The organism is Helcobacillus sp. ACRRO, from assembly GCF_022347125.1.
Taxonomy (GTDB): domain Bacteria; phylum Actinomycetota; class Actinomycetes; order Actinomycetales; family Dermabacteraceae; genus Helcobacillus; species Helcobacillus massiliensis.
The window spans coordinates 1-57,039 of sequence record NZ_JAKRNG010000010.1 but is presented as its reverse complement, the minus strand read 5'-3'; the positions used below and the strand labels follow the sequence as shown (position 1 = coordinate 57,039).

General features: G+C 69.8%; 52 protein-coding genes and 1 tRNA gene (1 of these 53 only partly in view). 41 read left to right on the top strand and 12 right to left on the bottom strand.

Annotated features, from left to right (window positions below):
• Both MHY20_RS11610 and MHY20_RS05370 read right to left on the bottom strand, forming a co-directional pair.
• Nucleotides 1-1,578, bottom strand: partial view of an ATP-binding protein gene (locus MHY20_RS11610; protein ID WP_343217732.1) — the 5' end (the start) only. Its footprint begins 1,800 nt before the window's first position; the window shows 1,578 of its 3,378 coding nt (coding positions 1-1,578); its start codon is at nt 1,576-1,578; the stop codon falls past the left edge of the window.
• Entirely contained in the window at nt 1,575-2,288 is a 714-nt protein-coding gene (locus MHY20_RS05370; protein ID WP_239375463.1) for a DUF4194 domain-containing protein, read from the bottom strand. The genes MHY20_RS11610 and MHY20_RS05370 overlap by 4 nt, the downstream gene beginning before the upstream one ends.
• A gap of 160 nt (nt 2,289-2,448) precedes the next feature.
• Here MHY20_RS05370 and MHY20_RS05365 point away from each other — a divergent pair, with 160 nt between their 5' ends.
• The 5 genes from MHY20_RS05365 to MHY20_RS05345 are packed head-to-tail and all read left to right on the top strand — an operon-like array spanning nt 2,449 to nt 5,640.
• Entirely contained in the window at nt 2,449-3,069 is a 621-nt protein-coding gene (locus tag MHY20_RS05365; protein WP_239375462.1) for a hypothetical protein, read from the top strand.
• A gap of 43 nt (nt 3,070-3,112) precedes the next feature.
• Nucleotides 3,113-3,745, top strand: a complete 633-nt coding sequence (locus tag MHY20_RS05360) for a hypothetical protein (RefSeq protein ID WP_239375461.1) — start codon at nt 3,113-3,115, stop codon at nt 3,743-3,745.
• A 46-nt stretch (nt 3,746-3,791) separates the two neighbouring features.
• Nucleotides 3,792-4,400, top strand: coding sequence for a hypothetical protein (locus MHY20_RS05355; RefSeq protein ID WP_239375460.1), 609 nt, complete (start codon nt 3,792-3,794; stop codon nt 4,398-4,400).
• 33 nt (nt 4,401-4,433) lie between these two features.
• Nucleotides 4,434-5,060: a hypothetical protein gene (locus tag MHY20_RS05350; RefSeq protein WP_239375459.1), complete on the top strand. Its 627-nt coding sequence runs from the start codon at nt 4,434-4,436 to the stop codon at nt 5,058-5,060.
• On the top strand, nt 5,053-5,640 hold the full coding sequence (locus tag MHY20_RS05345; protein ID WP_239375458.1) for a hypothetical protein: 588 nt from the start codon (nt 5,053-5,055) through the stop codon (nt 5,638-5,640). Before MHY20_RS05350 ends, MHY20_RS05345 begins: the two co-directional genes overlap by 8 nt.
• On the opposite strand, the gene MHY20_RS05340 is transcribed toward MHY20_RS05345, so the two are convergent.
• Nucleotides 5,610-7,097, bottom strand: coding sequence for a DUF3375 domain-containing protein (locus MHY20_RS05340; RefSeq protein ID WP_239375457.1), 1,488 nt, complete (start codon nt 7,095-7,097; stop codon nt 5,610-5,612). The two genes, MHY20_RS05345 and MHY20_RS05340, sit on opposite strands and share 31 nt — an antisense overlap.
• Before the next feature lie 112 nt (nt 7,098-7,209).
• On the opposite strand from MHY20_RS05340, the gene MHY20_RS05335 reads away from it, so the two are divergent.
• Nucleotides 7,210-7,740: a hypothetical protein gene (locus MHY20_RS05335; protein ID WP_239375456.1), complete on the top strand. Its 531-nt coding sequence runs from the start codon at nt 7,210-7,212 to the stop codon at nt 7,738-7,740.
• 12 nt (nt 7,741-7,752) lie between these two features.
• On the opposite strand, the gene MHY20_RS05330 is transcribed toward MHY20_RS05335, so the two are convergent.
• Entirely contained in the window at nt 7,753-10,830 is a 3,078-nt protein-coding gene (locus MHY20_RS05330) for a glycoside hydrolase family 2 TIM barrel-domain containing protein (RefSeq protein ID WP_239375455.1), read from the bottom strand.
• Between the two features lie 132 nt (nt 10,831-10,962).
• Nucleotides 10,963-12,213: a tRNA guanosine(34) transglycosylase Tgt gene (tgt, locus tag MHY20_RS05325; RefSeq protein ID WP_239375453.1), complete on the bottom strand. Its 1,251-nt coding sequence runs from the start codon at nt 12,211-12,213 to the stop codon at nt 10,963-10,965.
• Nucleotides 12,214-12,272: 59 nt separating this feature from the next.
• Between tgt and MHY20_RS05320 the strand changes: the two genes are divergently transcribed.
• Genes MHY20_RS05320 through MHY20_RS05305 form a run of 4 tightly spaced genes read left to right on the top strand, consistent with a single transcriptional unit; the run spans nt 12,273 to nt 20,276 of the window.
• On the top strand, nt 12,273-14,738 hold the full coding sequence (locus MHY20_RS05320; protein WP_239375451.1) for an acyltransferase family protein: 2,466 nt from the start codon (nt 12,273-12,275) through the stop codon (nt 14,736-14,738).
• 43 nt (nt 14,739-14,781) lie between these two features.
• Nucleotides 14,782-16,758, top strand: a complete 1,977-nt coding sequence (locus MHY20_RS05315) for a DUF6541 family protein (RefSeq protein ID WP_239375449.1) — start codon at nt 14,782-14,784, stop codon at nt 16,756-16,758.
• 34 nt (nt 16,759-16,792) lie between these two features.
• A complete protein-coding gene (locus MHY20_RS05310) occupies nt 16,793-18,118 on the top strand; it encodes a M18 family aminopeptidase (RefSeq protein WP_239375447.1) in 1,326 nt (441 codons plus the stop codon).
• Between the two features lie 7 nt (nt 18,119-18,125).
• Nucleotides 18,126-20,276 (top strand): acyltransferase family protein, encoded by a 2,151-nt coding sequence (locus tag MHY20_RS05305; RefSeq protein ID WP_239375445.1) that lies wholly within the window; start codon nt 18,126-18,128, stop codon nt 20,274-20,276.
• 16 nt (nt 20,277-20,292) lie between these two features.
• On the opposite strand, the gene MHY20_RS05300 is transcribed toward MHY20_RS05305, so the two are convergent.
• Together MHY20_RS05300 and MHY20_RS05295 are read right to left on the bottom strand one after the other, a co-directional pair.
• Complete coding sequence (locus MHY20_RS05300) at nt 20,293-20,628, bottom strand: hypothetical protein (RefSeq protein WP_239375443.1); 336 nt, start codon at nt 20,626-20,628, stop codon at nt 20,293-20,295.
• Complete coding sequence (locus MHY20_RS05295; protein WP_239375441.1) at nt 20,618-21,964, bottom strand: glutamyl-tRNA reductase; 1,347 nt, start codon at nt 21,962-21,964, stop codon at nt 20,618-20,620. The genes MHY20_RS05300 and MHY20_RS05295 overlap by 11 nt, the downstream gene beginning before the upstream one ends.
• 77 nt (nt 21,965-22,041) lie before the next feature.
• Between MHY20_RS05295 and hemE the strand changes: the two genes are divergently transcribed.
• The 13 genes from hemE (at nt 22,042) to MHY20_RS05230 (ending at nt 35,886) form a co-directional block, all read left to right on the top strand.
• The gene (gene hemE, locus MHY20_RS05290; protein WP_239375439.1) at nt 22,042-23,133 is read left to right on the top strand and encodes a uroporphyrinogen decarboxylase; all 1,092 of its coding nucleotides are present in this window, start codon (nt 22,042-22,044) and stop codon (nt 23,131-23,133) included.
• The gene (locus tag MHY20_RS05285) at nt 23,130-24,659 is read left to right on the top strand and encodes an FAD-dependent oxidoreductase (protein WP_239375437.1); all 1,530 of its coding nucleotides are present in this window, start codon (nt 23,130-23,132) and stop codon (nt 24,657-24,659) included. Before hemE ends, MHY20_RS05285 begins: the two co-directional genes overlap by 4 nt.
• Complete coding sequence (hemQ, locus tag MHY20_RS05280; RefSeq protein WP_239375435.1) at nt 24,656-25,339, top strand: hydrogen peroxide-dependent heme synthase; 684 nt, start codon at nt 24,656-24,658, stop codon at nt 25,337-25,339. Before MHY20_RS05285 ends, hemQ begins: the two co-directional genes overlap by 4 nt.
• Nucleotides 25,336-26,499: a ferrochelatase gene (locus tag MHY20_RS05275; protein ID WP_239375433.1), complete on the top strand. Its 1,164-nt coding sequence runs from the start codon at nt 25,336-25,338 to the stop codon at nt 26,497-26,499. The genes hemQ and MHY20_RS05275 overlap by 4 nt, the downstream gene beginning before the upstream one ends.
• Entirely contained in the window at nt 26,496-27,398 is a 903-nt protein-coding gene (gene hemC, locus MHY20_RS05270) for a hydroxymethylbilane synthase (protein ID WP_239375431.1), read from the top strand. Before MHY20_RS05275 ends, hemC begins: the two co-directional genes overlap by 4 nt.
• Before the next feature lie 50 nt (nt 27,399-27,448).
• Complete coding sequence (locus MHY20_RS05265; protein WP_239375429.1) at nt 27,449-28,159, top strand: uroporphyrinogen-III synthase; 711 nt, start codon at nt 27,449-27,451, stop codon at nt 28,157-28,159.
• Nucleotides 28,160-28,170: 11 nt separating this feature from the next.
• Nucleotides 28,171-29,166 (top strand): porphobilinogen synthase, encoded by a 996-nt coding sequence (gene hemB, locus MHY20_RS05260; protein WP_239375427.1) that lies wholly within the window; start codon nt 28,171-28,173, stop codon nt 29,164-29,166.
• 8 nt (nt 29,167-29,174) lie between these two features.
• A complete protein-coding gene (hemL, locus tag MHY20_RS05255; RefSeq protein ID WP_239375485.1) occupies nt 29,175-30,458 on the top strand; it encodes a glutamate-1-semialdehyde 2,1-aminomutase in 1,284 nt (427 codons plus the stop codon).
• Nucleotides 30,459-30,462: 4 nt separating this feature from the next.
• Complete coding sequence (locus tag MHY20_RS05250) at nt 30,463-30,999, top strand: hypothetical protein (protein ID WP_183376084.1); 537 nt, start codon at nt 30,463-30,465, stop codon at nt 30,997-30,999.
• A gap of 120 nt (nt 31,000-31,119) precedes the next feature.
• On the top strand, nt 31,120-32,139 hold the full coding sequence (locus tag MHY20_RS05245) for an ABC transporter substrate-binding protein (RefSeq protein WP_239375425.1): 1,020 nt from the start codon (nt 31,120-31,122) through the stop codon (nt 32,137-32,139).
• Entirely contained in the window at nt 32,136-33,134 is a 999-nt protein-coding gene (locus MHY20_RS05240) for an iron ABC transporter permease (RefSeq protein WP_239375423.1), read from the top strand. Before MHY20_RS05245 ends, MHY20_RS05240 begins: the two co-directional genes overlap by 4 nt.
• The gene (locus MHY20_RS05235) at nt 33,131-34,081 is read left to right on the top strand and encodes an iron chelate uptake ABC transporter family permease subunit (protein ID WP_239375422.1); all 951 of its coding nucleotides are present in this window, start codon (nt 33,131-33,133) and stop codon (nt 34,079-34,081) included. The genes MHY20_RS05240 and MHY20_RS05235 overlap by 4 nt, the downstream gene beginning before the upstream one ends.
• Entirely contained in the window at nt 34,078-35,886 is a 1,809-nt protein-coding gene (locus tag MHY20_RS05230) for an SIP domain-containing protein (RefSeq protein WP_239375421.1), read from the top strand. Before MHY20_RS05235 ends, MHY20_RS05230 begins: the two co-directional genes overlap by 4 nt.
• A 179-nt stretch (nt 35,887-36,065) precedes the next feature.
• On the opposite strand, the gene MHY20_RS05225 is transcribed toward MHY20_RS05230, so the two are convergent.
• Nucleotides 36,066-37,193 carry a GTP-binding protein gene (locus MHY20_RS05225; protein ID WP_239375420.1) on the bottom strand — a complete coding sequence of 376 codons (1,128 nt, stop codon included), beginning with the start codon at nt 37,191-37,193 and terminating at the stop codon, nt 36,066-36,068.
• A 56-nt stretch (nt 37,194-37,249) separates the two neighbouring features.
• Between MHY20_RS05225 and rpmB the strand changes: the two genes are divergently transcribed.
• From rpmB to MHY20_RS05200, 5 genes are all read left to right on the top strand, one after another.
• Nucleotides 37,250-37,486 (top strand): 50S ribosomal protein L28, encoded by a 237-nt coding sequence (gene rpmB / locus MHY20_RS05220; RefSeq protein WP_239375419.1) that lies wholly within the window; start codon nt 37,250-37,252, stop codon nt 37,484-37,486.
• A 1-nt stretch (nt 37,487) separates the two neighbouring features.
• On the top strand, nt 37,488-37,655 hold the full coding sequence (gene rpmG, locus MHY20_RS05215; protein WP_183376072.1) for a 50S ribosomal protein L33: 168 nt from the start codon (nt 37,488-37,490) through the stop codon (nt 37,653-37,655).
• Entirely contained in the window at nt 37,655-37,960 is a 306-nt protein-coding gene (gene rpsN / locus MHY20_RS05210) for a 30S ribosomal protein S14 (RefSeq protein WP_239375418.1), read from the top strand. Before rpmG ends, rpsN begins: the two co-directional genes overlap by 1 nt.
• Before the next feature lie 88 nt (nt 37,961-38,048).
• Entirely contained in the window at nt 38,049-38,333 is a 285-nt protein-coding gene (locus MHY20_RS05205; RefSeq protein WP_183376054.1) for a type B 50S ribosomal protein L31, read from the top strand.
• Entirely contained in the window at nt 38,330-38,452 is a 123-nt protein-coding gene (locus tag MHY20_RS05200; protein ID WP_183376051.1) for a ribosomal protein bL36, read from the top strand. The genes MHY20_RS05205 and MHY20_RS05200 overlap by 4 nt, the downstream gene beginning before the upstream one ends.
• Nucleotides 38,453-38,872: 420 nt before the next feature.
• Here MHY20_RS05200 and MHY20_RS05195 read toward each other — a convergent pair whose 3' ends face one another.
• Both MHY20_RS05195 and MHY20_RS05190 read right to left on the bottom strand, forming a co-directional pair.
• A complete protein-coding gene (locus MHY20_RS05195; RefSeq protein WP_239375417.1) occupies nt 38,873-40,423 on the bottom strand; it encodes a glycosyltransferase family 1 protein in 1,551 nt (516 codons plus the stop codon).
• Nucleotides 40,420-41,589, bottom strand: a complete 1,170-nt coding sequence (locus MHY20_RS05190; RefSeq protein WP_239375416.1) for an NAD-dependent epimerase/dehydratase family protein — start codon at nt 41,587-41,589, stop codon at nt 40,420-40,422. The genes MHY20_RS05195 and MHY20_RS05190 overlap by 4 nt, the downstream gene beginning before the upstream one ends.
• 185 nt (nt 41,590-41,774) lie before the next feature.
• On the opposite strand from MHY20_RS05190, the gene MHY20_RS11735 reads away from it, so the two are divergent.
• Genes MHY20_RS11735 through MHY20_RS05150 form a run of 8 tightly spaced genes read left to right on the top strand, consistent with a single transcriptional unit; the run spans nt 41,775 to nt 51,468 of the window.
• Nucleotides 41,775-42,473 carry a DUF3662 and FHA domain-containing protein gene (locus MHY20_RS11735; protein ID WP_183376045.1) on the top strand — a complete coding sequence of 233 codons (699 nt, stop codon included), beginning with the start codon at nt 41,775-41,777 and terminating at the stop codon, nt 42,471-42,473.
• 4 nt (nt 42,474-42,477) lie between these two features.
• Nucleotides 42,478-42,981 (top strand): FHA domain-containing protein, encoded by a 504-nt coding sequence (locus MHY20_RS05180; protein WP_183376043.1) that lies wholly within the window; start codon nt 42,478-42,480, stop codon nt 42,979-42,981.
• Nucleotides 42,978-44,342: a Stp1/IreP family PP2C-type Ser/Thr phosphatase gene (locus MHY20_RS05175; RefSeq protein WP_239375415.1), complete on the top strand. Its 1,365-nt coding sequence runs from the start codon at nt 42,978-42,980 to the stop codon at nt 44,340-44,342. The genes MHY20_RS05180 and MHY20_RS05175 overlap by 4 nt, the downstream gene beginning before the upstream one ends.
• Nucleotides 44,342-45,724 carry an FtsW/RodA/SpoVE family cell cycle protein gene (locus MHY20_RS05170; protein WP_239375414.1) on the top strand — a complete coding sequence of 461 codons (1,383 nt, stop codon included), beginning with the start codon at nt 44,342-44,344 and terminating at the stop codon, nt 45,722-45,724. The genes MHY20_RS05175 and MHY20_RS05170 overlap by 1 nt, the downstream gene beginning before the upstream one ends.
• Complete coding sequence (locus MHY20_RS05165) at nt 45,721-47,166, top strand: penicillin-binding transpeptidase domain-containing protein (RefSeq protein ID WP_239375413.1); 1,446 nt, start codon at nt 45,721-45,723, stop codon at nt 47,164-47,166. Before MHY20_RS05170 ends, MHY20_RS05165 begins: the two co-directional genes overlap by 4 nt.
• Nucleotides 47,163-48,494 (top strand): serine/threonine-protein kinase, encoded by a 1,332-nt coding sequence (locus MHY20_RS05160; RefSeq protein WP_239375412.1) that lies wholly within the window; start codon nt 47,163-47,165, stop codon nt 48,492-48,494. The genes MHY20_RS05165 and MHY20_RS05160 overlap by 4 nt, the downstream gene beginning before the upstream one ends.
• On the top strand, nt 48,491-50,740 hold the full coding sequence (gene pknB / locus MHY20_RS05155) for a Stk1 family PASTA domain-containing Ser/Thr kinase (RefSeq protein WP_239375411.1): 2,250 nt from the start codon (nt 48,491-48,493) through the stop codon (nt 50,738-50,740). The genes MHY20_RS05160 and pknB overlap by 4 nt, the downstream gene beginning before the upstream one ends.
• Complete coding sequence (locus MHY20_RS05150) at nt 50,740-51,468, top strand: gamma-glutamyl-gamma-aminobutyrate hydrolase family protein (RefSeq protein WP_183376031.1); 729 nt, start codon at nt 50,740-50,742, stop codon at nt 51,466-51,468. Before pknB ends, MHY20_RS05150 begins: the two co-directional genes overlap by 1 nt.
• Nucleotides 51,469-51,499: 31 nt before the next feature.
• Here the strand turns inward: MHY20_RS05150 and MHY20_RS05145 are convergent, their stop codons facing one another.
• Together MHY20_RS05145 and MHY20_RS05140 are read right to left on the bottom strand one after the other, a co-directional pair.
• Entirely contained in the window at nt 51,500-51,679 is a 180-nt protein-coding gene (locus MHY20_RS05145; protein ID WP_239375410.1) for a hypothetical protein, read from the bottom strand.
• A gap of 1 nt (nt 51,680) precedes the next feature.
• The gene (locus MHY20_RS05140; protein WP_239375409.1) at nt 51,681-52,382 is read right to left on the bottom strand and encodes a class E sortase; all 702 of its coding nucleotides are present in this window, start codon (nt 52,380-52,382) and stop codon (nt 51,681-51,683) included.
• Nucleotides 52,383-52,505: 123 nt separating this feature from the next.
• On the opposite strand from MHY20_RS05140, the gene MHY20_RS05135 reads away from it, so the two are divergent.
• The 5 genes from MHY20_RS05135 to MHY20_RS05115 all read left to right on the top strand — a co-directional run bounded on the left by MHY20_RS05135 (nt 52,506) and on the right by MHY20_RS05115 (nt 56,526).
• On the top strand, nt 52,506-52,781 hold the full coding sequence (locus MHY20_RS05135; RefSeq protein ID WP_183376024.1) for a cell division protein CrgA: 276 nt from the start codon (nt 52,506-52,508) through the stop codon (nt 52,779-52,781).
• Nucleotides 52,778-53,623: an SGNH/GDSL hydrolase family protein gene (locus tag MHY20_RS05130; protein ID WP_183376022.1), complete on the top strand. Its 846-nt coding sequence runs from the start codon at nt 52,778-52,780 to the stop codon at nt 53,621-53,623. Before MHY20_RS05135 ends, MHY20_RS05130 begins: the two co-directional genes overlap by 4 nt.
• A 168-nt stretch (nt 53,624-53,791) precedes the next feature.
• The gene (locus tag MHY20_RS05125; RefSeq protein ID WP_239375408.1) at nt 53,792-54,856 is read left to right on the top strand and encodes a hypothetical protein; all 1,065 of its coding nucleotides are present in this window, start codon (nt 53,792-53,794) and stop codon (nt 54,854-54,856) included.
• A 252-nt stretch (nt 54,857-55,108) separates the two neighbouring features.
• The gene (locus tag MHY20_RS05120; RefSeq protein ID WP_239375407.1) at nt 55,109-56,359 is read left to right on the top strand and encodes a hypothetical protein; all 1,251 of its coding nucleotides are present in this window, start codon (nt 55,109-55,111) and stop codon (nt 56,357-56,359) included.
• Between the two features lie 94 nt (nt 56,360-56,453).
• A tRNA-Arg gene (locus tag MHY20_RS05115) sits at nt 56,454-56,526 on the top strand.
• Nucleotides 56,527-57,039 lie beyond the last annotated feature (513 nt).

Below are 57,039 nucleotides of genomic sequence, written 5' to 3'. Positions count from 1 at the left end.
GAGAATGGAGCGGGCGAGGCCCCGCAGCGCCTGCTCAGCTGCCGCGGTCCACTTCTCCTCCCCTGCGCGCACCTGCAGAAGCTCTGCGGCGAACGGCAGATCAGTGGGAGGCACTCCGACGCGCTTCGCGAGGAGGTCCCGCACCGCGATGTCGTCACTGTGCAGGTTGGAGGCGCGGGACGACAGGGAGGCGAGCTCCTGTTTGGTGCCCTCGAGGTCGGCGGCAAGTTCCCGCACCCGCGCTTCCGCTTCCCACTGGCGCTGGTGGTCGTTCTTCTCGTCGGCGGTGAGGCCGTCCCGCATGCGCGCAACATCGCGCTGCAGCGACAGGAACGTCTCCTCGTTGGAGGGGCTGCCGAGCTCCACGGTGGCGAGCTGGCTGGAGAACTCGGTGGCGCGGGAGCGGCGCCGGTCGCGCTCCACTTCGAGACCGGCGATCTGCTTCTTCCAGTCGTCGATCTCGCCGCCGCCGGCGGAGCGGCGCTGCTCCTTCAGCTGCGCGAGGTCCTCGCGGGCTTCGGAGACGTCGGAGCTGACGCGGTTCTGCTGCGCCCGCAGGCGGTCCTGTTCACTCTGCAGGCGGTCGTTCTCCTCCGCGAGAAGCCGCACGAGGTGCTCGGCGGCGAACGCGTCGATGTCGCCGCGACGGTCCACCAGCTCCCCACCGCGCTGCTGGGCGTCCTGCCAGGTGGCGTGGGCGTCCTTCAGGCCGGAGAGGACCGCTTTCTGCTCACGGGCAGTGACGAGCGCGGCGTACACCTCGGAGAGGTTCTGGAAGTTCGCGAGCGCCTGGTCGGCGAGGTCGAAGGTGCGCGGCTCCTCCAGCATGTAGTCGCGCAGCAGCGCGTTGATGTCGCCGAGCTCCTTCGCGGACTGGATCTTGTGCAGGAGGCTGAGGGCCTTCTCGTCGGGGATGCCGAGCAGCTGGGAGAAGCGCGCACGGTAGTCGCGGAACTGGCGGAACACTTCGGTGCCGGCCAGTTCCTTCTCCAGGGCGCGGCCCTCGATGCTGGTGGTGACGAAGGGGCGCAGTTCGGCGGCGTCGTAGGCTCGGTCGGAGATGACATAGAGGCTCTTGACGTCGGAGTCGGCGGTATGGCCGGCGTGCAGGAGCAGCATGCGGGTCAGCTGGATGAGGTCACCGCGGCCGTTGCCGTAGCGCAGGGAGATGACGGACAGGGTGGTGCCGTCGCGCAGCACTTCCTGGCTGAACTCGCCGGTGTCGGCGGCGTAGTGCATCGCCCAGGCGCCGCGCACGTAGGAGGCGACGGTGCGGCGGGACTTCTTCTGACGCGGGCCCGCGTCGGATGCGGCGGCGTTGAAGTGGAGGGTGCGCGGCGGGGTCAGCAGGGCGCTGATGGCGTCCAGGAGGGTGGACTTGCCGGTGCCAGGGCCGCCGGTGAGGAAGAAGCCCTTGGACGAGATGTCGAGGTCGTGAGTGCCGTGAAAGGTGCCCCAGTTGCTCAGCTGGACATGGTTGAGGCGCCACTGCCCGGGGTGCGGGTGGTCGGGGTCGGTGACGGGCGGCTGTTCGGGGGCCGACGGGGTCTCGTCGTCGAGCAGGCTCTGCTGGATCACTGCTGATCCTCCTTGTCGTCGGCGTCAGCGGCGGTGTCTGCGGTGGTGTCGGTGTCGAGGCCGACGGATTCCACATCGACACCGGCGCCGCGGTACAGCTCGATGAACTCGCGCGCCGTGTCCGGGGTGATCATCAGCTTCAGCACGGGAGAGACCTCATAGGAGTCCCCCTGCTCCTCCAGCAGGGCCGCCCGCTGCAGCTTCGCGATCGAATGGCGGACGTCCTTCGCGAAGCCCGCCTCGTCGGTGGAGTCGGTGCGGCGGTAGGCCGCGAGCGCCGCCAGCAGCTCCGCTTCGCTGACCACTGCGCGCTGCCCGCGGGACGCCTGGGTGAGCAGGTGCTGGCGCAGCATGAGCAGCAGAACGGAGTCAAGGCGGTTGAGGCCGCTGAGGCGGCGCAGCAGCTTCGGGGCGTCCGGGTCGCTCTCGCTCTGGCGCACGAATGCGACCTGGGAGTCGTCATCGACGATCAGTTCGAGGAACATGTCCGCGAGTCGGTTCTCGATGGCGGTGCGGTCGCGCAGCAGCTGCCCATAGCGAGCGGTGTCCTTGCGGCCGTCGAGGTAGGGGCCCTGCAGGAGGGCGACCAGGACCCGTCGGGACTCCTCCACGAGGGCGCCGCCGGTGCTGCCGGCGCTGCGGAGGTCCTCCTCGTCGGCGAGGCCCCAGTCCTCGAGGGCGCTCTCGCCCAGTTCGGATCCCTGGCTCATTCGCCCTCCCTGATCGTTCGGCTGTGCACCGGTCCAGCGTACCGGTCGGGGGCAGAGATCCCCATCAGATCGCGGCTCCCTGCGTGGACGATCGCCCCCGGGGCCCCGTAGTGTTCTGTCCGTCACCCATCTCCGCCGCTGAGCCCCGGAAGGACTCGTCGTGAGCATCCAGCCTCCGCACGCCCACGGCCCGCAGCTGTCGGGCCAGGGGGCTCTGCGGGCCACGGCCCAGGTGGATCCCCGCCGACGGCTTCTGCGGGTGCGCGGGATCGCTATCGCGGCTCTGGTCTGCTCCGTCCTCATGGTGCTGTACGGGGTGCTGCGCACCGTCATCGCTCTGACCCACCTTGTGCCGCAGAACGCGTTCTTCGGTGCCGACGGTCGCTGGCAGCTCGCCGGTCTCCTGCTGTGGTTTGCGATCTGGCCGGTGATCAGCGTCCTCGTCGTCCTGGTGATCCTGCTGATGGCGATGGGCCGCAGGGCTGTGGTGACAGGTGGTGCGATCGCCGGCGGCGCCATCTGCGTGATCCCGATGCTGTGGCTTGGGATGTACACCCTGGAGTACGTCGTGCTGATCGCGAGCGCCGCCGACTCCACAACGTACGGCTTCGGCTCCGCCCCCACCTGGCTGCTGATCACCCGGGTCCTGTTCCATGCCGGCGCCACCGTGCTGTGGGGCACCGCCGCGTGGGGCTGCTGGACGTCATGGTCATCGGCATCGGACCAGCTGGATGAGACCACCGACCCCCTGTCCGCCGGCGCACCGGGACCCCGGCTCTGAGACGCCCCGCACACCCCCTCCACTCGACGAAAGGAAACACTCCATGTCCTCCACACCGCAGTTCCAGCCCAGCCAGCCGTCCGGCAACCAGCCCTTCGGCGGCCAGCCGTCCGGCAACCAGCCCTTCGGGGGCCAGCAGTTCGGCAATCAGCAGTACGGCGGCCAGCAGTTCGGCATGCAGCCCTCGAACCCGAACGCGGGCACGGTCCGCATCCTGGCGATCGTGATGGCGGCGCTGAGCCTGCTCGGCCTGCTCTACCAGGTCATCTCGATGATCTCCGGGTTCATCAGCGGCGCTGTCAGCACCGATGCCGCTTCGACCGATGTCACCGGTGCCAGCGTTGCCAGCGGCCTCATCGGCCTGCTGTTCGGCGGCATCTCCATCCTCGTGTTCGTCCTTGCGATCATCGTGGCGATCATGGGGCGGGGGCGGACCCGCACCGGTGCGATCATCTGTGGGGCCCTGCTTCCGGTGAACCTCATCGTCTCCTTCGTGGCCGGCATGATCATCGGCATCATCGTCGCCTCGTCCGCTTCCTCCGGCGGGGGCGTCGCCCTCGGCATCGTCGCCCTCATCGGCGGTCTGCTCGTCCTGCTCATCAAGACCGTCGGCACCGTTGCCGCGATCATCTCCGCGAAGTCCGCTCACGAGGCGGTCCGGGCCGGCTCCCTCTGAGCCGCCCCGCCTCGCTGATCCCCCTCCACTCGACGAAAGGAAACCCATGTCCTCCGCACCCCAGCAGCAGCCGAACCAGCCTGATCCGTCCGGCCGACCGGGCCCGACCGCTCAGCCGGCCGGGGCCCCGCACGGCGGTCTGTACGGCTCGGAGCCGGCCACCAGCGAGCTGAAGACCCTGCGCACTCTCTCGTTCGTCCTGCTGATTCTCAGCGGGCTCGGCCTGATGTACACGCTCGTCTCCACGATCATCGAGACGGCGCAGAACTTCTCGGGCGATCCCAGCCCCCGTGACGCCGCCTCCCTGTCCGGCGCGGACGTCGCCAGCAGCGCCGTCGGCCTGGTGTTCATCGTGGTCGCCCTCATCACGTTCGTCCTCGCGATCATCGTCGCTGTGAAGGGCTCGGGTCAGATCCGCAGGGGCGCCATCATCTGCGGCGCCATGCAGCTGGTGAACCTCGCGGTGATCGTCGTGGTCGGCCTCATCATCGGTGCACTCACCGTCGCCGCACCGGGTGCGGTCAGCTTCACCACCATCGCTGTTGCGGCCCTGGTCATGTCGGTGCTCACGATCATCGTCAAGGCGATCGGCACATTCGGCGCCTGGTCCTCGTACCGGTCCGCCGAAACCGGCCTGCGGTCCGCCGCGCACTGATCCCCGTGCCGTCCGTGAACGTCGCGAAGAGCCATGTCCACCGCTGTTCCCGCTGACCCGCTGGCACCGGCCAACGCCGGGGCGGTCATCAGACGCGCCCGCACCACACAGGTGCTCGCCCGCATCGCCCTGATCGCCGCGGTCGTCACCGCGGTGTGCGTCACCGTGTACCGATCGATCCTGCCGGTGGTGGCGGCGGGGCTCTCCCCTGTTATGCGGGATCCGAACGAGGTCGTTCCGACGGTGCTGGTCATCACAGCCGTTCTGTTCGTCCTGCTCGGGCTCCTGACGGGACTGACTGTCGTTGCTCTGGACGTCGTGCTGCTGGTGCGCGGCCCGAGCAGGGTGCGAGCCTGGGCGGCTGCATCGCTGGTCCTCGTCCTGTTCAGCGGTCTGGTCAACCTCGGCAGACTGGTCGCGGACATCGACGGCGAGGGCACCTCTCTCCCAGGGCCGGGAGCCAGCGAGGCGGAGCGACTCGGGATGGTCATCGGCATCATTCTGGCGAGGCTCCTGTTCATCGCCCTGCCGCTGTTCCTGGCGGCGGCGGCCAATGCGCTGGCTGCTCGTGCCGCTCGCCGGGACGTCACCGCCGGGCGGGCACTGCCGACCAGCACCCCCGCCGCCCCGGCCCGGCCCGCTGAGAGTGCCCGTGCCTGAGGTGCAGAACCCGTCGGCTCCGCTCTCGGGGATCCCGACGGGTTCTCGCCGTCACCGGGCTGCGGAGCTGACGGGGGCCGTCTGCGCCACGATCACGGCGACGCTCACCACCGCTGCCTTCGCCGTGTCCGCGCTGCTCATCCCCGTAGCGGACCGGCAGGGGCAGGACGGGACCGAGTGGCTGGGGCGCCTGCTGTTCGCCATGGTCGTGGGCCTGCTCGTGGTCACGGCGGCGGCTCTGGTGACCCTGGCTGCGGACGCGGTGCTGCTGGTGTTCGGGGGCCGACGGGTGCGCGCATACGCCGGTGCCGGCGGCGCAGCCCTGCTCCTCGCCGTCGTCGGTCTCGTCGTCTGGTTCGCCCTGGCTGGGGGTCCGAGCGCCACGCGTTCCGACGCCGCGTCGCCTCAATGGTGGGCAGATGTGCTGGCGCTGGTGCTGCTGCTGACTGTTCTGCCGATCGCCTCCGCGGTGCTCAGCTGGATCGCCGTCCGGCACGCGCGAGCAGAGCGCTCAGGGCCGGCGCCGGCGGGGTCCGCGAGCGCGGGCGCTCAGGCGTCCGGCAGGGCCTCGAGGAAGTAGAACGCGGGGATCTTCGCCGCGTACGGCACATCGCCCGGCTCCACCCACTGGATCAGCTCCGCATCGCCTTCGCGCTTCGAGGCGTACTGCGTGGCCAGCAGCATCAGGCCCACCACGGACGCCAGACCCTGGGTGGCGGCTCCGTCGCGGACGAGGGAGCCGACCGTCGCCTGCCCGCGGGCCGCGACGGTGTCGTTGACGCGGGCGGTGAGGCCGGCCAGGTCGATGTCGTTGGTCTGCACGAGGTCCTCGAGGGCTTCCGGGCTGAGCATGGTGGCGTCGTGCACCACCGCTTCGGCGGGCAGGCCCGGGTCCGACGGGTCCTTCAGAACGTGCTGGGCCACGCTCGTCACCTGGATGCGGGTGAGGTCCAGCTCCATCGGGAACGGCGACTTCGGCGGCACCTCGTCCTTCTGCGCCAGGGCGATGCCCTGCGCCTCCTGCAGCAGGTCCAGCAGGACCCGGTGCTGGCGGAAGTCCTGGGAGCGGACGAACCGTGCCAGGGACCGGTACAGCTCGGTCTTCACATCGAGCACTTCCTGCGCCGGCTCGTACAGGTCGCTGAATACGTTCGCGAGCTTCTCCCGCTCCGCGCGGGTCAGCTTCTTCGCGAACTCGCGGGAGAGCAGCCGGTCCACCACGTCCTGCGCCTGCTCGTTCTGCCGCGGGTCGTTCAGCAGGCGGAAGAAGGCGGTGAAGGTGCGCCCCACCGTGGACTGGCCGAGGAGGTCGTCCCCGGCGAGGAGCTGTTCGAGGATCTCACCGCGGGAGCCCTCGGGCGAGAGGATCTGCTCACGCAGATGCAGGTCCACAGCCCGCAGGTCCTCTCGGTACTGCAGGAAGTCGCCGGAGAGGCGGTCGGCGATCAGCAGGATGTCCTTCAGGCGGTCCACGGACGTGTCCTGGCTGGGCAGCATCAGCTCCCCTTCGGACAGCTCCCGGATCTCCCGCTCGATGTCCTCCCGGCGCTGCTGCAGGTCCCGCAGGCGCACGTCACGGTCCGTCTCCGTCTCCTGGGCGAGGCGTTCGAACTGCTGCAGCACCAGGGTGAGGCGGGACTCCGTTGTGGTCGGGTTGTGCTCCTCCAGGGACGCGATGAACTGGACGGCGTCCACCGTGGCGGGCGACGGCTCGAACGTGGTCTCCACCGAATGGGGATCGTCGCGGCGCGTCAGGTAGCCCTCGCGCACCCACGAGTCCACGTAGTCGCCGGCGGTGGTGCGCTGCTCATCGTCGTCGTGCAGCAGGCCGAGGTGCGTGTTGACCCGCGCCACCATCTCACTGCGCTCCAGGCGCCGGTCACCGGCGGGGAACACGGACTGCAGGATCGCCAGCACAGCAGGTGCTTTGTGGGCGCTCAGCAGGCGCCACGTCGACATGCGGCGCAGCTTCTCGTAGGCGGACTTGCGCTCACCGGCTGTGAGGCGCTGCGCGCCCGGTGCTCCCTGGTGCTTCACGCGCCCCAGGGTATCAATCGGCCCGGGCACCAGTGCCCCTCGCGGCCCTGGCGGACGGCGATTACGGTCGAAGACATCCACGACCCCGTTACCTGGAAGCAGAGGTTCCACCATGACCGCCTACCCCGCCCCCGTCGGCTGCAGCGCCGCACCTGCCGGCTTCGGTGCTCCCGCCTGGACTCCCGTCCAGCCGGTCAGCCGCACCAGCCTCCTCACCGCGCTGATCCTCAACCTCATCACCCTCGCCGGTGGCGGCATCGCCGCCGGCATGCTGGTGATGAGCGGGGTCAGCAGCAGCGAGGACTCGTCCGCGGTGTTCGGCGCGTTCTTCCTCGTGCTTCTCGCCATCAACGGCGGCTTCGCGTTCCTCACCGTGATCGGAAGCCTGATCGCCGCGATCCGGCACGGCGGCGCCTCCCGCTTCTTCTCCCTCACGGCGGCCCTGCTGGTGATCCTCGCCGCCGCCGGCGTGGTCCTGCTGCTGGCGGCTGTGATCGCAGTCGGCGTCAACAACAGCACCCTCACCGACGATCAGATGGGCCTGATCGGCCTCGGCGTGATCGGGGTGATGATCGTGTCGCCGGTGCTCACACTGCTCAGCGTCATCAGCTCGATCATCGCGTTCACCACCGCGAAGAGGTGACACCGGGCGGGCTCAGTGCTCAGGGCTCAGTGCGAAGCCGAACGACGCCGGGCGCGCCATCAGCAGGTGCTGATCCAACGGACCCGGTCCGCAGGCCGCGGAGCCGACGCCGTGCAGAGCCGCCGACAGCGTCACCCACGTCCGGCCGTCGGGCCGCAGCTCCCCGTCGTGCTGGGCACGGTCCAGCTCCGCTGAGGACCAGGGCCGCACCGCCAGACCCAGGCCGCTGTCGGTGCGCAGCCCTAGGACCCCCGCAGCGGTGCGGATCTGCGCGGACCGCACACCGTGACGGTTGCCGTTCTCCTGCGGGAACACGTACGGCGTGCTCATCTGCGCGATCGACCGCCTCCAGGTGGCGAACGTGGTGCCGCTGCCGGTATCCGGGTAGCGCTCGAACGGCCCGTAGCCGCGGTAGGTGACGGCGTCGTCGCCGGCAGCGGGGGCAGCGTCGATCGCGAGCGTGTAGCCGATGCGCGGAACCGGCAGGTCATCCGGCCACCCGTCGAACTCCACATCGACGGCGACGTGGACGCCGCCGCTGTCGGCCGTCCACGTTTCGCGGATGTCCGCACCGATGCCGGTGCCCGGCAGACCGAGCCGCTTGGCGAACCGCAGCGATGCACCGTCCGCCTCCGCCGACGCCAGTCGCAGCTGTGCGACGTCCAGGCAGACAGCCCGCCAGCGGGTCTCCAGACCGGTCCAGGTGAAGGCGCGTTCGTTGTCCACAGGGGCGCGCGTGAGGTCCACACCCGCCCACGTGACGGGCAGGTCCCCCAGACGCTCGAGGGACCCGTGGCGGTCGAACCGCGCCGGGCCGAGGCGCCAGGTGCCGTCGGCCGCCTCCTCCGGGAGCGCAGGGGACGCGTCCGAGGCGGAGCAGGCGCCCGCGGCGGGTGCGCTGGGTGCGGTGCCGGTGCTGGAAGGCGCGGCAGGGGCCGACGGGGCCCGCAGAGCCACACGGTCCGCGATCGAGACGACGTGCCCAGCCGGCAGCGCCCGCGGCAGGACCGCATCAGCGTCACGCAGAACCGCCCGCACCGTCAGCACCTCACCGTTCGGCACCGGCACGAGGGCGCCCCCGCCCGCCGGGACCGGCTCCATCTCCAGCTCCGACCACGTGCGCTGCTCATCGATCGAGAGCTCGACGCGCAGATGATCGGTGCTGAGGAACGCGTACTGGTTGCGGATGCGCAACTGCACGGACCCGTCCGCGCCTTCGAAACCGAACGCGATGGGTGCGTACACCTGCTTCATGTCCAGCAGCGCCGGCGACGGCGTGCGGTCCGGGAGGACGAGGCCGTCGGCCACGAAGTTGCCGTCGTGGATGCGCTCCCCGAAGTCGCCGCCGTAGCCGTAGACCTCGGTGCCGTCCGCGGTCGTGGTGAGCAGGGCGTGGTCGATCCACTCCCAGATGAACCCGCCGTGCAGCGCCTCATAGCGCCACACCAGATCCCAGTACTCCTTCAGCGCACCCGCGCCGTTCCCCATCGCGTGGGCGTATTCGATCCACAGGAACGGCAGGCTCCACGCCCGCGCCGACCGCACCGTGTCCATATCGGCATCGACCCCGGCATCCAGGCACAGGCGCATCAGCAGGTCCGCGAGGTCGTCATCGATGTTTCGGGCGCCGATCGCCTCACTGCGGCGATGATCCGGGTACATCAGCGAATGCACATCCACGGTGCGCCCCAGATAGTCCTGCTCATAGATGAGCAGACGACCGTCGTCCATCTCCCGCACCGCCGCGCACATCGCGTCCGTCACGGTGCCGGTGGAGGACTCATTGCCGATCGACCACATGATGATCGAGGCATGGTTCTTGTCGCGGTGCAGGAACCGGCGCGTCCGCTCCACGAGCGTCTTCTCGAACCGCGGATCGTTCGCCGGTCGACGCTGCGTGCCGCGGTCATCGGACTCGGTGCGGTCCAGGTGGAAGCCGTGCGCTTCGAAGTCGCCTTCGCAGATCACATACATCCCCAGCTCGTCGCACCGCTCGATGAAGCGCGGATGCGGCGGGTAGTGGGAGGTGCGGACCGCGTTCACATTGTGCTGCTTCATCAGCTCCAGGTCGCGGTCCTCATTCGCCGGGTTCTGCGTCCGCCCGGTCACGGCATCCACCTCATGGCGGTTCACCCCGCGGAACACGACGCGCTGTCCGTTGACGAGGATCCTCTCCCCTACGCGCTCCACTCGGCGGAAGCCGAGCCGGACCGACACGCACTCACTCGGGGTGCGGACCAGCGCATCGTACAGGCGCGGAGTCTCCGCGCTCCACGGCTCCACGTTGCCCATATCCACCGTCGTGGTCTCTCCGGCGGTCAGCACGCGTCGGATGCCGAGCTCCTCGATCACCAGCTCGATCCGCTCCGGCGGCACCTGCTGCGCCGCCTCATGCTCCTCCAGGCCGGAGATCACGGTGCCGACGGAGGCCGTGAGGAGATCGGGCCGGATGCTCAGCGAACCGGTCCCGGCGGCGGCGTCGAAGTCGGTGCTGACCGTGAGGTCGTGCAGGCCGCCGGCAGGCCGCAGCAGCAGCGTCACCGACCGGAAGATGCCGGAGAGCCAGAACATGTCCTGGTCCTCCACGTACGAATTGGCGGACCACTGCCGCACCAGCACCCGCAGACTGTTCTCACCCGAGGTGAGAGCCTCGGTGACGTCGAACTCCTGGGTGAGGCGCGACCCCGCCGTCGCCCCGAGCCGCGTCCCGTTCACCTCGACCTGCCCGTGCGAGTCCACGCCGTCGAAACGGAGGAACACGCGGGCGCCGTCGGCCAGGGCGCTCCCCCACTCGGCGGACAGCTCGAACGTGCGCAGATAGTCCCCCGTCGGGTTCTCCGACGGGACATGCGGGACATCGAGCGGGAACGGGTAGATGAAGTTCGTGTACTGCGGGGCGCCGTGGCCCTGCAGCTGCCACATGCCGGGCACCCGGATGCTGGTCTTCTCCCCGAACCGCTCCCCGTCCGGGGCGAAGCGGAAGGCCCAGTCGCCGTCGAGGGACAGCTCGGGGGCGTCCGACCGCAGCCACGCGCGGGGCGCGAGGCGGCCCTCACCAGTGTGGATGTCAGGAATCGGCAGTGTCGACACGGGTCACTCCTTCACAGCACCGTCGGTCAGGCCGCCGCCTCCAACAGCGAACTCGGCAGGATCTTCAGTTCCAGCTGGGCGATGTCCGGATCGCCGCCGGCGGCGACCGCCGACGGCGCCGCTGACGGGTCGCTACCGCACCTCGCCGTAGTACTGGCCGGTGCGCTCCTCCCGCAGCTCGGCGAACGTGCCGTTCGTGATGGACTCGCGGATCTCGTCGACCAGCCGCACCACGAATCGTTCGTTGTGGATGGTGCACAGGGTGGAGGACAGCATCTCCTTCGCGCGGAACAGATGGTGGACGTAGGCGGCGGTGTAGTTCTGGCAGGTGTAGCAGTCGCAGGTGTCGTCGATCGGAGAGAACTGACGGCGGTACTTCGCTCCCGTCAGGTTGACCCGGCCGGTGCGGGTGTACACCGCGGAGTTGCGGGCCACGCGCGACGGGGACACGCAGTCGAAGGTGTCCGCGCCGGCGGCGATCGCGACGAACAGGTCGTCCACTTCGGAGATGCCCAGCAGGTGGCGGGGCCTCTCGTCGGGCAGTTCGTCCGTCACCCAGCCGACGATCGTGCCGAGGTTCTCCTTCTCCAGCGCACCGCCGATGCCGAAACCGTCGAAGCTCCAGCCGTCCACCTCCATCGACCCGAGGTCGCGGGCGGCCTTGCGCCGCAGGTCCTCGTACTGGGCGCCCTGGATGACGCCCCACAGCTGCTGGTAGGGCTTGTGCTGCCGCTCCTCGGTGAGGCGGGCGTGCTCCGCCAGGCACCGCTGGGCCCACAGGCGGGTGCGCTCCAGCGCCTCCTCCTGGTAGCGGCGGGAGTTCATCAGGGTGGTCAGCTCATCGAACGCGAACATGATGTCCGCGCCGAGACCGTGCTGGATCTGCATCGACACTTCGGGGGTGAAGCGGTGCTGAGAGCCGTCGATGAAGGAGCGGAAGTCCACACCGTCGTCATCGACGTGGGCGAGGCGGTCCTTGCCGGCCTCCACGTCATCATCGCGGCCCGACGGGGTGGTGGCCCGCTGATTGCCGGAGAACGATTCGCTGAGCACCTTCTTGAACCCGGCGCCGAGGCTCATCACCTGGAAGCCGCCGGAATCGGTGTAGGTGGGGCCGGGCCAGTTCATGAAGCGGCCGAGGCCACCGGACTCGTCGATGAGGTCGTGGCCGGGCTGGAGGTACAGGTGGTAGGCGTTGGCGAGCACCGCCTGGGCGCCGAGCTGCGCCACGGATTCCGGCAGCACCGCCTTCACCGTCGCCTTCGTGCCGACGGGGATGAACGCAGGCGTGGCGATGTCGCCGTGCGGGGTGGAGATGACACCGGTGCGGGCGCGGGAATCTGCGGCACGGGTGCCGAGGGAGAAGGACGTGGTTCGAGGCATGCATGAAGTTTCCCACGAGTGCCTCACATCCCCGTCAAGGGCCGACTACACTCGGCTCGATGTCGAATCGCGGCCCCGTGTTCAGCCTCGAGGACTTCCTGCAGGAGCCCTCGCGCTCCGGTGAACCCGCCGGCGAGGACTTCCACTGGACCCAGGACCCCGTCGAGGACGACTTCGAGGACTTCGCGGCCTGGGGATCCGGGGGCGACGACTCCCCCTGGGACGCCTCCCCCGCCTGGCTGGACGACGACGCCCGCGACGACTTCCCCGACTGGGACGCGCTCGAGCGCGGCTCCGTCGGCCCCGACGCCTCCTCCCCCACCGACGCCGACGACCCCGCCCTGGGCGGTCCCGCCGCCGGCGCCGCACCGGGCAGCACCTCCATCGACCTATGGCGCTCCGGCCCCGTTGCGGACCCTGACGACCTGCGGCCCCCGTCGGCCCGCCGCCGAACCTCCCACTTCCGGCCCGAGATCGAGGGCCTGCGCACCGTTGCGGTCGCGCTGATCGTCGTCTTCCATGTGTGGTTCGGGCGGGTCTCCGGCGGTGTGGACGTGTTCCTGTTCATCTCCGCGTTCCTGCTGTCCGCGTCGTTCGGGCGGCGGCTGCGCACCGGGTCCCTCGGCAACCCCATCCGCACCTGGCTGCGCACCTTCACCCGTCTGATGCCGCCCGCGGTGATCGTGATCCTCGCGGTGCTGATCGCGACCCGGTTCCTGCTGCCGCCGTCGGCCTGGCAGCCGATGATCACGCAGGCGCTCGCCTCCGCCACCTACTGGCAGAACATCCTGCTGAGCAGCGAAGCAGTCGACTACTACGCCCAGGACATCTCGGTCGCCTCCCCGCTGCAGCACTTCTGGTCCCTCAGCCTGCAGGGGCAGGTGTTCCTGCTGTGGCCGCTGCTGTTCGGTCTGGTGGCGCTGGTGTCCCGCCGGCCGGGCGCGAAGCCGAAGGCGTTCGCGTTCGCCCTGTTCGGCGCCCTGTTCGCCGCCTCCCTCGCCTACTCCGTCCACCTCACCGCCACCGAGCAGACCGCCGCGTACTTCTCGACCCAGGCGCGCCTGTGGGAGGTCGCCGCCGGCACCCTGCTGGCGCTGCTGCTGCCCCGCATCGACCGCGCCACCCGCGCCGAACGCCCCGGTTCCGGCTCCCGCCCCGGCTCCGCCGTGCTGCGCGGCCTCGCCGGCTGGGTCGGATTCGGCCTGCTGGTCTCCACCGGCATCGTGCTCGATGTGCAGGGCCAGTTCCCCGGCTGGATCGCGATCTGGCCGATCACCGCCGCCGCGCTCATCATCGCCGCGGGCCACTCCGGCACCCGCTGGGGCTTCGACCGCATCCTCACCATGCGACTGCCGCGCTCGCTCGCCTCCATCTCCTACGCGATGTACCTGGTGCACTGGCCGATCCTCGTGCTCACCCTGCATGTGCTCGACAAGCCCCGCGCGGGCCTGGCCGACGGGTTCGCGATCATCGCGGTCTCCCTGCTCATCTCCTGGGCGCTGACCCGCCTGGTGGACTCGCGGTTCCGCCACCCCCGCTGGAAGGCCGCCCCCACGGGCCGGTCCCTCGCCGTCATCGGCCTGTGCCTCGCGCTCGTGGCCGGCGGCGCGTTCGGCTGGCGCTACCAGCTGTCCACCGAAGCGGAGAGGACCGCCGCCATCGGCCCCACCTCCGGTGTTCAGGAGAAGCAGAAGGCACCCGAGCCGGCCGACGTGCGCGCCGGTGACCTCGTGCCTGCGGGGCATCAGCTCGACAGCCAGTGGCCAGCCCAGCGGTACCGCTGCTCCGGTCCCGGTGCCCCTGCAGCGTTCCCCGGCCAGCACTGCGACATGCGCCTGCCCGCCGACGCCGACTACGACCACCTGGTGCTCGTGGCCGGGTCCTCTCACGCCCGCCAGTGGATTCCGGCGATGGAATCCGCCGCCGAGAAGGGCAACTGGCAGATCATCAGCATGCACATGGACGCCTGCCCCTTCGCCGACGCCCCCAACCCGGAGGACCGCTGCGCCGGCTACCGCGATTGGGTGATCGACCAGGCGACTGCGCTGAAGCCTGATCTGGTCGTCATCAACGGGTCAGCCGTGGACCTCGGCCGCAACCGAGACGTCGCGCTGGCTGGTATGGCCTCCGGCACCGCCGAACTCACCGCGCGCGGAATCGACGTTCTCACCATTCGTGACAACCCCCGGTTCTCCCAGAACATGTACACGTGCGCGGAGAAGGTCCTGGAGAACGACGGCACAGGAGCGGACGCGAACGCCCAGTGCGGGGTCCCCGCTGCCTCTGTGCTGTCCCTCGTCGACCCGCAGGTGCTGACAGCGTCGGCTGCCCCCGGGCCCGGCCGCGTGGTGACGGCCGATCTCACTCCCGAGATCTGCCCGTCGGGCCAGTGCGTGCCCGTCCAGGGCAACACCGCGGTGTTCATGGACTCCAACCATGTCTCGAAGGTGTTCGCCACAGCGATGCAGCCTCGGATGCTGGAGGTCATCGCCGAGTCCTACCCCGACCTGTTGGTGACCCCATAATGGTGGGAACCGCCGCTCCCCGGCCCCCGCACAAGGACAATTCGTGGACTATCTGTACCTGTTCGCCTCGGCGCTGACCGCCATCGCGGTCCTGTTCCTGCCCGGCAGCGCCATCACCTGGCAGCTGCCGCTGAGTTGGACATCTCGCACCGCGCTTGCCGCTCCCGTGTCCGTGGTGATCGTGTTCGTCGCTGCGGAGAGTGCAGCGCGACTGGGCGTGAGCTGGTCGCCGCTGCCGGTGCTGGCGGTGACCCTGCTGTTCGTCGCGGTGACGGCGCTGGCGATGCTGCCGGTGCGTCTGCGCCGCCGACGTGCCAGTGAGCGGGCCGTGCAGGACGCCGACGGAGGCCACCGAGCGTCGAGCAGATCCCGCGGCGCGACTCGTGTTCTGCGCCGCCATGACCCCGCCGTGCCGGTCGCGCTCGCGATCGCCGCAGTGGTGACCACCTGGACGTTCTGCTTGCTGATGGGCACGCCGGTGGAGATCAGCCAGACGTACGACAACATCTTCCATATGAATGCGATCCGCTGGATCGAGAACACGGGCAGCGCCTCCGCCTGGAACGTAGGGTCGTTGACGATCAAGGACCACCCGCCGTCGTACTACCCCTCGGCGTGGCACCAGATCGCGTCCCTCCCGGTGATCATGTTCAGCGCCCCGATCTGGCTGGCGCAGAACGCCCTCATGTTCGTGGTCAGCGGCATCGTGTGGCCCCTGGGTCTGCTGGCCATTGCGAAGGACGTGCTGGGGCTGCGCCGCGTCGGCCTGCTCGCCACCGGCATGGTCGCCGGCATGTTCATGGGATTCCCGTACGGGCCCGGCGTGTTCGGGATCCTGCTGCCGTTCCTCTTGGCGATGACGCTCATGCCGGCACTGGTGGCGATCGTGGCGCTCGCCGTCAGGATCAGCACTGGGACGAACGTCCATCCCCTGGTAGCGGTTCCCCTGGCAGCACTGGCAGCGGCCGCGGTGGCGGTGGCGCACCCGCAGGGCGTGCACGCCGGTTTCCTGCTGCTGGTGCCGATGATCGCGTGGACCGTGGTTCATCACCTGATCGGTCGCCGCTGGGGATGGGCAGTGTTCAGCGCTGTCGCGCTCGCACTGGCGGGCACGCTCGCCTGGTGGGTGTGGACCGCCCTGCGACCCCCGGCGGCCTCCGCCGCGGTCTGGAAGGCGGACTCCACGCCGCTGCAGGCGCTGCGGCAGATCTTCGCCCTCGGTTTCCCAGACGTCCGTCAGGAGATCCTGCTGGCCGGTCTCACCCTGGTGTGCTTGGTGATCGCCGCGGTGGCCCACCGGGGCCGCTTCTCCTTCCTCGTTGTGTCGTTCGCGGCGGCGGCGTGGGTGTTCTACGTGGCGCTGGCGGTCAACGAGCAGCCGCTGCGCTACGACGTCACCGGCCCGTTCTACAGCGACCAGTGGCGCATGGCGGCGATCCCGCTCGTCGTGGCACTGCCCGCGATCGGCCTGGCCGCGGAGGTCATTGCCGAGAAGTGGGCGAGCCCGCGCATCGTTCTGGTCGGACTCGTTGTTGTGGGTGCTCTCAGCTCGATGTCGTGGGCATCAGAGCGAGTGGTGGAGATCGCTCACAACCAGTGGCGCCCGGGTCGCCTCGTCAGCGATGACGAGAAGGTCCTCATGCGTTCCCTGCCCGCCTATGTGCCGGAGGATGCGGTCATCGCCACGAACGCGCTGAACGGGTCGTCGCTGGCGTATGCGATCGGCGACCGACAGGTCCTCAACTACACGGTCAGCTTCTCCGCCCCGCGTGAGCAGCACCTGCTGAACGCGAAGCTCGATGACGCGCAGGAGGACCCGAAGGTGTGCGATGCGATGCACGATCTCGGGGTCGACTATGCCCTGGACTTCGGGCCGGATGAGATCGGCGAGGGCAGCGCCACCTACACGGGCCTCAATGAGATCTCCGAGACGGGTGCCGCCGAAGTGGTGCACCAGGTGGGGGACGCGAAGCTGCTTCGTATGAAGCCCTGCCGCGGCACCGACGGTCGCGTACGCTGAACGGAAGCCCTTCTCCCCCTCGAAAGGACACCCCATGCCCCGCCTCGCCGACGCCCGCGAGTTCGTCGATGATCTCGCCGCGTTCGTGACCGCCTCCCCCTCCAGCTACCACGCGGTGCGCGAATCCGCTCGCCGCCTGCGGGAGGCCGGCTTCTCCGAACTGCGCGAAGAGGACGATTGGCAGATCGAGCCGGGCTCGCGGGTGTTCGTGGTGCGGGACGGCTCGATCATCGCCGCCGCGGTGCCGACGGGTGCCGGCCCCACCACGCCGCTGACGATCTTCGGCGCGCACACGGATTCGCCGTCGCTGAAGCTGAAGCCGAAGTCCTCCACCAGCGCCGCCGGGTTCTCCCAGGTCGGCGTCGAGGTGTACGGCGGGGCGCTGCTGAACTCGTTCCTCGACCGCGACCTGGCACTGGCGGGACGGATCGTCCTGGCCGACGGGACCGTCCGTCTCGTCCGCACCGGCCCGTACCTCCGCGTCCCGCAGCTGGCGATCCACCTGGACCGCCAGGTGAACTCCGAGGGGCTGAAGCTGGATCCGCAGCGGCATCTGCAGCCGATCACCGGGCTCGCCGCCGACGAGCACGATGTGCTCGCCGACCTTGCCGCGCGCGCTGAGGACCCGGTGACGGGTGAGACGGCGCCGGTGGAACCGGCCGACATCGCCGGGTACGACATCGTCACCGCGGACACGCAGGCGCCCGCTGTGATCGGTGCCCGCGAGGAGCTGTTCGCTTCGGGCCGCCTCGACAACCTGCTGTCCACGCACGCGGGTGTGCGCGCCATGATCGATGCTGAGCCTGCGGACCACATCGCCGTGTTCGTCTCGAACGACCATGAGGAGGTGGGCTCCGCGACACGGTCGGGTGCGGCCGGTCCGTTCCTGGAGGACGTGCTGGTGCGCCTGCACCTGGCGCTCGGCGGGGATGAGGCGTCGCGCCGGCGGGCGTTCGCGGGCAGCCTTCTGGTGTCCTCGGATGTGGGCCACAGTGTGCACCCGAACTATGCGGAGCGGCACGACCCGGCGAACCTGCCGGTCGCGGGCGGCGGTCCCATCCTGAAGATCAACGCGAACCAGCGGTATGCGACCGATGGCCGCGGCGCAGCAGCTTGGGCGGCCGCGTGCGCCGCCGCCGGTGTCACCTCGCAGGAGTTCGTCTCGAACAATGCGATGCCGTGCGGTTCGACGATCGGCCCGATCACCGCGACCCGTCTCGGCTTCCTCACCGTGGATGTGGGTGTGCCGATCCTGTCGATGCACTCTCTGCGGGAGATGACCGCGGTGACGGACCCGCATGACCTGTTTCTGGCGGCGAAGTCCCTGCTGACCGAGACGGCCATCCGGTCCGTCCATTGAACCGATCGTGAGCACTCTTCCGACCCGGCAGAGTCACCGGGAACCCGTCGGCCGCCCCGGCGCCACCGCGAAGCCCCGTGGACGCCGGCGCTCCACCCTGTCCGACAAGCCAGTGTTCCGGCGCGACATCCATGGTCTGCGCGGTCTCGCAGTCCTGCTCGTTGTGCTGTACCACGTCTTCGTGGGCCGGGTCTCCGGCGGTGTGGATGTGTTCCTGTTCGTCTCCGCGTTCTTCCTCACGGGGACGTTCCTGCGCCGGTGGGAGCGCGGTCAGCCGACGGCGCCCCTCGCCTACTGGGCGCGCACGTTCAAACGGCTCCTTCCGCCCGCTGCCGCCGTCATCGCCGTATTCCTCCTGCTGACGTGGCTGGTGGCCGGTCCGCAGACTGTTCTCGCCGAACTGCCGCACGCGATGGCGTCCCTCGCGCAGGTGGAGAACTGGTTCCTCATCGGCCAGAGCGTCGACTACTACGCGGCGAGCCGGGAACGGGCCCCGCTGCTGCAGCACTTCTGGTCCCTGTCGATCCAGGCGCAGGTGTTCATCCTGCTGCCGGCGCTGTTCGCACTGATCTCGCACCTCACTCGTCGTATTCCAGCGCATCGGAGGACCCGCGCGCGCTTCAGCCTGACCACGATCGCGCTGCTGCTCCTGTTCGCAGCGTCCCTTCTGTGGTCTGCACTCTCTACCGCTTCGCAGCAGGAGATCGCCTATTTCGACACGACAGCGAGACTGTGGGAGTTCTGCCTGGGCGCTCTGGTGGCGGTTGCCCTGCATCACCGGGGCGGGCGCGGCCTGGCAGTGTTCGCGCAGCGCCCAGCGCTGAGTGCGGCCGTCTCGTACACCTCAGTGGCGGCACTGGTCGCCATGGGCGCTGTGGTCGATGTGGCGGGCCTGTTCCCCGGCCTGATCGCATTGTGGCCGCTGACAGCGGCCGCGCTGGTGATGACCACGGGTCATAACCGCCTGCTGGCGTCCCGGCCCTTCCAGTTCCTCGGTGACATCTCCTACGGGCTCTACCTCATCCACTGGCCGCTGCTGATCGTGATGCTCGCGTCCCGGGCGCAGACTCGGCTGCCCCTGACCGCAGGGATGCTCGTGGTGGCGGTCTCCCTCATCGCCGCATGGCTGCTGACGCGGTTCGTAGATTCGCCGATCAGACACTGGGAATGGGCGGGGGCCAGACCGATCCGCGGCGCTGCCGTAACGGCGGCCGCTCTGCTCATCGGTTTCGGCGCCACCACGGCGGTGGAACGGGGTGCGGCATCACAGGTGGCCGCGCAGGAGGCGCTGGCGTTCGCGAACAATCCCGGAGCACAGACCCTGAAACCGGGATATGAGCCGCATCCTCAGCGAGACCCGTCGGCCCCTGAACTGCCCGGCCCGGCTGCGCGGCCCGACCGCTGGTTCGAGCTGCCGGACGAATGCACCGACGGGTTCAGAATTGACCTCGACTTCCCCGGGCTCATCTGCCGCACCCGAGTGTCGGACCGGGTCCCCATGGACGACCCGGCGAGCCGCCCCGCCGGCGAGAAGCTGGTGTTGTACGTGGGCAATTCGCGGCTTCAGCAGTCCGCTGCAGCGATCGAACCGCTGGCCGAAGCAGAAGGCTGGAACTCCGCTGAGCTCATCAAGACCGGCTGCGCGTTCGGTAACCGTGTGGACGCCGCCGGCAACTTCGGCCACGAGTGCGCGCCGTTCGCGGATCGCGGCTTGGAGTACATCCTGAAGGTCCGCCCAGATGCCGTGGTCATGGCGACCACGTTCGTCACCCTGGACGGCAAGGAAGTCGTCTCCCCAGGAACGGAGACGATCATCGACCGGCTGGAGGCGGAAGGCATCCGGGTGATCGGTCTGCGCGACACCCCGCGCCTCGGCGCGCACGCCGGAAAGTGCCGCGAATCCGGCGGCAGCGTGGACGACTGCACGGAGCCGCTTCAGGCGGCCCTCCAGGGTGAGCGTGCTGACCGGGCGCTCGCGGACCGGAAGTCCGTGCACCTGGTGGATCTGACGGCGGACTTCTGCCCCCGCGGCACCTGCTCACCTGTGCTGGGCAACGTCACCGTCTTCCAAGACCAACACCACGTGACGAAGGAGATCGCGCGCTCCGCGTCATGGGACGCCGAGCGGCAGCTGAAGGAGTCCGGCTTCCGCTGGTGATGCGGGCCGGACCACGTCAGGTCGTGGAGTGCTGGGCGGCTGTCTCCACGGCGTCGCGCACCGCGTCGGCGGCGGGCGGCAGCGACTGGTCGCCGCTGAGATCGGCGACGCGGCGGGCGTCCTTCGTCAGCTCGTCCACCTGGTAGAGGGCGCTGTCCACGAACCCGTCGAGGATGCTCAGCAGGGTCAGGTCGATGCGGGCGCGGACCGCGGCGGGGGTGTCGTCCCCGTCGGCCAGGATGGCGGGCAGGGCGCGGAACGCATCGGCGCTGGAGGCGGGGGCGTCGGTGCTCAGGAGGGCGCGCAGGGCTGCGCGGTCCTCGTCGCGGAGGGTGCGGACGTCATCGAACACGGGCGTCGACCTCTTTCATGGCGTCGTTCATCTGCGCCACCGTCATCGGCGGCTGGTGGAGGTCGTCCGACGGGGCCTGGCCGTCCGAGGCGCTGAGGCTGAGCTGATCGGAGACGTCCACGCCGAAGATGGTGTGGACGGCGTGGAGGAACTTCTCCCCGTTGCCGGTGCGTGCCAGCTCCTGGGCGCGCGCCATCGGCGAATGGAGCAGCCGGTTGTACACGCGGTTGAGGGAGCGCTCCACCTGCTCGGCGGCGTCATCACCGCGGGCGGCACGGACAGCCTCCACTTCGGCGGTGACCTCCGCGCGGACGCTGGCGCGCATCGCGGACACGGCAGGGTCCATGGCGCGGATGCGCTGGCGCTCCTCGAAGCGGGTGACGCCGTCCTCCACAAGGCCGCGAGCGCGCTCCATCTCGTCGGTCTCGCCGGTCTCCACGGTGATGTCGGCCAGGCCCAGCAGATGCACCCGGTCCACGGCCGCAACGGAGTCGTCCACGTCCGAGTGGAGGGCGAGGTCGAGGATCACCAGTTCGCCCTCGGCACGGACGTTGTCGGCGCTGAGCACGGTGGTGCCGCCGCCGGATGCGGCGACGATGACGGAGGAGCGGGTGATGGCGGCCGGCAGCTCCTCCTCCGTCACGGGAAGAGCGTTGTGCGTGTCGGCGAAGCCGGGGGCGCGGCCGGACGGGGAGAACACGCGCAGGGTGGCGATGCGGCGGCGGTGCAGTTCGGCCGACGCGATGCGGGCCATCGCACCGGTGCCGATGATGAGGGCGTCGCGGTTGCGCAGGGAGTCCACGAGCCCTTCGGCGGCGTCGAGGGCGACGGCGACCGATGAGCGGCCTGCGGCGCCGACCCGGGTGGAGGTGGTGACCTTCTTCGCGGTGCGCATGGCGCCCTGGAACAGGTCGTTGAGCAGGCTGGTGGTGCGTCCCTCCGAGAGCGCCTCGGAGAACGAGGTGCGGACCTGGCCGGTGATCTCGGCTTCGCCGATGACCTGGGAATCGAGGCCGGAGGCGACGGAGAAGAGCTGGCGGGCGCTGGAGCGGCCGGCGTCAGCGACGAGGGATTCGGCGACGGTGGTCTCATCGAGCCCGCTGGTGTGGGAGACGGCGCGCACCACGAGGTCGACTGCGTCGTGGAAGCGGTCGGCGTCGAGGTAGATCTCGAGGCGGTTGCAGGTGGCGATCACCACCCAGCCGATCAGGGGCTGGTCCGGATGCTCCTCGTTGAGCTCGCCGATCACGGCGTCGAGCCGTTCAGCGCCGCGTGCGAGGCGGTCCAGGCCATCGAGCCCGAGCCGATCATGGGTGGCGCGAAGAGCGATGAGCATGGAATCAACCTTAAGGCTGATGTGCTCGGGACGCGAATGTTCGCCGTTCAGCTCACTAGGGCACAATGAGCGGCATCATGACTGACTTCTCTGCGCCCTCTTCAGGGCCTTCTGGCGCGCCCTCCCCGTCCCCCGCTGAGTCGCCGCTGGTCAAGCGTCTGGCCGGCCGGGGCGCCGAGGTCGCGGACGCTCCGCCGAGCGTGTGGTTCATGCGGCAGGCCGGCCGCTCCCTCCCGGAGTACAAGCAGGTGCGCGGCACCACGGGCATGCTGGAGTCCTGTCTGATCCCGGAGATGGCGGCGGAGATCACCCTGCAGCCTGTGCGGCGACACAAGGTCGATGCGGGCATCTTCTTCTCGGACATCATGACCCCGCTGAAGATCGCGGGGCTCGGCGTCCACATCGAGCCGGGCATCGGCCCCGTGTTCGAGGAGCCGATCTCCTCCGAAGCGGACATCCGCGCACTGCCGCCGGTGGATGACGTCATCCGCGCAGCGCTCGACCCGATCCGCGAGGCCGTCCGCATCACCGTCGAGGAGCTCGGCTCCACCCCGCTGATCGGCTTCTGCGGCGCCCCGTTCACGGTGGCGTCGTACATGGTGGAGGGCCGCCCCTCCCGCGACCACCTCACCACCCGCTCCCTCATGACGCGCGAACCCGAACTGTGGGCGCACCTCGCCGAATGGGTGGCGAACCTCTCCGGCGAGTTCCTGCGCGCCCAGGTCGAAGCGGGCGCCTCCGCCGTGCAGCTGTTCGACTCGTGGGCCGGGTCCCTGTCCGAGCGGGTGTACCGCGAGCACGTCCTGCCGCATTCGGAGCGCACCCTCGGCTTCGTCGCGGACCTCGATGTCCCCCGCACCCATTTCGGGGTGGGGACCGGCCACATGCTGCCGGCGATCGCGGACGCCGGCGCCACCTGCGTGGGCGTGGACCACCGGATCGAACTGTCCGAGGCGATCGACCTGCTGCCGGGCCATCTCGCGGTCCAGGGCAACATCGACCCGTCGGTCCTGTTCTCCTCTGAGGAGGTCCGCTTTGCTGAGGCGAAGCGCGTCGTCGAGCAGGGCCGCGCCGCCGCCGGTCACGTGGTGAACCTCGGCCACGGCGTGCCGCCCACCACCGACCCGCAGGTCCTCACCGACCTCGTCGCCCACATCCATTCGCTGTGACCGCCACCGCCACCCGCACTCTCGTCATCGGCGGAGGGTTCGCCGGCCTCCTCGCCGCTCTGCGCGCCGCCCAGGCGGGCGAGCAGGTGACGCTCGTGGAAGCCGATTCCGTCACCGGCGGTGTGATCCGCTCCGCCGTCGTGGACGGTCTCGACCTCAATGCCGGTCCGGAGGCGTACGCGTCCCGCGGCGGCCGGGTCCAGGCCCTCGTGGAGGAGCTCGGCCTCGCCGACCGTGTGGTGGAACCCGCCGGGTCCAGCAGCTTCATCGTCCTGGACGACCATGCGTTCGCGTCGCCGTCGCGCGCGGTGATGGGGCTGCCGGCACAGCCGCTGTCGGCGGAGTCGCGTCGCGCACTCGGCCTCGTCGGCTCCCTGCGCGCCGCGGCGGAGCGCCTCCTGCCGGCGTCGTACGGCTGGCGGGACGGCATCAGCATTGGGGAGCTCACCCGCCGCCGCTTCGGCCGACGGGTGCTGGACCGCCTGGTGGCGCCGCTGATCACCGGGGTGCACTCCGCGGATCCGATGGCGCTGGAACTCGAGACTGTGCTGCCGAGTCTGCGCCGCCGCGCCGACCAGGCCGGCAGTGTGCAGCAGGCGGTGGCGGGCATGCTCGCCGAGCGGGACGCCGCGCAGCGGGGCCGCGCAGCCTCCGCCCGGCCGACGGCTGCCGCCGGCAGGTCAGGCGCGCCCGTGCGGGCGGGCGCCGCGGTCCGCGCGGTCACCCCGACGATGGCGGCGATCCCCGAGGCGATGGCCGAGCGCATCCGTGAGCTCGGCGGCACCGTCCTCACCTCCACTCGCGCCGTCTCCATCGACGCGGACGGCACGGCGTGGACCGTCACCCTGGAGCCCGCCGGCTCTGACATCCCAGCGGGCGGCCCCGACACCGGCGCCGCAGCGGAGGCGACCGCGAGCGCACCGACGGCGATCACCGCGGACCGCCTCGTCATCGCGACCGATCCGGACACCACCCGCGACCTCCTGCGCGGCCTCGACACCGACCCCGCCCAGGCGAGCCTCGCCGATCTCGTGCCCGCCTCCCGGCCCGTGCCGGTGCGGCTGTGCACCCTCGTGCTGCAGGCGCCCGCTCTCAGCCGCCATCCGCGCGGCAACGGGGCGCTCGTGGCCCCGTCGGCCACCACCATCACGGCGAAGGCGATGACGCACGCGAGCGCGAAATGGGACCATGTCCGCACCGCGGCCCGCACGGACGAGCACCCGCACCGGCACGTGATCCGCCTCAGCTACGGCCGCGGCGACGAGCCCCTCCCCGACCGCGACCGATTCCCCGACCTGGCGCTGCGGGACGCCGCCCGCATCCTCGGCGTGGAGGGCGCCGGCCTCAGCCTCGTGGACTGGGCCCTCACCGACATCACCCGCACCCAGCGCAGGGCCGCCGCCGGGCACTCCGACGCGGTCGCGGCGCTCCGGTCGGCGCTGCCGGCCACCATCGAACTGTCCGGCGCCTGGATCGACGGCACCGGACTGGAAGCCATCACTCGAGAAAGGGACACCCGCTCATGAGCGAGATCATCCGCTTCACCACCTACACCGTCTACAAGAAGATCGGCGGCCTCAACGACGAAGGCACCGTCAGCGCCGACCAGGTCGAACAGGACCTGCGGAAGACCACCGAGGCGTTCTCGCCGCTCGGTGTGGAGGTCCTCGGCTTCTACGACGCCACCGCGTTCCGCGCGGAGGACGACCTCATCCTGTGGGTCTCCGCGGAGAAGCCGGAGGCGATCCAGGAGGCGCTGCGCCTGTTCGAGCAGTCGATCGCCGGCACCTACCTGGAGAAGGTGTGGCAGGCCTCCGGTGTGCACCGCGAGCACGAGTTCACCCGCACGCACCGCCCCGCGTTCATGGAGGACGACAAGCCGCGCAAGCAGTGGATCACCATCTACCCGTTCGTCCGCTCCTACGAGTGGTACCTGCTGGAGGAGGAGGAGCGCCGCGAGCAGATGGCCGAGCACGGCCGGTTCGGCCGCGACTACCCGAACGTGTGGGGCAACACCACCGCCGCGTTCGCCCTCGGCGACTATGAGTGGCTCCTCTCCTTCGAGGCCGATGAGCTGCACGAACTGGTCGACATGATGCGGCACCTGCGCTACACGAAGGCGCGCCTGCACGTGCGCGAAGAGCTGCCGTTCCACGTGGGCCGCCGCCTCGGCGAGCTCAGCGACGTCGCGGAGATCCTCCTGTGAGCGCCCCCATCGACTCGATCCTCTTCGCCTCCTTCGGCGGGCCGGAGACCCTCGATGACGTGATGCCGTTCCTGCGCAACGTCACCCGCGGTCGCGGCATCCCCGACGAGCGCCTCGAAGAGGTCAGCCACCACTACCGCGCCCTCGGCGGCAAGTCCCCCATCAACGACCAGAACAAGGACCTGATCGCGCGCCTGGAGAAGGCCCTCGCGGCACGCGGCATCGACCTGCCGGTCTACTGGGGCAACCGCAACTGGGAGCCGTACGTCAACGACACGGTCAAGCAGATGCACGCCGACGGGCACCGCCACGCCCTCGGTCTCGTCACCAGCGCCTACTCCTCCTACTCGTCCTGCCGCCAGTACCGGGAGGACTTCGGCCTCGCCCTGCAGGCGAACGACCTCAAGGGCGAGTTCGAGATCTCCAAGGCCCGCGTCTACTTCAACCATCCCGGGTTCCTCGACCCGGTCGTGGACTCGGTGCGCGGCGCCATCGCCGATCTCGAAGCCGACGGCCACGAGCGCTCCGCGATCGACGTGCTGTTCTCCACGCACTCCATCCCGAACACGATGGCGGACACCTCCGGTCCCCGCGACACGTGGGAAGAGGGCTCCGGCGGTTGGTACGTGCAGCAGCATCAGGCCGCCATCGACTACGTCATCGAGAAGGCCGGCGCATCGGATGTGCCGCACCAGCTGGTCTACCAGTCGCGGTCGGGCCCCGCCCACATTCCGTGGCTGGAGCCGGACATCAACGACGTCATCGAAGGCCTGGAGGGCCGCACCGCGGTCATCGTGGTGCCGATCGGGTTCGTCACCGACCACGTGGAGGTCGTGTGGGACCTCGACACGGAGGCGAAGGAGACCGCTGAGGAGAAGGGCCTGGCGTTCATCCGCGTCCCCACCTCCGGCAGCAGCGACCGCTTCGTCGAGGCCCTCGTGGACCTCGTGGACGAGCGGGTCAACGGTGCTGAGCCGACGATCGCTGTGGGCCGCGACATCCAGTGCGGCGACGTCTGCGGCGCCGGCTGCTGCCCGAACGCCCGCGCGATCCAGCCCACCACCTCCGGTGTGGACTCCGAGGAGGACTGGGAGAAGGCCGGGGAGCCGAGCGAGCTCGCCCTGATGATCCGCGCGAAGCGGGAGGGAGCCGGCCGATGACGGATGCGCCCGTGCGCGTGGGCACTCGCGCCTCGAAGCTGGCGCTGTCGCAGTCCGCCTGGGCTGCCCGCCACCTCGGGGTCGAGTTCGAGCTCGTCCACGTCTCCACCCACGGCGACCGCGACCAGACCTCCCCGCTCACGCAGATCGGCGGCACCGGCGTGTTCGTCTCCGCTGTCCGCGAAGCGCTGCTGTCCGGCGAGGTCGACGTGGTGGTGCACTCCCTCAAGGACCTCCCCACCGCCGAGCCCGACGGGATCCGCCTCGCCGCGGTCCCGCCGCGCGAGTCGCCCAGTGATGCCCTGATCGCCCGCGACGGCCTCACCCTCGAGACCCTCCCGGCGGGGGCGAGCGTCGGCACGGGTTCGCCGCGCCGTGCCGCCCAGCTGCGCCTCCAGCGCCCCGACCTGGATGTGCAGCCGATCCGCGGCAACATCGACACCCGCATCGCGAACGTCACCGAGGGCCGCTTGGATGCGGTGGTGCTCGCCGCCGCCGGACTCAACCGGCTCGGCCTGACGGACCGCATCACCGACGAGTTCGACCCGACGGTGTTCCTGCCCGCCCCCGCGCAGGGCGCCCTCGCGGTGGAGGTCCGGGAGGACGATCACCGGTTCGATGACGCCCTCGCCGCCCTCGACTGCCCCGCGACCCGCGCGGCCGTGACGGCGGAGCGTCAGCTGCTGAACTCCCTGGAGGCGGGATGCAGCGCCCCCGTCGCCGCGTTCGCGGTGGTGGACGGCGCCCAGCTGCGCATGCAGGCCGGCACGTACGGCAGCACCGCGCACATGCTGGAGGAGGCGGCCGGCCCGATGGAGGACCCGCGCCAGCTGGGCCGCCGCATGGCGGAGACGATGCTGGGCCGCGGCGCCCGCGACCTCCTGTCCGAAGGGATCTGAGCCCCATCACCGCCGCTTCTGCATCCGCTGCACCGTCCGGCCGGGTCCTCGTGGCCCGGCCGAACGGCCGCGCTGATGCCCTGCTGCGGGCCCTCGCGGATCGCGGCCTGGAAGGGGTGCACCATCCCGTCACCGCGTTCGAGCACAGCGACCTGACGGACCTGCGCCGTGCCCTCGATGCCGGCGCCTACGATGCGCTCGCCCTGACCTCGCGCACCACCGTGGAGGCGCTCTGCACCGGCGGCTGGCCCACGCGGTCCGGCCGGCAGGGATTCACGGTGGCAGCCGTCGGCCCCGGCACTGCCGACGCCGCCCGCGCAGCCGGCCTGCGGGTCGACCTCGTCGCCTCCGGCAGCGGGGAGGCCCTCGTCCGGGAGCTGCCCGCCCCCGCTCCGGGCGCGCGGCTCGCCCTGCCCGCGTCCTCCGCCGCCGACCCCGCCCACGCCGAGGGCCTGCGCGCCGCCGGCTGGGCGGTGGACCGCATCGTCGCCTACCGGCCCGTCCCGCGTCCCCTCCCGGACTCGGTGATCGCCGACCTGGCCGACGGGGCCGTCGGCGCCGTGGTCCTCACCTCCCCGATGATCGCCCGCGCAGTCCTGCAGCACCCGCTCGCCGACGACGTTCGTGTGATCGTGATCGGGGAGCCGACTCGGGCCGCCGCGGAATCCGTCGGCCACCCCCCGGACGCGATCGCCGCCGACCCGACCGACACCGCCCTCGCCGACGCCACCGTCCGCGCCATTACCGACCCGCCCCACTGAGAGGAGCACCAATGATCCACCGACCGAGGCGCCTGCGCGCCACCGCCGCCCACCGCCGGCTGGTGCGCGAGCACTCCCTGCGCACCGCCGACCTCATCCTGCCGATGTTCGTGCGCGAAGGCCTGGAGGAACCTCAGCCGATCTCGTCGCTGCCCGGCGTGGTGCAGCACAACCTCACCTCCCTGCGCGGGGCCGCCCGCGAGGCCGCCGAGCTCGGCCTCGGCGGCATCATGCTGTTCGGCGTCCCCGAGCAGAAGGACGCAACCGGCTCCGGCGGTGTGGACCCCGACGGGATCCTCAACCGCGCACTGCGCGAAGTCCGCACCGAAGTCGGCGACGACATCCTCGTGATGAGCGACCTGTGCCTGGACGAATTCACCGACCACGGCCACTGCGGCGTGCTCGGCACCGACGGGACCGTCGACAACGACGCCACCCTCGAGGTGTACGCCGAGATGGCGCGCCAACAGGCCGACGCCGGCGCCCACATCGTGGCGCCGTCGGGCATGATGGACGGCCAGGTCCGCGTCATCCGCGACGCCCTCGACGAGCACGGCCGCACCGACGTGGGCATCTACGCCTACACCGCCAAGTACTCCTCCGCGTTCTACGGCCCGTTCCGCGAAGCCGTCAACTCCTCCCTCACCGGCGACCGCCGCACCTACCAGCAGGACTCCGCGAACAGCGCCGAAGCGCTGCGCGAACTCGAGCTGGACGTGGCCGAGGGCGCCGACCTGGTGATGGTGAAGCCGGGCCTGCCCTACCTCGATGTGCTCAGCCAGGTGGCGGAGGCCTCCCCCGTCCCGGTGGGCGTGTACCAGGTGTCCGGGGAGTACGCGATGATCGAAGCGGCCTCCGCCAACGGCTGGCTGGACCGCGACCGCACCGTGCTGGAGTCCCTGCTGGCGTTCAAGCGCGCCGGCGCCTCCAGCGTCCTGACCTACTATGCGGCGCATGCGGCACGCCTGCTGCGTGAGCGCCCCGACGAATTCGGAGAGTACCTGTGAGCTTTGAGATGACCACCAGCAGCACCCTGTTCGAGCGCGCGAAGGCGTCCATCCCCGGCGGCGTCAACTCCCCCGTGCGCGCCTTCGGCTCCGTCGGCGGCACCCCGCCGTACCTCGTGCGCGGCAAGGGCGCCCTGCTGTGGGACGCCGACGGCAACGAATACGTCGACATGGTCGGCTCCTGGGGCCCCATGATCCTCGGCCACGCCGACGACCAGGTGGTGCAGGCCGTCCAGGAGGCCGCCGCGAAGTCCCTCTCATTCGGCGCCCCGCACGAGGGCGAGATCGAACTGGCGGAGACCGTGATCGAACGGATCGCGCCGGTGGAGCAGATCCGCATGGTCAACTCCGGCACCGAAGCGACGATGAGCGCGCTGCGCCTGGCCCGCGGCTTCACCGGCCGCGACATGATCATCAAGTTCGCCGGCTGCTACCACGGCCACGTGGACTCCCTGCTCGCGGAGGCGGGCTCGGGTGTCGCCACGTTCGCGCTGCCCGGCTCCGCCGGCGTCACCGACGCCACCGCCCACGACACCCTGGTCCTGCCGTACGGAGACCAGGAGGCCCTTGAGGCGGCGTTCGAGGAGCACGGTGAACGGATCGCCGCGATCATCACCGAAGCCGCGCCCTGCAACATGGGCGTCATCAACCCGGGGAACTTCAACGAGTTCCTGCGCCGCACCGCCGACCAGCACGGCTCCCTGCTCATCATCGACGAAGTCCTCACCGGCTTCCGCGCCTCCCGCGAAGGCTTCTACGGGGTGGACGGTGTGTCCGCTGACCTCGTCACCTTCGGCAAGGTCATCGGCGGCGGCATGCCCGTGGGCGCGTTCGGCGGCCGCGCCGACATCATGCAGCGCCTCTCCCCTCTCGGCCCGGTCTACCAGGCGGGAACCCTGTCGGGGAACCCGCTCGCCACCGCGGCGGGTCTGGCGACGCTGCGCCAGCTGGAGGAGCCGGTGTACGAGCAGATCACGACCGCCGGTGACGCGCTGAAGCGCGAACTGACCTCGGCGCTGAGCGCGGAGGGAGTTCCGCACACCGTGAACACCGCCGGCACCCTGTTCTCCGTGTTCTTCACCGACGGTCCCGTCGGCGACTACGAGGCGGCGAAGGCGCAGAACACGGAGGCGTTCGCGGCGTTCTTCCACACCATGCTGGACCAGGGCGTGTACATGCCTCCGTCGGCGTTCGAGACGTACTTCGTGTCCCGTGCCCACGACGACGCGATCATCGACCGGGTCGTCTCGGCGCTTCCTGCGGCGGCTCGCGCAGCCGCACAGGTAGGCTGAACGCATGATCCCACCGCAGCTGACCACACTGGGGCCGTACGCGATCCGGCTCCTGATCATCGGAGTCGTCTTCGGCGTCATCTCGGCCGTCATCCTGACGGGGCACACGACCGTTGCCGCTGTGCTGTCACTGCTGTGGTGGGTGCTGTCGTTCCTCGCGGCGGGCGCCGTCGGCCCCCTGGCCGCGAAGCGCCACCGCTCGGGCCCCGGCTACCCCGCGGAGCCCGAGCAGTGGCTCATCGCCTTCTCCCGCGCGTTCACCATCACCCTGGCGGTGCTGGTGCTCGTCGGCTGGTTGGGGCTGTCGCTGCCGGACCTGTTCGGCGGCGAGCAGGCCGCCGGTGCGGACGGCTCCTCCGTCCGACGGGTGCTGATGACCGCGATCCTCGCGGCGATCGCCGTGATCGGCGGCTGGCTGCTCTCCACGCGCCACACCCTCTGGCTGCTGTACGGATCCTCCCGCGGCGCGGAGGCGTCGACGCCCGCGGTCAGCGACGTTGAGCACCCGAGCAGCGAGGGCGGCTCGCACGCGGTTCACTGAAACCGGCGCTCGGCTGCGTGAGCGGACGCTGCCGGCGGGTGGTTCATCTCACCCTTGCGCAAATCGATTTACGCAACTTCTGCGTTGCAGAATCGGAGCCCGTAAGGCTAGCCTTACCTCATGAACGTTTCTCGTCGATCCCTGCTGACCGCATCCGCGGCAGCCACCGCCGCCTTCGCGGCGACCGCCCTGTCCGCCTGCACCACCTCGGCCTCATCCCCGGGCGCCGGCGGATCGGACTCCAGCAGTGACGATGCGGCACCGGTGACGATCAAGCACATCTACGGCACCACCGAGATCCCCTCCACTCCGACGAGGGTCGCCACCGTCTCCTGGGTCAACGCCGATACCGCCCTCGCCCTCGGTGTTGTGCCCGTGGCCATGCCCGCCATGGAGTGGGGCGGCAACGGCAACAGGTCCACCGACTGGATCGACGCCAAGCTCGCGGAGCTCGGCGGCCCCGCCCCCACGCTGTTCTCCGAAGCCGACGGCATCAACGCCGACGCCATCGCCGCCGCCACCCCCGATGTCATCCTCGCCGCCTACTCGGGACTCACCAAGGACGAGTACGAGAAGCTCTCCAAGATCGCCCGCGTCGTGGGCCCCATCAAGGCGAACTACCTGACGTCCTGGCAGGAGGCCGCCACCGTCATCGGAGCCGCGCTGCGCAAGGACCCGAAGGAGCTCATCTCCTCGGTGGAGAAGCAGATCACCGATGCCGGCAAAGACATCCCGAAGGGCACCACGTTCATCGCCTCCACCCTCGACACTGCGGCGAACACCATCTCCCTGTACACCGGGGACGACACCCGCCCCCGCCTGCTGCGCGCCCTCGGCATGACGGAGGCGGAGGTGGTGCGCAAGAACGCCCCGAAGGACCAGTTCTTCTTCGAATGGTCCCCGGAGCGCGCCGATGAACTGGACTCCGACGTCATCTACTCGTGGATCCCGGCCGGGACGAAGCCCGCTGACGTCAAGGCGAACTCCCTGTTCGGCCGGATCCCCGCGGTCCAGAACGACAAGCTGATCGTCACCGACTCCGACCACGCCACCCTGTCGGTCTCGGCGGCCAGCGCGCTGTCCCTCCCCTGGGCTGTGAAGAACGTGATCCCCGCCTGGATCGAGACCATCACGGCGTGAGCACACGCCTGCCCGTCCCGGTGATCCTGCTGGTCAGCGCCCTCGCCCTGGCCGGTGGGATCGTCGCTTCCCTGACGATCGGCGCGCGCGCAGTTCCCGTCGGCGAGGTCTGGGCGGCGCTGACCACCGCGGCGGACTCCACCAGTGCGGACGTGGTCCGCTCCCGGATCCCCCGCACCGTGCTCGCCGTCGCGGTGGGTGCAGCCCTCGCCGTGGCCGGTGCCGCGATGCAGGGCATGACCCGCAACCCCCTCGCGGATCCGGGCATCCTCGGCCTGAACGCCGGCGCCGCCTTCGCCGTGGTCGCCGCGATCCAGCTGTTCTCCATCGGCTCCGTCCTCGGCTTCGCCTCCGCCGCGTTCCTCGGTGCGGGCGTCGCCGCCGTCGCCGTGTACGTCATCGCATCCCTCGGCCGCGCCGGCGCCACCCCGGTGCGCCTCGCCCTCGCCGGCGCGGGACTGTCCGCTGCGCTCAGCGCTGCCACCTCCGCGATCCTGCTGACGAACAACACCGCGATCGGGCAGTTCCGCTTCTGGCAGGTGGGGGTGCTCGGCGCCCGCAGCGTCCGCGACGTCCTCCTGATCCTGCCGCTGATGCTGGCGGGCGCTGCGGTCATCGCCGGGTCGGCTCGCCTGCTGAACACCCTCGCCCTGGGGGACGACTCCGCGGCGGGCCTCGGCATCTCCGTCGCCCGCGGCCGGATCCTGCTCGGTGCGGGTGCGGTGCTGCTGGCGGGTTCAGCGACCGCCCTGGCCGGACCGATCGCGTTCGTGGGACTCGTGGTTCCGCATGCGGTCCGGCTGCTGGTGGGCGGTGACTATGCCCGGATCATTGCGCTGAGCGCGCTGCTGGGGCCGGTGCTGCTGCTGGTCGCCGACACCGTCGGCCGGGTGATCGCTCCGCCGGCGGAGGTGCAGGTCGGGGTGATGACCGCGGTCATCGGCGCCCCGGTGTTCATCGCACTGATCCGATCCGGCAGGCAGGTGGGACTGTGAGCGCTGCCCTCCGACTGACCGCGGTGCTGCTGTGGCTCGCCGCAGCGTGCCTGCTGCGCCTCATGCTGGGCGATCCCCTCCTGCTGGCCGGCGACATCATCCTCGGCCTCACCGGCGACGCCCCGGGAGTGCGCTTCATCCTCGTGGAGTCCCGCCTGCCCGCGGTCGCGGTGGGCGTCCTCGCCGGGGCGGCACTGGGTGCCTCCGGCACCCTGTTCCAGACTCTGCTGCGCAATCCTCTGGCCGCCCCGGATGTGGTGGGCGTCAGCTATGGAGCGTCGGCGGCGGCCGTGGTGGGGATGAGCGTGTTCGCCCTGCAGGGCCCCGCTCTCAGCGCGGTGGCTGTGCTGGGCGGTCTGGCGTCCGCGCTGCTCGTGATGTGGGTGGCGCGCGGCGGGACCACCCAGTTCGTCCTCGTGGGCATCGCGGTGGCCGCCGCGCTGCAGGCGGTGGTGAACTTCCTGCTGACCCGGTCTGATGCGCGCACCGCGCAGGACCTGCTGCACTGGCTGGTGGGGTCATTGGCGTCCGCGTCGTGGGAGCGCGCGGGTGTTCTCGCACTCTGCCTGCTGGGCCTCGCGCCGGCGGCGGCGCTGGTGATCCGGCCGCTGTCCTCCCTGGAGCTCGGCGAGGATGCGGCCGCGTCCCTCGGTACCCGCGTCGGCACGGCCCGCGTCGCGGTGGTGCTGGTCGCCGTGGCACTGAGCGCCGTCGCGATCGCGGTGACGGGGCCGCTCGCCTTCGTCGCGTTCCTCTCCGGGCCGATCGCGCGGCTGCTCCTTCCCGGCCGACGTGCCCTCGGCCTCACCCTCGCCGCCGCGGCCGCCGTGGGCGCCGCCCTCACCGTGACAGCGGACCTCACTCCTCTGCCCGCCGGTGTCATCACCGGTCTGCTGGGGGCTCCGTTCCTGCTGTGGATGCTGACCCGAAAGGACTCCTCCCTATGACCAGTCTGCGCGCCGACCACCTGTCCCTCGGCTATGACCGTTCCCTGATCGTGGACGACCTCTCCCTCGATCTGCCCCACGGCGAGGTCACGATCATCGTGGGCGCGAACGGGTCCGGGAAGTCGACTCTGCTGCGGGGCCTGTCCCGGCTTCTGCGCCCGCAGGGCGGCTCGGTGCTGCTGGACGGCAAGTCGATCCAGCAGCAGTCGCCGAAGCAGGTGGCGCGCAAGCTCGGCCTGCTGCCGCAGACGCCGACAGCGCCCGACGGCATCACCGTGCGCGACCTCGTGGGACGCGGCCGGTTCCCCCACCAGGGTCTGTTCCGCTCCCTCACCGCGGAGGACCACGCCGCCGTGGACCGTGCCCTGGCCGCCACGGGGATGCAGGAGCACGCGGACCGGATCACCAGTGAACTGTCCGGCGGGCAGCGGCAGCGCGCCTGGATCGCCATGGCGCTCGCGCAGGAGACCGACCTGCTGCTGCTGGACGAGCCGACCACCTTCCTGGATGTGGCGCACCAGATCGATGTGCTGGACGTGGTGCAGCGGCTGAACCGGGAGCGCGGAACCACGGTGGCGATCGTCCTGCACGATCTGAACCTCGCCGCCCGGTACGCCGACACCCTGGTGGCGATGAAGCAGGGAGCGGTGGTCGCCGCCGGGGCGCCCGGGGACGTCGTCACATCGGAGCTGGTGGGCGAGGTGTTCGGCCTGGACGCGGACGTGGTGACCGACCCGCGGACCCGGACACCGATGGTGGTGCCGCGCCGGGCGGCGGCTGCGGATCGTCCCCGTCCGGTGCTGGAGATCGCCCATTCGCTGCTGATGCGCACGCACGTGGCGCAGGTGGAGAACCTCTCCCCCACGTTCCTGCGCCTGACGCTGGCCGGCCCAGACCTGCAGCACTTCGGCTGCGGGGCTCACCCGCAGGATCTGCGGGTCAAGGTGCTGGTGCCTCCGTCGGCCGATCCGGGGCGCCCGGCGGGCACCGCTGCTGCCTCCGCTGCCGCACCGTCCGCCGGCGCCCGCGGCGATGCCGACCCGATCGAGCGTCTGCGGCCCGGGGCGAGCTGCACTGAGGCCGAGGCCGACGCCTGGTACAAGGAGTGGCTGCAGGTGCCGGAGGAGGTGCGCGGCGTCATGCGCACCTACACGGTGCGCGAGCACCGGCAGGCTCTGCACCCGGGCAATGCGAGTCCGCATCCGGAGATCGTGATCGACGTGGTGCGGCACATCGGCGGCCGGGCCTCCGAGTTCCTCCAGTCAGTGCAGGTGGGCGACACGGTGGAGATCCTCGGACCGAATCGGCACGTGGTGGGGCCGGACTGGGCGGGGATCGCGTTCCGCCCCGGGGACGCGCGGCACCTGCTGCTGGCCGGGGACGAGACGGCGGCGCCGGCGATCCTGTCGATCCTGGAGGCGCTGCCCGCATCGTTCACAGGTGACGCCGTGATCGAAGTGCCGGATTCCGCTGATGAGATGCCCGTGATGACGCGCAGCGCCGTGCGCGTGCAGTGGCTGGTGCGCGGGTCGCAGCCGTCCGGGGCTCTGCTCGAGGACGCTGTGCGCAGCTGCGTGGCGCCGCCGCCGTTCCTGGAGGCCGGGGAGGAGCCGGAGGACATCGACGTGGACCAGATGATGCTGTGGGAGACCGCCTCGGGCGGGTCGCTGCCGTTCTACGCGTGGCTCGCCGGGGAGGCGGGCGTCATCAAGCAGCTGCGCCGCTACCTGGTGCGCGACGCCGGTATCGACCGGACGCAGGTGAGCTTCATGGGCTACTGGCGGGTGGGCCGTTCGGAGTCCTGACCCCGCCGCCGGGCCGCGGGGATCGAATCGCCGCCCTCGAGCGGGCCTGATGCTCCCTCCGCTCCGGTCCGGCCCCGCCCCGGCCTGGCCCGGGCCCACCGGTCCGGTGCATGCGTTTCAGCGCTCATTCCGGCGATTGAGAGCGCTGAAACGCATGGAACCGGGAATGTGCGCTGACCTTATGCGGCGCGCTGCCCGAGCCACGGGTCCAGCGCGTCAGCGCGCCCGAGCCAGGGGGCGAGCCCGTCGGCCCACTCCTCCTCGGTCAGCAGGCAGGTCTGGAAGGCCTGGCGCACACGCGCGGCATCAGCGGGGTCCACTCCGGTGATGACCAGGCGGGTGCGCGGCAGAGCCGTCACTGCGGGCACGGGCCCCGGGGTCGGCGCTGCCCCGTCGGCCCCTCCCCCGGCGTCCCGGCTGAGGCCGGTGCGCGCTTCGCTCTGCTCCGCATCCACACCGATGGCGAGCTGCCCGCCGGCACCCTCCCAGCGGCACACCGAATGCGGTCGGGTCGGCACCCAGAACTCGCCGCGAGCACGCAGGCGCCCCGCACCGATCCATTCGATGTTCTCCACCAGGCGGTCCGGGTGGAAGGGCCGCTCGTCCTCCAGTTCGATCGTCCACGCATGCGCGGTGGACGGGTGCGCGTGAGGTCGCACGAGGCGGGAGTGGGCCGAGTCGCAGGAATGGCGGTGGCCGAACACAGCCTCCTCGTCCACGTCGTAGTGGTCGGTGAGGATCGCGTCGGCGGCGGCGAGCTGCGCCACCAGGTCATGGCCGACGGGGTCCTCCTCGTCCACCGCCACGATGTCCGCGTACTCCACCTGGGCGGCGAGCACCTCGCCGATGCTGCGTTCGTCCGCACCGGATGCGGTAAGGCCGCGCTCGGCCACGGTGTCGTCTCCGAGCAGGTCGTTCTGCACGGTGCGGGAGTCCACGGCGGTCACCACGCGAGCCAGGTGCGCGCCGGGGACGGATGCGGAGAGCAGGTGCGCGATGACGTGGGGGTCTGCCGTGACGGGGACGGCGAGGACGATCGCATCCCAGCGCCCGGCGTCGACCAGGGAGCGGAGGGTGGGGATCGCTTCGGTGCTCATCGCGCAGGTGGAGCAGGGATGCTCGAGGTGGATCGCGGTGTCGTCGAGGATGCCGGTGGAGTCGGAGACGACGCGGCGCAGGGTGTGCCCGGTGAGGTCGTGACGGAGGGTCACGGTCCGACGGGCCCCGAGCATGAGTGAGGCTGCGAGGCCGTCGCGCAGGACGGGATCCATCGAGGCGACGATGGCGATAGGCGTGGAGTGGGTCATGGCGTCCCCTCCTCCTTCTTGTTGATAACGGTTCTCATCCGCTATAGTGCTTCACCATGACCACCTACTGTCAAATCACCGGCAAGCGCCCCACATCCGGCAGGCGCGTCTCCCACTCGGGAAAGCGCACCGCCCGCACCTTCCGCCCGAACCTGCAGACGAAGATGTTCTACGTCCCGTCGCTCGGTCGGCGGGTCACGCTGACGGTCTCCGCCGTCGGCCTCAAGACCATCAACCGCCGCGGGATCGATTCCGTTGCCCGCGACCTCATCGCCCGAGGGGAGAAGATCTGACATGGCGAAGGCCAGCGACATCCGACCCATCATCCGCATGCAGTCCACCGCCGGCACCGGCTACACCTACGTCACCACGAAGAACCGGCGGAACACGCCGGACCGCCTCGTACTGCGCAAGTACGACCCGATCGCCCGCCGCGTCGTCGAGTTCAAGGAGACCCGCTGATGGCGAAGACCTCGAAGATCGCCCGCAACCGCCAGCGCGAACAGGTCGTGGCGAAGTTCGCCGACCGCCGCGCCGAACTGAAGCGCACCATCAAGGATCCGGCCAGCTCACCCGAGCAGCGCGCCGCCGCCCAGGCCGAACTGCAGCGCCAGCCCCGTGACGCCTCCGCCACCCGCCTGCGCAATCGCGACCGCATCGACGGCCGCCCCCGCAGCGTGTACCGCAAGTTCGGTCTCTCGCGGGTGCGGCTGCGCGAACTCGCCCACCGCGGCGAACTGCCCGGGGTCACGAAGTCGAGCTGGTGAGGGGCCGACGGGTTCCTCCGCACCCCGATCCGGCGCTGCACGCCCGCGCCGCCGCACTGCACAGCCGCGCACAGACAAGGAAGCACACATGAAGAAGGACATTCACCCCACCTACGAACCGGTGGTGTTCCGCGACAAGTCCGCGGACTTCGCCATCCTCACCCGATCCACGGCCGCCGGCCGCGCCACCGGCACCGTGACCTGGGAGGACGGCCGCGAGTATCCCGTGATCGACATGGAGATCTCGTCCGCCTCGCACCCCTTCTACACGGGCAGTGCACGGGTCGTGGACACTGCCGGCCGCGTGGAGAGGTTCAACCGCCGCTACGGCCGAAAGGCCGCCGGCGCAGAGAAGAAGGAGTCAGCAGCATGAAGGTCCGTGCTTCGATCCGGTCGCTCGCGAAGCAGCCGGGCGCGCAGGTTGTGCGCCGACGCGGCCGCACGTTCGTCATCAACAAGAAGAACCCGCGCATGAAGGGGCGCGCCGGCTGAGTCAGCTGATGCCAGCGGTGGCCACGAGTCATTCGAGGCCGCCGCGGACGTGCAGAAGTTGGAGTGAAACCGCCCCTCAGGTGGCCCGATGGCCGGATCTGGGGCGTTTCACTCCATCTTGTGCACAAGGGCGGCCCTGACCCGGCGGCCTGGCGCCCCACGAGACCGAGAACCGGCAACCTGGCGCCCCGCGGGACCGAGGAGCAGCAGCCTGGCGCCCCGCGGGATCGCGACCCGGCGGGCGCAGAGCGACTCTCGGCCGCACACCCCGTTGCATGCGCTTCAGCGCCCATTCCGCCTGGAATGAGCGCTGAATTGCGTTGAACCGCCGCGGGCCATGGCTGGGCGGGCTCGGAGCGACGCTGCAGCGACGAGGCAGCGAGCCCCGTAAGCGATCGCTTGGCGGGCAGCAGCGGTAGGTCAGCGGGTGCGAATGCTGGAGCCGCTGGTCCGCTTCGACGGAGCGAAGAACGGGCTGCGGGCGGATGCCCCGCTGCCCATCCACAGGCGGGCCGGCTTCTTCGGCTCCAGGCGACCGGCCTTGTCGTGGTGGCGGATCGTCACCGTGCCGCCCCACATGACGGTCTCCGGCACAACAGTCCAGCCGCGGGATGACCGGGCACCGGTCCCGGAAGCGGAGGTGACGGCCTGGCCGGCGGCAGCGTCGGCGGCATCGGCTGCACCGGCACCCTGCCCGGCATCAGCGACCTGCTGCCCATCGCCGGCGCCCTGCTCAGCCGCCCGCTCCGCCTCGGCACGATCCATGAGGTCCGCGAGGTCCTGCTCGACAACCGCGAACGCCGTGGAGAAGGCCTGCGCCTCACGATGACGCCGGATCGCCTTCTCGTACAGGGCCACGAACACGGCACTGGCGCGCGGCCACGAATGCTCCTCGGCATCCGCACGACCCGCCGCACGGACGCGGTCCACCAGACGCGGATCGTCCAGCAGCTCAACGGCTCGCTCCAGGGAGCCGCCCGGCACAGCGGAGTCGGAAACATCGAAGAGGATGCCGTTCTCACCGCTGGTGATCTGCTCCATCGTGGGGCCCGACCGCGCCGCAATCACCGGAAGCCCGCTCGCCTTCGCCTCTAGGATCACCAGCCCCAGGGTCTCCGTGACCGACGGGAACACGAACGCGTCAGCCGAGGCGAACGCGCGCGCCAGCTCCTCGCCGCGCATGAACCCTGCGAAGGTGGTGTTCGTGCCGGCGAACAGCTGCTCCAGTTCCCCGCGAACGGGGCCGTCTCCGACCACCGCGAGCGCGATGTCGTCACGGCGGCGCATCATCGGCTCCAGCAGGTGCAGGTCCTTCTCGGCGGCGAGGCGCCCGACGAACAGCAGCAGCCGTCGGCCCTGCACACCGCCGAGGCGCTCGCGCATCTCGTCATCGGCGCGGCTCGGGCGGTACAGCTCGGTGTCCACGCCCGACGGCACCACATCGACGCGGCGCACGCCCTGCGCCATCAGCTCCGAGCGCGCGGTGGCGCTGGTGGCGATGTTGACCTCGGCGTCGCGGTGCATCTTCTCGGTCGCCCAGCCGACCAGGGGCGCGCCCCACGACCAGGCAGGGTAGCGCTCGAGGTACGCCGGGAGGTTCGTATGGTAGCTCGCCGCCAGCGGAATGCCGTACTTCTTCGCCGCCCACACGCCGACCTGGGCCAGCAGGATCGGCTGCACGGCGTGGATGACGTCCGGGCGGAAGTCCTGCACCACCTGATCGGCGACGATGCGCGCCTGCACGAGGGGCAGGGACCAGGGGCGGTGGCTGTAGAATGGCGTCTTCACGGCGCGCACGCCGTGGATGAGGACCCGTCGGCCGCCCGTTTCGTACACGCGGGCGCCGAGGTCAGGCGCGATGACCTGGACCTCGTGGCCCTCGGAGATGAGGTGGTCGATGAGTCGCTTCAGACGGGTGACGACCCCGTCGATGGAGGGAATGAACGTCTCGGTGACGATCAGTACCTTCATTTCCACGTCACTTTCGGCAGGACGAGTTCCCGCTTGACCCTGTCGCTGTAGCGCTGTGCGGTGCGCAGGGCGTCGGCGATGACCTCGTCGGTGAGCAGGTGCGGTTCGAGGCCCAGGTCGATGAGCCGGGTGTTGACGGCGTTGTAGTAGTGGTCGTACTTCTCTATGCGCGGGTTCTCGATGTTCTCCACGCTGGGGTCCAGATCCATGGTGCGCGCCACCGCGGCGACGCGGTCGGCGAGCTCCTGCACCGAGAACTGCTCGGTGAACTGGTTGAACACGCGGAACTCGCCGCGGTCCGCCGGGTTGTTGCAGGCGATCTCGATGCAGCGCACCGTGTCCTCGATGTTGAGGTAGCCGCGAGTCTGGGAGCCCTGGCCGTACACAGTGATGTCATGGCCGATGGCCGCCTGAATGATGAAGCGGTTCAGGGCGGTGCCGAAGACCGCGTCATAGTCGAAGCGATTGGCGAGGCGGTCGTCCAGGCGGGTCTGCTCGGTGTCCAGGCCGTACACGATGCCCTGGTTGAGGTCCGTGGCGCGGATGCCCCAGATGCGGCACGCGAACATGATGTTGTCGCTGTCGTGGACCTTGGACAGGTGGTAGAAGCTGCCGGGCTGCTTCGGGAAGGGCAGGCGGTCGGTCCGACCCTTGTGCTCGATCTCGATCCAGCCCTCTTCGATGTCGATGTTCGGCTGGCCGTACTCGCCCATGGTGCCGAGCTTGACGAGGTGGGCGTCCGGAGCGAACTCCTTCATCGCGTAGAGGACGTTGAGGGTGCCCTCCACATTGTTGCGCTGGGAGTAGATCGCGTGCTCGCGGTCGATCATGGAGTAGGGCGCGGAGCGCTGCTCAGCGAAGTGGACGAAGGCGTCCAGCTGCTGGCCGTCCGTGGCCTCCCGGAACACTCCGGTGAGGAAGTCCCAGTCGTTGAGGTCGCCGATCCGGGTCTCGATCGTGCGTCCGGTCAGCTCCTTCCACGCCTCAACGCGCTCCTCCAGGGATGCGATCGGGGTGACGGAGTTGGAGCCGAGCTCCTCGTCGATCCTCTCCCGCACGAGCGAGTCCACGATGGTAACCCGGTGGCCCTGAGCTGACAGATGAAGGGCTGTCGGCCAACCGCAGAATCCGGCGCCGCCAGCAACAACGATATTCAGATTACTCACGCGGGTCACGTTACCGAGGCAAGGTCAATGCCCGGTGAACGAGCATCGACGAGGATCCAACAGGAATGCCCCGTGGATCACATTCGGCGCCGTGACAGCATCTTCACTCCACCCGCACACATCGCGACCAGTTCCTCCGCGCGCGTCGCGATAGGATCGAAGGGTCCACACCGTGCGGAGGTAACGTGAGCTTTCTCGACAGAATCGAACGCGGGCTCGACCGAGGCGTCGCCAGCGTCTTCAACCGCGGCAGCGGATCGATCAAGCCGCTCGACCTGGCCCAGGGTCTGAAGCGTGAGTGCGATGACCAGATCCACGTGCTGGACCGGGCCCGCACTCTCGCCCCCAACACGTACTTCCTGTACCTGCACTCCTCGAACTACGACCAGTTCGAGTCCTGGAAGGACGCCCTCCAGGACCAGCTGCAGGACATCCTCGTGGACCACGCGGACAAGCAGCGCTACCTCTTCGTCGGCAACGTCAGCGTCACCATCGAACGCGATGACGAGGTGCGCGCCGGTCGCTTCGAGACCGAGTCCCGCACCGAACGCTCCTCCCTCGCACCCGCCACCGGGGACGCCCAGCAGTTCCAGCCGATCCTGGAGATCGACGGCCAGCAGTACCTCCTCACCGGCCCCGTCACCGTGCTCGGCCGCGGCGGCGACAGCGACATCATCCTGGACGACACCGGAGTCTCCCGTCACCACCTCGAGCTGCGCGTGGACCGCGGCACGATGACCGCGACGGACCTCGGCTCCACCAACGGCACCTACGTGAACGGCGAGCGGGTCACCACGCCCACTCCCCTGCCCGACGGGGCCACCATCCGCATCGGGCGCACCCGCCTCAGCGTGATCCTGCCGCAGAGCACAACGGAGTGGTGACGACTTGAGCGAACTGACGATCGTCGTCCTGCGCCTGGCGTTCATCATCGCCCTGTGGGTGTTCGTGGTGGCCGCCCTGATCATCCTGCGCAACGACCTGTTCGGCACCACGGTGATCTCCCGCGGCAGCGGGAAGGACAAGCGCCGTGAGCAGAGGACCGTGACGAGTCCCGAAGAGCTGGCGAAGATGCGCACCGATCCGGAGGCCGTGGCGACCTCGCTGGTGGTGACCGCGGGGCCGCTGAAGGGCACCACGATCCGCCTGGGTGCGTCCCCGGTGCTGATCGGCCGCGCGCCCGAATGCACGCTCGTGCTCAATGATGACTACGCCTCGAACCGCCATGCCCGGATCTTCCCCGACGGGGACGACTGGTTCGTGGAGGACCTCGGCTCCACCAACGGCACCATGCTCTCCGATCAGCAGATCACGCAGGCGGTGCCGTTCAAGTCGGGTGCGCAGGTGCGCATCGGCCGCACTGTCATCGAACTCCGACGGGGGCCCCGATGACAGTCGCCCTCCACTACGCGGCCAGGACCGATGTCGGTCTGGTGCGCTCGAACAATCAGGACTCCGGCTATGCGGGGCCCCACCTGCTGGTGGTGGCCGACGGCATGGGCGGACACGCCGGCGGTGACGTCGCTTCGTCCCTCGCGATCGCCCGCCTCATTCAGCTGGAGGCCGATGCCCCCGCGACCGACATCGTGGCCGGGCTCGAAACCGCGATCCTGGAAGCGGACCGCTCCATCGTGCGCCGCGCCCGTGAAGAGCCGCTGCTCAGCGGCATGGGCACCACCGTCACTGCTCTGCTGCGCGCCGAGGGCAAGTTCGCGCTCGCCCACATCGGCGATTCCCGCGCCTACGTGGTGCGCGACGGCGAAACGCACCAGGTCACGAAGGACCACACCTTCGTGCAGCGCCTCATCGACGAAGGCCGCCTCACCCCCGAAGAAGCGGAGCGCCACCCGCAGCGCTCCATCATCATGCGGGTCCTCGGCGATCTGGACACCGACCCCGAGCTCGACCTCTCCCTGCGCCCCGCGAACGTGGGCGACCGCTGGCTCCTGTGCTCCGACGGCCTCTCCGGTGTGGTCAGCCACGACACGATCGACGCGAGCCTGCGCGAGATCGACGACGTCGAGGAGTGCGCCGATCACCTCATCGAGCTGGCCCTGCGCGCCGGCGGCCCCGACAACATCACCGCGATCGTCGCCGACGTGGTCGACCTCGACCAGATCCGCCGCACCGAGGATCTGCCGTCGACGAAGACGCAGGTCGTCGGCGCCGCCGCGATCGACCGCAACCGTCCCACCCAGGCCACCGGGCCCGCTGCCCGCGCCGCCGCCCTCACCCGCGAATCCGCGCCCTATGAGGATGAGGACTTCGAGACCGAGGAGCCGCCCCGCCGCGGTCCCTGGCCCGCCATCGCCGCCGCGGCGCTGCTCGCGATTCTGCTGACCGGTGCCGCCTGGTTCGGCTACTCCTGGACGCAGGACCAGTACTACGTGGGCACCGACGGCACCACCGTGCAGATCTACCGCGGCGTCCCGCAGGACCTGGGCCCGATCAGTCTCAGCAGCGTGGAGACCGACACCGGCATCCCCGTGAAGGACCTGCGCCCCATCACGCAGACCCAGGTGAAGTCCACCATCGTGGCGAACGACCTGAAGGACGCGGAGCGGATCGTCGCCGAACTGAAGACCGAGGCCACTCCGCCGGAGCCGTCGCCGAGCCCGACCCCGTCGGCCTCCCCGACCCCATCCACGAGCGCGACCCCGTCGGCTTCCCCCTCCGCGCCCGCCAGCCCGAGCGAGTCCTCGCCGGCTGCGGGCCCCGCCGCCGACGCCCCGACCGCTGAGGGCCGGATCTGATGGCAACAGTCGTCACCTACCAGGCCCGAACGCGCCGTCTGCTGCTGGCGGCGCTGACCGTCGCCGCCCTCGTGCTCGGCGCGGGAGCGCTGCTGATGGTCGACTTCGGCCGACGGGACGAGATCCAGCCCGAGACGCTCTGGGAGATCGGCATCGTCAGCGCCGTCGCCCTGGTGCTCGCCGGCGTCGTCGCTGTCCGCGCCCCGTTCGCGGACCCGCTGATCCTGCCCGTCACCGTCCTGCTGAACATGGTGGGCCTCGCCGAGATCCGCAGCGTGGACCTCGTGTACGAGGAGTTCACCCGCTGGGGCCACGGCTTCTCCTCCCGCCAAGTGATGTGGACGGGGATCGCGATGGCGCTGGCGCTGCTCGTGTTCTTCATCGTGCGGGACCACCGCACCATGCGGCGGTACACGTGGATCACCGGCGCTGTGGGCCTGGCGTTTCTGCTGCTGCCGCTGATGCCGATCATCGGCTCCGCCAGCTACGGCGCCCGCATCTGGATCCGCATCGGCTCCTACTCGTTCCAGCCCGCCGAGATCGCCAAGATCATGTTCGCGATCTTCTTCGCCGGCTTCCTCGTGTCCCGCCGCGACACCCTCGCCCTCGCGGGGCCTCGCATCCTCGGCGTCACCCTGCCCCGCTGGGCGGACTTCGGCCCGATCCTCGGCGCCTGGCTGTGCGCCACCGCGGTGCTCGTGTTCCAGAACGACCTCGGCACCTCGCTGCTGTTCTTCGGCCTGTTCGTGGTGATGCTGTACACCGCCACGGACCGCCTGTCGTGGCTGATCATCGGCGCCGCCATGTTCACCCCGCCGGCGCTGCTGTCCGTGACGAAGCTGTCGCATGTGCAGCGCCGCCTCGAATGCTGGCTCGACCCGATGTCGTCTGCGAACTTCGCGAACTGCGGCCAGATCAACAACGGCATCTACGGCCTCGCCAACGGCGGCCTGATCGGCACCGGCCTCGGGCAGGGCCGCCAGGACCTCGTCCCCTTCGCCCAGTCCGACTACATCTTCGCCTCCCTCGGTGAGGAGCTCGGCCTGATCGGCGTGTTCGCGCTGCTGATGCTGTACGGCATCCTCGTGCAGCGCGGCCTGCGCGCCGCTATCGGCATGCCCGACGGGTTCGGCAAGCTCCTCGCCGCCGGCCTCGCCTTCTCCATCGGCCTGCAGATCTTCATCGTGGTGGGCGGAGTGACCCGCGTGGTGCCGCTGACCGGCCTCACGCTCCCGTTCATGGCGGCCGGTGGTTCGTCCCTGGTGGCGAACTGGATCATCATCGCGCTGCTGATCAAACTGTCCGACGCCGCCCGGCGACCAGCGGCGCGCACCCTGGACAAGGCGTCCGCGAAGAAGGTTGAGGAGGCGACCGCCGCATGAACAAGCCCCTGCGCCACGTGTCGCTCGTGCTGGCGGTGCTGTTCCTCCTGCTGTTCGGCTCCTCCACGTACTTCCAGGCGATCCGCACCCACGAGCTGAGCGCCGACTCCCGCAACGCCCGCGCCATCTACAACGAGTACGGCCGCGCCCGCGGCCCCATCGTGGTGGACGGCGAAGCGGTCGCCACCTCCACCCAGGTGAACGACAACTACGGCTACCAGCGGTCCTACGACCCGGCCCGCACCTACTCCTCCGTCACCGGATACTACTCGGTCGTGTACGGCTTCAGCGGCATCGAGGCCGCGATGCAGAAGGAGCTCAGCGGTGACGCCGACGCGCTCTTCTACCAGCGCGTGCGGGACCTGATCTCCGGTCGGCCTGCCCGCGGCGCCACCGTGGAGCTGACGATCGACCCGGCGATGCAGAAGGCGGCCGTGGATTCGCTGGACGGGCGCAAGGGCGCCGTGGTGGCCCTCGACCCGGAGACCGGTGCGGTGCTCGCCCTCGTCTCCTCCCCCACGTTCAACCCGAACGACCTCGCCGGGCATGACACCACGAAGGTCGCGGAGAACTGGAAGCGCCTGCAGGAGGACCCGGATCGTCCGCTGCGCAACCGCGCCATCTCCGGCAACCTGTATCCCGCAGGCTCCACGTTCAAACTGCTGGTCGCGGCCTCAGCGCTGCAGGACGGCGGGTACACGAAGGACTCCGTGGTGCCCGGTCCCGGTTCCTACCGGCTGCCGAACTCGAACTCCACCATGACGAACTTCTCCGGCGGTGACCGCACCGCCTGCGGACCGAACAACGAGTCCTCCCTCCAGGCCGCCATGCAGCAGTCCTGCAACACGTCGTTCGCGATGCTGGGTGTGAAGCTCGGCGAGGACAAGCTCGCCGCCACCCTGAAGGACTACGGCTTCGGGCAGGAGCAGTACATTCCGATGAAGGTCGCGCCGTCGCACATCGCCACTGACATGGACGATGCGCAGCTGGCGATGACGTCCATCGGCCAGTACGAGACCCGTGTGACCCCGATGCAGATGGCGATGGTCGCAGCGTCGTTCGCGAACGACGGCGTCGTGATGGAGCCGCAGGTCGTCAAGGGTGTGCGCACCTCGTCGCTGACCCAGGTGTCCACGATGACCCCGAAGCGCATGTCGCAGCCGCTGTCGGCGTCTAACGCCGCGCAGATGCGCGAGATGATGCAGGCGACCGTCGAGGACGGCACCGGCGGCGCGGCCCGGATCGACGGCCTCGAGGTGGGCGGCAAGACCGGCACCGCCGAGTGGGAGCGCGGGAAGAAGGCGCACTCCTGGTTCGTCGGCTACGCATCCGATGGTCAGAAGAAGGTGGCCATCGCGGTCATCGTCGAAGAGGGCGGATACGGCAGCCGCGTGGCTGCCCCCATTGCACGTGACGTCATGAAGGCGAGGTACGAGAGGTGAAGACCAAGAAGGGGCTTGTCCTCGAAGGACGCTACGAGCTCACCCGCCTCATCGCCACCGGCGGCATGGGCCAGGTGTGGGAAGGCCTGGACAAGGACCTGGACCGCACCGTGGCCGTGAAGGTGCTGCGCGAGGAGTTCGCCGGCGAAGAGGGCTACCTGAAGCGGTTCCGGGCGGAGGCCCGCCACACCGCCGCGCTCGCGCACGACTCGATCGCCGCACTGTACGACTACGGCGAGCTCGACGGCCGCGCCTACATCGTGATGGAGCTGGCGCCCGGGCGCCCGCTGTCGGACATCATCGAGGAGAACCCGAACGGCATCGATGAGGCCCGCGTGACCACCGTGATCCGCGAGCTCGCCCGAGCCCTGGACGCCGCGCACGTGAAGGGCGTGGTGCACCGTGACGTGAAGCCGGAGAACATCCTGGTGGATGAGGCGAACGGCTGGGCGATCAAGGTGACGGACTTCGGCATCGCCCGCTCCAATGAGCAGGCGCGGCTGACGAAGACCGGCCTGGTGATGGGCACGGCCCAGTACCTTGCGCCGGAGCAGGCGATGGGCAAGCAGGCGACCAGCCTCTCGGACGTGTACGCCCTCGGCATCGTCACCTACGAGATGCTGACCGGTGAGCGGCCGTTCACCGGCACCAGCCAGGTGGAGATCGCGATGGCGCAGGTGAAGCAGCCACCGCCGGAGCTGCCCTCCACGATCAGTGAGGACATGCGCACTCTGGTGATGATGATGCTGGCAAAGGCACCGGCGAACCGCCCGCGGTCGGCGTCGGCCGTGGCGCGGATCCTCGACGAGCTCGAACGCGGTGAGCAGCCGCGGTTCGCCGCCGGGCCGGTGGCGACGGGCCCGCAGAAGACGGGTGAGCGCAAGCAGAAGGACGACAGCCCGATCTCTCCGACGGGCACGCGCACCGCCGCAATGCCGCTGCTGGGCAAGCCCCGGTCGGTGTCGGTGCGGTCGGCTGCGGCGCCGAGCGCGTCGGGCGCGGCGTCGTCGAATTCGGCGCTGAGCGCCAATCCGGCGCGCACGGGCTCGGCGGAGTCGCTGAGTGCGAACTCGGCGCTGAGTGCGAACCCGGCACCGGATCATTCGGCGCGGCGGCCCGACGGGGTCCGCACCGTGCGGGAGGCGCAGCGGTCGCAGAAGTCGTCCTCCCTGGTGCTGCCGCTGATCGTGGTGCTGACCGTGATCATCATCGGTGTGGCGCTGGCAATCCTTGTTTCGCAGGGAGGCATGTCGTTGGGCTGGGAGCACGTAGGATTGACGGACGGATCGGTGCTGGCCGGCGAAGGAATAAGGACGGGTGAACGGTGACTGAGTCGACGATGCTCCTCAACGGCCGCTACGAGATCGGCCGCCTCCTGGGGCGCGGCGGCATGGCTGAAGTGCTGCTCGCCACCGACACGCGCCTGCACCGCACCGTTGCCGTCAAGGTCCTCCGCAGCGAGTTCGCGCAGGACGAGCACTTCCAGGAGCGGTTCCGCCGTGAAGCGCAGAGCGCTGCGAGCCTGAACCATCCCGCGATCGTCGCCGTGTACGACACCGGCGAGGATGTGAAGACCGAGCCCAACGGCACCGAGGTGACCATCCCGTACATCGTGATGGAGTACGTGGAGGGTGAGACCCTGCGCTCCAGCGTGAACGAGGAGCACCCGATGGACGTCCATCAGGCGTCCGAGATCATGGCCGGGGTGCTGTCGGCGCTGGAGTATTCGCACCGCCACGGCATCGTGCACCGCGACATCAAGCCCGGCAACATCATGATCGACAAGGCCGGTGCGGTGAAGGTGATGGACTTCGGCATCGCCCGTGCTGTCGCTGAAGCCACGAACAACATGACGCAGACGTCCGCCGTGATGGGGACGGCGCAGTACCTGTCGCCGGAGCAGGCGCGCGGCCAGCAGGTCGATGCCCGCTCGGACGTGTACTCCGCTGCCGTGGTCCTGTACGAGCTGCTGTGCGGTCGCCCGCCGTTCCAGGGCGATTCGCCGGTGTCGATCGCGTACCAGCATGTACGTGAGCTGCCGGAGCGTCCCTCCACGTTCAACCCGAGCATTTCGCCGGCGATGGACGCCGTGATCCTGAAGGGCCTGGCGAAGGACCGCGATGAGCGCTATCAGAGCGCACTCGCGTTCTCCCGCGACATCGCGGCCGTGGCCGCGGGCCGGCAGCCGTCGGCTGAGCTGCCCGCCGCCTACGCCGGTGGTGGCGCTCCCGTGGACGCGCCCACGCAGGCGCTCGCGCCCGCTGATCAGCCGACGGAGCGTCTGTCGGCCACCCAGCTGATTCCGACGACCGGGCCGGGTGCCGCGGTCGCCGCCGGTTCCACTGCCGCGGCCGGGGTCGCCGGGGCGGGCGCTGCGCACGCGCACTCGAGCGCCGCTGAGCCGGCCACGGCCAACGGGGCGGCTGTTGAGGAGCGCCGTCGGGACCGGACCCCGGTTCTGCTGTGGGCGCTGATCGGTCTGGCCGTGCTGGCTGTTGCGGGGCTCGCCCTGTGGTGGCAGCTCGGCAAGTCCGGCGATCCTGCCGTTGAACAGGTGCAGGTGCCGGCGATCATCGGCGTGTCCGAGGCGGAGGCCCGGACGGAGCTGCAGGCGGCCGGCCTGAACCCGAAGTTCGACCTCAAGCCGTCGAACGATGTGCCCGATGGCCAGGTGTCCGAGGTGTCGCCCGATGTGGGCACGCAGGTGGATCGTGGGTCCACGGTGAGCGTGACTGTCAGTTCGGGCCCGTCGGAGACGAAGGTGCCGGACCTGTCCGGGAAGTCGAAGAGCGAAGCGGAACAGCTGCTGAAGGACGCCGGGCTGACGATGAAGGTCGCCGGCACCGAGGACGTCAAGGACGCGAAGAAGGACACGGTGACCCGGTCCGATCCAGCCGCGGGTGACTCCGTGGAGACGGGCGGCACCGTGCAGGTGTGGCTGGCGTCCGGTCAGGCTGAGGTGCCGAGCGTCGTGGGCCTGTCCCGCGACCAGGCGGAGTCGGCGCTGTCCGATGCAGGGTTCACTGTGGACGTGTCCGAGAAGGAGGATCCGGAGCAGACGCCGGGCACGGTCCTGGAGCAGTCGCCGGAGGCCGGCGAGATGCTGGACTCCGGGTCCACGGTGCGCATCGTCGTGGCGAAGGAGCAGGGCCCGAAGGCGCTGCCGAACGTCACGGGCGCGACCCTGGATGAGGCGCGCAAGAAGCTCTCGGACGCCGGGTTCGGTGTCGAGGTGAAGCAGGAGGCGAGCGATTCGGTGCCGAAGGGCAGGGTGATCCGCACCGAGCCGAAGGCGAACGAGAAGGTGGAGCCGAACTCGACGGTCACGATCATCGTCTCCAGCGGCCCGGAGGAGAAGCCAACGCCGACTCCGACCCCGTCGCCGACTCCGGAGCCGTCGCCGAGCCCGACCGAGACGTCTCCGAAGCCGACGGATTCTCCGAGCCCCACGCAGACCACTGACAACGGCGCATCTGGGAAGAAGGGCAATGGACAGGGCAATGGCAACGGCAAGGGCGGTCCGCCGTCGGACAAGCCCGGGCTCGGCCAGGGCAACGGCAACGGCAACGGCTGATGCGGACGGACGATCCCCGATCTGCTGACGGTGCCGCCGGCCCAGAAGCGGCTGCCGAGCCGCGCGGCGTCGCCGGCCCGGACTCTTCCGCCGACCCCGCCGGCCCGCGCATCCTCGTGGTCGACAACTACGACTCATTCGTGTTCACGATCGTCGGCTACCTGGAGCAGATGGGCGCCGACTGCACCGTTCGCCGCCATGACCACGCGGATCTGGACCCCACCGAGTTCGACGGTGTCCTCATCTCCCCGGGCCCCGGGAACCCGGACACGGCTGGCCGCTCCCTCGAGGTGATCGAGGCCTGTGCCCGCACCGGTACCCCGATGCTGGGGGTGTGCCTGGGCCTGCAGGCGCTGGCGCAGCTGTTCGGAGCGACCGTCGCGCATGCGCCGAATCTGATGCACGGCCGCACCTGCGCGATCACGCACGAGGAACGGAGCGTGTTCGAAGGGCTCGCGTCACCGCTGACTGCGACCCGGTATCACTCGCTCGCGGTTGTGCCGGAGACGCTGCCGGTCTGCCTGGAGGTGACGGCGTCCGCGGAAGACGGCTCCATTCAGGGCATTGCGCACCGGGAGCTGCCGCTGCATGCGGTGCAGTTCCACCCGGAGTCGGTGCTGACGGAGGGCGGCCACCATATGCTGGCCGTGTTCCTGCAGCTCGCCGAGGGCGCCCCCACTGCTGACGCTGCGCGGCGCGCGGAGGGTCTGCGGCCGCTCATCGGCTGAACCCGTCGGCGCCGTGGCCTCAGGCGCGGCCTCAGCTGACCGGCAGCGGCAGCGGCGCACCCACGGTGTTGTCGTTGAACGGCATGTACAGCGCCACGATCGGGAACACCCACATGAACAGGACGGCGACGATCGCCAGCACGAGGACGAGCACGATCAGGGCCTTCACCCACCACGGGCCGGGCAGGGTACGCCAGAGCGGTCCGTACATGTCAGAACACCTTTCCTTCGAGCTCCTGCGGAATGCCCTTCTTGCGGTCCACCCAGTGATCGAACTTCGCGTGCACGATGTAGCGTTCACGCGCGGAGTACATCGGGTGGCAGGCGGTCATGGTCATGAACTGCTCCGTCGGCTCCTCCCCCGGCTTGTTCGGGACGGGGGCGATCACTTCGATCGCGGACGGCATGGTGATCTGATCGCTCGTGACTCGGTAGACGTAGAACGCTTCGGCGGTCTCCACGATGACCGGGTCGCCCTCCTTGAGGCGGGCGATGTCGTGGAGGGGACGGCCGTAGGTGGAGCGGTGACCCGCGATGGAGAAGTTGCCGTTCTCACCGGGGACCGCGGTCTCGCGGTAGTGGCCGTTGCCCTTGACATTCAGCACCTCGGTCATGGAGGTACCCTCGGCGATGGGCGACGACACCTTGTCGAACTTGGGGATGTGGAGGGTGCCCCACACCTGGTTCTCAGCGCCGGGCTTCGCCACCGGCGGCGGGCCGGACTCCGGGGGTGCGATCTTCTGCGGGGGACGGCCCCACATGTCCTCGGAGGCGGCGATGATGTCGGAATGCTCCTGGTCGGCGATGACATCGGTCCACCAGAGCTGCCACACCACGAACAGTCCGAGCAGCACTCCGACGGTGATCATCACCTCGCCGAGGATGCCGACGACGCGCGATGCCCCCGCCCTCATCGGCGTGACGCTTCCTGTGCGCTCGCGCGCTCAGCGCGGGTGCAGAACGGGTGCATGCTGTGCCTTTCGTCTGTGGATGCGTTCGCTACTCTAGTGGGAGTCTCTGCAACAGGAAGGTGAGGCATGGCCAAGGACACGTCCGCGCCGTCGGCGGGGCGCCGCGCAGCCCGCGCGCGCGATGAAGCCGCCGCTCAGAGGGGCGCCCGCGAACTCGGACCGAAGCCATCGCCGCGCTGGCTGGTGCCGGTGGCGATGACGCTGCTGGTGCTCGGTCTTCTGTACATGGTGGTGTACTACGTGTCGGCCGCCCAGTACCCGTTGCCGATCGGTGACTGGAACCTGGCGGTGGGCCTCGGCCTGATCATGCTCGGCGGCGCACTGCTGACGAACTGGCGATGACGATGAGCCCCGCCGAATCCTCCCACCCGTGGACGCGGTTCGTCGCGATCGGCGACTCCTTCACCGAAGGGATCGGGGATGCCGACGAGACAGTCGTCGGCGGTGTGCGCGGCTGGGCCGACCGGGTCGCCGAGCAGCTCACCGCCGGCACCGACGACTTCTCCTACGCGAACCTCGCGATCCGCGGCCGCCTGTACCGGCAGATCATCGACGAGCAGATCGAGCCCGCGATCGACCTGTCCCCGAACCTGGTGAGCTTCTTCGCCGGCGGCAATGACGTGATCCGCCGCGGCGACCCGGATGAGATCGCCGGTCACATCGACGAAGCCGTCGGCCGCCTCGCCACCACCGGTGCGGACATCATCCTGTGGACGGGCCCGGACGTGGGCAGCACCCCCGTGTTCCGCATGATCCGCGGCCGCACCGCCATCTACAACGAGAACATCCGCGCCATCGCGAAGCGGTACAGCACGTTCGTGGTGGACCTGTGGTCCCTGCGCGAACTGACCCGCGAGGACATGTGGGCGCCGGACCGTCTGCACTTCTCCCCGCTCGGGCACCACACCATCGCCCGCGAGGTGCTGAACGTGCTGGGCGTGGACAACGACCTCACGAGCGAGATGCCGGAGGCGGCGCCGCGGAAGGAGTGGCGCGAGGCGCGTCGCGAGGACCTCGTGTGGGCCAAGGAGTTCTTCGGCCCGTGGGTTCTGCGGCGCATCCGTCGGCAGTCCTCCGGTGACGGGATGACGCCGAAGCGCCCCACCGCGAAGCCCGTGTTCGGTGCACCGATGGCCCCCGGCGCGGACACCGGCGAGCTGGATCAGGTGCCGGGCGAGGACTGAACCCGTCGGCCCCGCTCCCGCCGGCGGGGCGAAGGACCCACAGTCCCCACCGCGATGGACACCACATCGTGTTTATAGTGTTCCCAGCTGCGATGAGATCTGCCAGCGCTCGAGCTTGGGCACCGTCCCACGATCGTGACCCTCTCCCCGAAAGAGAAAGCCATCCTCATGACCACAGCATCCCCTGCGCCCGCGCGGCGCACCCGCCCGCGCCTCACCTGGCGCCGACTCCTCTCCATCCTGATCGCCCCGTTCCTGCTGGTCGCCCTCGCGGCCTGCGGTGAGGTCAAGGGCGACATCGAGATCAAGTCGGCCAAGCAGGCGTCGATCGATATGACGATCTCCCTCGACAAACAAGCCGCCTCCACCCTCGGCGTCGGCAATTCGTCCGATGCACTGTGCACCTCGCTGAAGTCCCAGATGGGCATCACCAGCGCTGACTTCGTCAAGGTGTCCCCGAAGGACGACGGCGACCGCATCGGCTGCAACTTCAAGGGCGACGGCGAAGCCGAAGCCAACAACTCCGCCCTGACCGAGGAAGAGGACGGCAAGTACCTCCGCTTCAAGATCGGCGACTCCACCGTCAGCGCCGACGAGTGGGAGCGGGCGATTCAGGACATGGAGCGGATGGGCCTGGACGCCTCCGGCTTCACCACCGACATCACTATCACCATGCCGGGCAAGGTCGTGGAGACCGCCAGCGGCAAGGCGGAGGGCAACAAGGTCCGCATCACCGATCCCAAGGAACTGATGACCAAGGGCATTGATGTGAAGGCAGAGACGAGCAGCTTCCCGTGGATGATCGTGATCATCGTGCTCGCCGTGCTCGCGCTCCTCGCTCTTCTGGCGATCGCCGCGCTGATCTTCTTCTTCCTGTCCCGCAAGAAGAAGAACAAGCCCTCTGCTCCGGCACCGTTCGGCACCCACGCCGCCGGCGGCTCCTCCGGTCCGTTCGGCAACCAGAACAGCCAGCAGGGCTTCAACCAGCAGGGCTTCGGTCAGCAGGGCCAGCCCAGCGCCAACAACCAGCCCAGCCAGCCGAACTTCGGCAACCAGCCGGGTCAGCCGAACTTCGGCGGCCAGCAGCAGGGCTTCGGCTCGCAGCCCGGTCAGCCGGGTCAGCCTGGCCAGCAGGGCTTCGGCGGCCAGGACGGCTTCGGCAACCAGCCCGGCCAGCCCGGCTCCGGATCCCAGAACCCCGGCCCGCAGTGGCAGGGCCCCGGCACCAACTGATCAGACAGCGGTCATCCCGCTCACCTGACGCGGCCCGCCTCCGTTCCATCGGGGGCGGGCCGCTGCCGTGAGTTCCGCGCACAGGGCGCCGCTTCGTCGACTTCGGTCGACGGGGCGGCGCCCTGGCCGTTCCCGCTCCGGTGAAATCGGCCTATAATGGACAATCGTGAGGCTCCCGGTTGGTCGGGAAGCCGGCATCCGTCGGCCCGCGCTCACGGGCCCCGCTCGTCCCTGTCAAGAAGGCCCGCGCTCATGCACCTCTCCTCCCCCGCGCACCCACCCCGCGCCGCCTGGCGTCGTCTCCTCGCTGTGCTCCTGGCACCGCTGCTGCTCCTCACCCTCGCCGCGTGCGGTGAGCTGAAGGGAGAAGTCGATTTCGAGGACGAGTCCACGGTCTCCATCGACCTCACTCTGAAGGTCGACCAGAAGACCGCTGCCGCGATGGCGTTCAACAGAGATTCCGTCGCGGAGTTCTGCGAGGACACCAAAGCCGAAGAACCGAACACACCCGGATTGAGGGTCACCCCCGTCACGTCGGGTGGCGGCTCCGGTTGCCGCATCGAATATGAGGGCAAGCACGACATGATCAAGGAGATGCTGACCGAGGAGGAGAACGGCAAGGCTCTGCGCCTCGTCACGGATGAGGGTCAGCGGATCAGTGAGGACGAGTGGAACGACCTCGTCAAGAATGCACGGGAGCACGGCATCGATCTCGACGATGCGAAGGTCGATGTTGAGATCACCATGCCGGGGAAGGTGCTCTCCAGCGTCAGCGGCGAGATCGACGGCGACACCGTCCGGATCACCAATCTGCACGATCTGCTCACCCAGGGCGTCAACATCAAGTCCGAGGTGAAGAGCGGCTTCCCATGGGGTGCGATCGTCACCACCCTGCTCGTTCTTCTGCTGCTGGCAGCACTGGCCGCGGCGGCGTTCTTCTTCCTCCGCAGGCGCCGCGGGGGTCAGGGGAAGCAGCCGACGGGTTCCCCCGCAGCTCCGGGCCAGGGCGGTGCGCATGCGCCGCACCAGGCTGGAGCAGGTGCAGCCGCGGTCGCTGCACCGCAGCACCCTCAGCACCCTCAGCACCCGCAGGCACCGGGCCAGCCGCAGGCGCAGGCGTACCCTCAGGCTCCGTCAGCTCCGCAGGTTCAGTCGGGCCCGCAGGCTCAGTCGGCACCGCAGGCTCAGTCGGCCGCTCCGGCACCGCAGGCGTCGGGCCAGCAGTACGCGACCGGCCAGCCCTCCGCTGCACCCCAGCAGCCGATGATGCCGGGCCAGCCGCAGGCACCGCAGGCCCCGTCGGCGGCACAGGCACCGTCCGCCTCTCAGGCCCCGTCGGCGGCACAGGCACCGTCCGCCTCTCAGGCCCCGTCGGCCGCTCCGGCGCCGCAGGCTCCCACGGGCCAGCAGCCGCTCGCGCCGAACACCGCGATGCCCCCGCAGCAGCCGCACCGCCCGGGCGACCTGCAGTCTCCGCCGACCCCGCAGCGCCCGCGCCGATGAGACGACGCTCTTTGTGATGTAGGACCCGCCGCCCGGCCTTCGATTGGCATCGACTCACCAACTCGAGTAATGTTGAGAAGGTCGGAAACGGCAAGCGCCCGTAGCTTAACGGATAGAGCACCTGACTACGGATCAGGAGGTTGGGGGTTCGAATCCCTCCGGGCGCGCAGTGCTGAGAAGCCCCGAGATCACCACGATCTCGGGGCTTTTCTCGTTGCCCGTGGCCCCGTCCGTTGCTTCGCAGTGCTCGGAGGGCGCTCGCCGCAGGGGCCCGAAGGCTCGCCGCAACGCAGTCCGAATCTTCGCCGCAACGGCCGAGGAGGATCGGCTGCGCAGTTCGACGGCCCCGCCCAGCCGCAGAATTCGACGGATGTTCGCTATCGAGCCCGAATTCGGCACATCCAGCGAACTCTGCAGCCAGCGCATCGAAGATCTGGGCAGCGCGGCGGCGAGCCGGGGGACCCGGCGGTGTCAGAAACCCAGGGGCCAGAGACCCGACGGGGCCAGAAACGAAAGCGACTTTTTTGCGGATCGGCAGGGTGCTTACCGCAAAAAAGTCGCTTTCGATTGGGATGACCGGGGCCGGCTGGGGACAGCGGCGGGCACCGGCGCGATGACCGGGGCCGGCTGGAGACAGCGGCGGGCGCCGGCGCGATGGCCCGGGGGGGGGCCGGGGATTC

Excerpts from the sequence above, each read along its gene's own strand:
- MHY20_RS05370 (WP_239375463.1), bottom strand. The coding sequence starts at position 2,288 with ATGAGCCAGGGATCCGAACTGGGCGAGAGCGCCCTCGAGGACTGGGGC.
- MHY20_RS05360 (WP_239375461.1), top strand. The coding sequence starts at position 3,113 with ATGTCCTCCACACCGCAGTTCCAGCCCAGCCAGCCGTCCGGCAACCAG.
- MHY20_RS05355 (WP_239375460.1), top strand. The coding sequence starts at position 3,792 with ATGTCCTCCGCACCCCAGCAGCAGCCGAACCAGCCTGATCCGTCCGGC.
- MHY20_RS05350 (WP_239375459.1), top strand. The coding sequence starts at position 4,434 with ATGTCCACCGCTGTTCCCGCTGACCCGCTGGCACCGGCCAACGCCGGG.
- MHY20_RS05335 (WP_239375456.1), top strand. The coding sequence starts at position 7,210 with ATGACCGCCTACCCCGCCCCCGTCGGCTGCAGCGCCGCACCTGCCGGC.
- tgt (WP_239375453.1), bottom strand. The coding sequence starts at position 12,213 with ATGCCTCGAACCACGTCCTTCTCCCTCGGCACCCGTGCCGCAGATTCC.
- MHY20_RS05320 (WP_239375451.1), top strand. The coding sequence starts at position 12,273 with ATGTCGAATCGCGGCCCCGTGTTCAGCCTCGAGGACTTCCTGCAGGAG.
- MHY20_RS05310 (WP_239375447.1), top strand. The coding sequence starts at position 16,793 with ATGCCCCGCCTCGCCGACGCCCGCGAGTTCGTCGATGATCTCGCCGCG.
- MHY20_RS05295 (WP_239375441.1), bottom strand. The coding sequence starts at position 21,964 with ATGCTCATCGCTCTTCGCGCCACCCATGATCGGCTCGGGCTCGATGGC.
- hemE (WP_239375439.1), top strand. The coding sequence starts at position 22,042 with ATGACTGACTTCTCTGCGCCCTCTTCAGGGCCTTCTGGCGCGCCCTCC.
- hemQ (WP_239375435.1), top strand. The coding sequence starts at position 24,656 with ATGAGCGAGATCATCCGCTTCACCACCTACACCGTCTACAAGAAGATC.
- hemC (WP_239375431.1), top strand. The coding sequence starts at position 26,496 with ATGACGGATGCGCCCGTGCGCGTGGGCACTCGCGCCTCGAAGCTGGCG.
- hemB (WP_239375427.1), top strand. The coding sequence starts at position 28,171 with ATGATCCACCGACCGAGGCGCCTGCGCGCCACCGCCGCCCACCGCCGG.
- hemL (WP_239375485.1), top strand. The coding sequence starts at position 29,175 with ATGACCACCAGCAGCACCCTGTTCGAGCGCGCGAAGGCGTCCATCCCC.
- MHY20_RS05250 (WP_183376084.1), top strand. The coding sequence starts at position 30,463 with ATGATCCCACCGCAGCTGACCACACTGGGGCCGTACGCGATCCGGCTC.
- MHY20_RS05245 (WP_239375425.1), top strand. The coding sequence starts at position 31,120 with ATGAACGTTTCTCGTCGATCCCTGCTGACCGCATCCGCGGCAGCCACC.
- MHY20_RS05230 (WP_239375421.1), top strand. The coding sequence starts at position 34,078 with ATGACCAGTCTGCGCGCCGACCACCTGTCCCTCGGCTATGACCGTTCC.
- MHY20_RS05225 (WP_239375420.1), bottom strand. The coding sequence starts at position 37,193 with ATGACCCACTCCACGCCTATCGCCATCGTCGCCTCGATGGATCCCGTC.
- rpmB (WP_239375419.1), top strand. The coding sequence starts at position 37,250 with ATGACCACCTACTGTCAAATCACCGGCAAGCGCCCCACATCCGGCAGG.
- rpmG (WP_183376072.1), top strand. The coding sequence starts at position 37,488 with ATGGCGAAGGCCAGCGACATCCGACCCATCATCCGCATGCAGTCCACC.
- rpsN (WP_239375418.1), top strand. The coding sequence starts at position 37,655 with ATGGCGAAGACCTCGAAGATCGCCCGCAACCGCCAGCGCGAACAGGTC.
- MHY20_RS05205 (WP_183376054.1), top strand. The coding sequence starts at position 38,049 with ATGAAGAAGGACATTCACCCCACCTACGAACCGGTGGTGTTCCGCGAC.
- MHY20_RS05200 (WP_183376051.1), top strand. The coding sequence starts at position 38,330 with ATGAAGGTCCGTGCTTCGATCCGGTCGCTCGCGAAGCAGCCGGGCGCG.
- MHY20_RS05195 (WP_239375417.1), bottom strand. The coding sequence starts at position 40,423 with ATGAAGGTACTGATCGTCACCGAGACGTTCATTCCCTCCATCGACGGG.
- MHY20_RS05175 (WP_239375415.1), top strand. The coding sequence starts at position 42,978 with ATGACAGTCGCCCTCCACTACGCGGCCAGGACCGATGTCGGTCTGGTG.
- MHY20_RS05170 (WP_239375414.1), top strand. The coding sequence starts at position 44,342 with ATGGCAACAGTCGTCACCTACCAGGCCCGAACGCGCCGTCTGCTGCTG.
- MHY20_RS05165 (WP_239375413.1), top strand. The coding sequence starts at position 45,721 with ATGAACAAGCCCCTGCGCCACGTGTCGCTCGTGCTGGCGGTGCTGTTC.
- MHY20_RS05150 (WP_183376031.1), top strand. The coding sequence starts at position 50,740 with ATGCGGACGGACGATCCCCGATCTGCTGACGGTGCCGCCGGCCCAGAA.
- MHY20_RS05145 (WP_239375410.1), bottom strand. The coding sequence starts at position 51,679 with ATGTACGGACCGCTCTGGCGTACCCTGCCCGGCCCGTGGTGGGTGAAG.
- MHY20_RS05140 (WP_239375409.1), bottom strand. The coding sequence starts at position 52,382 with ATGAGGGCGGGGGCATCGCGCGTCGTCGGCATCCTCGGCGAGGTGATG.
- MHY20_RS05135 (WP_183376024.1), top strand. The coding sequence starts at position 52,506 with ATGGCCAAGGACACGTCCGCGCCGTCGGCGGGGCGCCGCGCAGCCCGC.
- MHY20_RS05130 (WP_183376022.1), top strand. The coding sequence starts at position 52,778 with ATGACGATGAGCCCCGCCGAATCCTCCCACCCGTGGACGCGGTTCGTC.
- MHY20_RS05125 (WP_239375408.1), top strand. The coding sequence starts at position 53,792 with ATGACCACAGCATCCCCTGCGCCCGCGCGGCGCACCCGCCCGCGCCTC.
- MHY20_RS05120 (WP_239375407.1), top strand. The coding sequence starts at position 55,109 with ATGCACCTCTCCTCCCCCGCGCACCCACCCCGCGCCGCCTGGCGTCGT.